Annotated in this window: 54 protein-coding genes (1 of these 54 only partly in view); 32 read left to right on the forward strand and 22 right to left on the reverse strand. The window is 45.4% G+C overall.

All coding sequences use genetic code 11. The features are described 5' to 3' along the window. On the forward strand, nucleotides 1-195 hold a 195-nt coding region (locus tag R7040_RS11745), incomplete at its 5' end, for a hypothetical protein (protein WP_206949545.1). Between the two features lie 13 nt (nucleotides 196-208). On the opposite strand, the gene R7040_RS11750 is transcribed toward R7040_RS11745, so the two are convergent. After that, nucleotides 209-1,387 (reverse strand): 2-octaprenyl-3-methyl-6-methoxy-1,4-benzoquinol hydroxylase, encoded by a 1,179-nt coding sequence (locus R7040_RS11750; RefSeq protein WP_213967784.1) that lies wholly within the window; start codon nucleotides 1,385-1,387, stop codon nucleotides 209-211. Between the two features lie 257 nt (nucleotides 1,388-1,644). Between R7040_RS11750 and miaB the strand changes: the two genes are divergently transcribed. From miaB to lnt, 5 genes are all read left to right on the forward strand, one after another. Beyond that, on the forward strand, nucleotides 1,645-3,069 hold the full coding sequence (gene miaB, locus R7040_RS11755) for a tRNA (N6-isopentenyl adenosine(37)-C2)-methylthiotransferase MiaB (RefSeq protein ID WP_005373038.1): 1,425 nt from the start codon (nucleotides 1,645-1,647) through the stop codon (nucleotides 3,067-3,069). 73 nt (nucleotides 3,070-3,142) lie between these two features. Next, nucleotides 3,143-4,240: a PhoH family protein gene (locus tag R7040_RS11760; protein WP_005373033.1), complete on the forward strand. Its 1,098-nt coding sequence runs from the start codon at nucleotides 3,143-3,145 to the stop codon at nucleotides 4,238-4,240. A gap of 2 nt (nucleotides 4,241-4,242) precedes the next feature. Beyond that, on the forward strand, nucleotides 4,243-4,707 hold the full coding sequence (ybeY, locus tag R7040_RS11765) for an rRNA maturation RNase YbeY (protein ID WP_005373030.1): 465 nt from the start codon (nucleotides 4,243-4,245) through the stop codon (nucleotides 4,705-4,707). A 105-nt stretch (nucleotides 4,708-4,812) separates the two neighbouring features. Next, on the forward strand, nucleotides 4,813-5,712 hold the full coding sequence (gene corC, locus R7040_RS11770) for a CNNM family magnesium/cobalt transport protein CorC (RefSeq protein ID WP_005384118.1): 900 nt from the start codon (nucleotides 4,813-4,815) through the stop codon (nucleotides 5,710-5,712). Nucleotides 5,713-5,745: 33 nt separating this feature from the next. Then, on the forward strand, nucleotides 5,746-7,263 hold the full coding sequence (gene lnt, locus R7040_RS11775) for an apolipoprotein N-acyltransferase (RefSeq protein WP_005384119.1): 1,518 nt from the start codon (nucleotides 5,746-5,748) through the stop codon (nucleotides 7,261-7,263). Nucleotides 7,264-7,347: 84 nt separating this feature from the next. Here the strand turns inward: lnt and R7040_RS11780 are convergent, their stop codons facing one another. Next, on the reverse strand, nucleotides 7,348-7,818 hold the full coding sequence (locus tag R7040_RS11780) for a zinc ribbon-containing protein (RefSeq protein ID WP_005373024.1): 471 nt from the start codon (nucleotides 7,816-7,818) through the stop codon (nucleotides 7,348-7,350). Nucleotides 7,819-7,971: 153 nt separating this feature from the next. On the opposite strand from R7040_RS11780, the gene leuS reads away from it, so the two are divergent. The 12 genes from leuS (at nucleotide 7,972) to lipA (ending at nucleotide 20,505) form a co-directional block, all read left to right on the forward strand. Further along, nucleotides 7,972-10,545: a leucine--tRNA ligase gene (gene leuS, locus R7040_RS11785; RefSeq protein WP_318081418.1), complete on the forward strand. Its 2,574-nt coding sequence runs from the start codon at nucleotides 7,972-7,974 to the stop codon at nucleotides 10,543-10,545. A gap of 152 nt (nucleotides 10,546-10,697) precedes the next feature. Beyond that, entirely contained in the window at nucleotides 10,698-11,237 is a 540-nt protein-coding gene (gene lptE, locus R7040_RS11790) for an LPS assembly lipoprotein LptE (RefSeq protein ID WP_005384122.1), read from the forward strand. A gap of 5 nt (nucleotides 11,238-11,242) precedes the next feature. Continuing rightward, nucleotides 11,243-12,262, forward strand: coding sequence for a DNA polymerase III subunit delta (gene holA / locus R7040_RS11795; RefSeq protein WP_005384123.1), 1,020 nt, complete (start codon nucleotides 11,243-11,245; stop codon nucleotides 12,260-12,262). Between the two features lie 88 nt (nucleotides 12,263-12,350). Continuing rightward, on the forward strand, nucleotides 12,351-12,668 hold the full coding sequence (rsfS, locus tag R7040_RS11800; protein ID WP_005373015.1) for a ribosome silencing factor: 318 nt from the start codon (nucleotides 12,351-12,353) through the stop codon (nucleotides 12,666-12,668). Nucleotides 12,669-12,672: 4 nt separating this feature from the next. Beyond that, nucleotides 12,673-13,143, forward strand: a complete 471-nt coding sequence (gene rlmH / locus R7040_RS11805; RefSeq protein WP_017821762.1) for a 23S rRNA (pseudouridine(1915)-N(3))-methyltransferase RlmH — start codon at nucleotides 12,673-12,675, stop codon at nucleotides 13,141-13,143. 29 nt (nucleotides 13,144-13,172) lie between these two features. Continuing rightward, complete coding sequence (gene mrdA / locus R7040_RS11810) at nucleotides 13,173-15,089, forward strand: penicillin-binding protein 2 (RefSeq protein WP_005384126.1); 1,917 nt, start codon at nucleotides 13,173-13,175, stop codon at nucleotides 15,087-15,089. Beyond that, nucleotides 15,089-16,210, forward strand: a complete 1,122-nt coding sequence (gene rodA, locus R7040_RS11815; RefSeq protein WP_005384128.1) for a rod shape-determining protein RodA — start codon at nucleotides 15,089-15,091, stop codon at nucleotides 16,208-16,210. The genes mrdA and rodA overlap by 1 nt, the downstream gene beginning before the upstream one ends. 2 nt (nucleotides 16,211-16,212) lie before the next feature. Next, a complete protein-coding gene (locus tag R7040_RS11820) occupies nucleotides 16,213-17,016 on the forward strand; it encodes a septal ring lytic transglycosylase RlpA family protein (protein ID WP_005384131.1) in 804 nt (267 codons plus the stop codon). A gap of 91 nt (nucleotides 17,017-17,107) precedes the next feature. After that, nucleotides 17,108-18,286, forward strand: a complete 1,179-nt coding sequence (locus tag R7040_RS11825) for a serine hydrolase (RefSeq protein ID WP_318081416.1) — start codon at nucleotides 17,108-17,110, stop codon at nucleotides 18,284-18,286. 139 nt (nucleotides 18,287-18,425) lie between these two features. Further along, nucleotides 18,426-18,704, forward strand: coding sequence for a DUF493 family protein YbeD (gene ybeD, locus R7040_RS11830; protein WP_005384135.1), 279 nt, complete (start codon nucleotides 18,426-18,428; stop codon nucleotides 18,702-18,704). A gap of 176 nt (nucleotides 18,705-18,880) precedes the next feature. Further along, complete coding sequence (gene lipB, locus R7040_RS11835; RefSeq protein WP_005384137.1) at nucleotides 18,881-19,543, forward strand: lipoyl(octanoyl) transferase LipB; 663 nt, start codon at nucleotides 18,881-18,883, stop codon at nucleotides 19,541-19,543. Further along, nucleotides 19,540-20,505, forward strand: coding sequence for a lipoyl synthase (gene lipA / locus R7040_RS11840; protein ID WP_005391329.1), 966 nt, complete (start codon nucleotides 19,540-19,542; stop codon nucleotides 20,503-20,505). Before lipB ends, lipA begins: the two co-directional genes overlap by 4 nt. Nucleotides 20,506-20,923: 418 nt before the next feature. Here lipA and glyA read toward each other — a convergent pair whose 3' ends face one another. Further along, nucleotides 20,924-22,174 (reverse strand): serine hydroxymethyltransferase, encoded by a 1,251-nt coding sequence (gene glyA / locus R7040_RS11845; RefSeq protein ID WP_005381985.1) that lies wholly within the window; start codon nucleotides 22,172-22,174, stop codon nucleotides 20,924-20,926. A 347-nt stretch (nucleotides 22,175-22,521) separates the two neighbouring features. Between glyA and R7040_RS11850 the strand changes: the two genes are divergently transcribed. The 3 genes from R7040_RS11850 (at nucleotide 22,522) to R7040_RS11860 (ending at nucleotide 25,766) form a co-directional block, all read left to right on the forward strand. Then, the gene (locus tag R7040_RS11850; RefSeq protein WP_017635671.1) at nucleotides 22,522-23,124 is read left to right on the forward strand and encodes a YitT family protein; all 603 of its coding nucleotides are present in this window, start codon (nucleotides 22,522-22,524) and stop codon (nucleotides 23,122-23,124) included. 90 nt (nucleotides 23,125-23,214) lie between these two features. Further along, the gene (locus tag R7040_RS11855) at nucleotides 23,215-24,735 is read left to right on the forward strand and encodes a transcriptional regulator (protein WP_213967781.1); all 1,521 of its coding nucleotides are present in this window, start codon (nucleotides 23,215-23,217) and stop codon (nucleotides 24,733-24,735) included. A 131-nt stretch (nucleotides 24,736-24,866) separates the two neighbouring features. Further along, on the forward strand, nucleotides 24,867-25,766 hold the full coding sequence (locus R7040_RS11860) for a hypothetical protein (protein ID WP_213967780.1): 900 nt from the start codon (nucleotides 24,867-24,869) through the stop codon (nucleotides 25,764-25,766). A gap of 103 nt (nucleotides 25,767-25,869) precedes the next feature. Here R7040_RS11860 and treC read toward each other — a convergent pair whose 3' ends face one another. The 4 genes from treC to gmhB form a co-directional block, all read right to left on the reverse strand. Next, nucleotides 25,870-27,555, reverse strand: coding sequence for an alpha,alpha-phosphotrehalase (gene treC, locus R7040_RS11865; RefSeq protein ID WP_053350273.1), 1,686 nt, complete (start codon nucleotides 27,553-27,555; stop codon nucleotides 25,870-25,872). Nucleotides 27,556-27,642: 87 nt separating this feature from the next. After that, nucleotides 27,643-29,067: a PTS trehalose transporter subunit IIBC gene (treB, locus tag R7040_RS11870; RefSeq protein WP_005381959.1), complete on the reverse strand. Its 1,425-nt coding sequence runs from the start codon at nucleotides 29,065-29,067 to the stop codon at nucleotides 27,643-27,645. A gap of 176 nt (nucleotides 29,068-29,243) precedes the next feature. After that, on the reverse strand, nucleotides 29,244-30,191 hold the full coding sequence (gene treR, locus R7040_RS11875; protein WP_213967779.1) for a trehalose operon repressor TreR: 948 nt from the start codon (nucleotides 30,189-30,191) through the stop codon (nucleotides 29,244-29,246). 74 nt (nucleotides 30,192-30,265) lie between these two features. Continuing rightward, nucleotides 30,266-30,817, reverse strand: a complete 552-nt coding sequence (gene gmhB, locus R7040_RS11880; protein ID WP_005381961.1) for a D-glycero-beta-D-manno-heptose 1,7-bisphosphate 7-phosphatase — start codon at nucleotides 30,815-30,817, stop codon at nucleotides 30,266-30,268. Nucleotides 30,818-31,158: 341 nt separating this feature from the next. On the opposite strand from gmhB, the gene metN reads away from it, so the two are divergent. From metN to R7040_RS11895, 3 genes are read left to right on the forward strand one after another with little or no spacing between them, the layout of a single operon-like run. Continuing rightward, nucleotides 31,159-32,193, forward strand: coding sequence for a methionine ABC transporter ATP-binding protein MetN (metN, locus tag R7040_RS11885; RefSeq protein WP_005381962.1), 1,035 nt, complete (start codon nucleotides 31,159-31,161; stop codon nucleotides 32,191-32,193). Continuing rightward, nucleotides 32,183-32,860: a methionine ABC transporter permease gene (locus tag R7040_RS11890; protein ID WP_005383604.1), complete on the forward strand. Its 678-nt coding sequence runs from the start codon at nucleotides 32,183-32,185 to the stop codon at nucleotides 32,858-32,860. The genes metN and R7040_RS11890 overlap by 11 nt, the downstream gene beginning before the upstream one ends. A 32-nt stretch (nucleotides 32,861-32,892) precedes the next feature. Continuing rightward, nucleotides 32,893-33,702, forward strand: coding sequence for a MetQ/NlpA family lipoprotein (locus R7040_RS11895; protein WP_005381966.1), 810 nt, complete (start codon nucleotides 32,893-32,895; stop codon nucleotides 33,700-33,702). Nucleotides 33,703-33,828: 126 nt separating this feature from the next. Here the strand turns inward: R7040_RS11895 and R7040_RS11900 are convergent, their stop codons facing one another. Both R7040_RS11900 and syd read right to left on the reverse strand, forming a co-directional pair. Beyond that, nucleotides 33,829-34,605, reverse strand: a complete 777-nt coding sequence (locus R7040_RS11900) for a Zn-ribbon-containing protein (RefSeq protein WP_158157279.1) — start codon at nucleotides 34,603-34,605, stop codon at nucleotides 33,829-33,831. Nucleotides 34,606-34,607: 2 nt separating this feature from the next. Then, complete coding sequence (gene syd / locus R7040_RS11905) at nucleotides 34,608-35,153, reverse strand: SecY-interacting protein (protein ID WP_193837501.1); 546 nt, start codon at nucleotides 35,151-35,153, stop codon at nucleotides 34,608-34,610. Nucleotides 35,154-35,261: 108 nt separating this feature from the next. Between syd and queF the strand changes: the two genes are divergently transcribed. The 5 genes from queF to xni all read left to right on the forward strand — a co-directional run bounded on the left by queF (nucleotide 35,262) and on the right by xni (nucleotide 42,727). Beyond that, a complete protein-coding gene (queF, locus tag R7040_RS11910) occupies nucleotides 35,262-36,107 on the forward strand; it encodes an NADPH-dependent 7-cyano-7-deazaguanine reductase QueF (RefSeq protein ID WP_213896190.1) in 846 nt (281 codons plus the stop codon). Between the two features lie 164 nt (nucleotides 36,108-36,271). Continuing rightward, on the forward strand, nucleotides 36,272-38,554 hold the full coding sequence (locus R7040_RS11915) for a tetratricopeptide repeat protein (protein ID WP_080773725.1): 2,283 nt from the start codon (nucleotides 36,272-36,274) through the stop codon (nucleotides 38,552-38,554). A 98-nt stretch (nucleotides 38,555-38,652) separates the two neighbouring features. Continuing rightward, on the forward strand, nucleotides 38,653-40,218 hold the full coding sequence (locus R7040_RS11920) for a sensor domain-containing diguanylate cyclase (RefSeq protein WP_005381978.1): 1,566 nt from the start codon (nucleotides 38,653-38,655) through the stop codon (nucleotides 40,216-40,218). Nucleotides 40,219-40,509: 291 nt separating this feature from the next. Continuing rightward, nucleotides 40,510-41,886, forward strand: a complete 1,377-nt coding sequence (gene ppnN / locus R7040_RS11925; RefSeq protein WP_005383611.1) for a nucleotide 5'-monophosphate nucleosidase PpnN — start codon at nucleotides 40,510-40,512, stop codon at nucleotides 41,884-41,886. A gap of 58 nt (nucleotides 41,887-41,944) precedes the next feature. After that, on the forward strand, nucleotides 41,945-42,727 hold the full coding sequence (gene xni / locus R7040_RS11930; protein WP_005381982.1) for a flap endonuclease Xni: 783 nt from the start codon (nucleotides 41,945-41,947) through the stop codon (nucleotides 42,725-42,727). Between the two features lie 109 nt (nucleotides 42,728-42,836). Here xni and rlmM read toward each other — a convergent pair whose 3' ends face one another. The 7 genes from rlmM to pomA form a co-directional block, all read right to left on the reverse strand. Then, nucleotides 42,837-43,928, reverse strand: coding sequence for a 23S rRNA (cytidine(2498)-2'-O)-methyltransferase RlmM (gene rlmM / locus R7040_RS11935; protein WP_017820611.1), 1,092 nt, complete (start codon nucleotides 43,926-43,928; stop codon nucleotides 42,837-42,839). Beyond that, a complete protein-coding gene (locus R7040_RS11940; RefSeq protein ID WP_047010151.1) occupies nucleotides 43,925-44,323 on the reverse strand; it encodes a DUF423 domain-containing protein in 399 nt (132 codons plus the stop codon). Before R7040_RS11940 ends, rlmM begins: the two co-directional genes overlap by 4 nt. Then, nucleotides 44,313-44,936, reverse strand: coding sequence for an alpha/beta fold hydrolase (locus R7040_RS11945; protein WP_053302995.1), 624 nt, complete (start codon nucleotides 44,934-44,936; stop codon nucleotides 44,313-44,315). The genes R7040_RS11940 and R7040_RS11945 overlap by 11 nt, the downstream gene beginning before the upstream one ends. Next, entirely contained in the window at nucleotides 44,917-45,837 is a 921-nt protein-coding gene (locus R7040_RS11950; protein WP_005383616.1) for a transcriptional regulator GcvA, read from the reverse strand. Before R7040_RS11950 ends, R7040_RS11945 begins: the two co-directional genes overlap by 20 nt. A gap of 510 nt (nucleotides 45,838-46,347) precedes the next feature. Next, the gene (gene thiI, locus R7040_RS11955) at nucleotides 46,348-47,796 is read right to left on the reverse strand and encodes a tRNA uracil 4-sulfurtransferase ThiI (protein WP_053302994.1); all 1,449 of its coding nucleotides are present in this window, start codon (nucleotides 47,794-47,796) and stop codon (nucleotides 46,348-46,350) included. 211 nt (nucleotides 47,797-48,007) lie between these two features. Continuing rightward, nucleotides 48,008-48,955 carry a flagellar motor protein MotB gene (locus R7040_RS11960; protein ID WP_042521210.1) on the reverse strand — a complete coding sequence of 316 codons (948 nt, stop codon included), beginning with the start codon at nucleotides 48,953-48,955 and terminating at the stop codon, nucleotides 48,008-48,010. Nucleotides 48,956-48,969: 14 nt separating this feature from the next. Next, nucleotides 48,970-49,731 carry a flagellar motor protein PomA gene (pomA, locus tag R7040_RS11965; RefSeq protein WP_005381564.1) on the reverse strand — a complete coding sequence of 254 codons (762 nt, stop codon included), beginning with the start codon at nucleotides 49,729-49,731 and terminating at the stop codon, nucleotides 48,970-48,972. A 263-nt stretch (nucleotides 49,732-49,994) separates the two neighbouring features. Between pomA and xseB the strand changes: the two genes are divergently transcribed. The 3 genes from xseB to dxs are packed head-to-tail and all read left to right on the forward strand — an operon-like array spanning nucleotide 49,995 to nucleotide 53,029. Further along, on the forward strand, nucleotides 49,995-50,237 hold the full coding sequence (gene xseB / locus R7040_RS11970) for an exodeoxyribonuclease VII small subunit (RefSeq protein WP_017635682.1): 243 nt from the start codon (nucleotides 49,995-49,997) through the stop codon (nucleotides 50,235-50,237). 21 nt (nucleotides 50,238-50,258) lie between these two features. After that, nucleotides 50,259-51,143, forward strand: coding sequence for a (2E,6E)-farnesyl diphosphate synthase (ispA, locus tag R7040_RS11975; RefSeq protein ID WP_033905843.1), 885 nt, complete (start codon nucleotides 50,259-50,261; stop codon nucleotides 51,141-51,143). Nucleotides 51,144-51,163: 20 nt separating this feature from the next. Continuing rightward, complete coding sequence (gene dxs, locus R7040_RS11980; RefSeq protein ID WP_104975928.1) at nucleotides 51,164-53,029, forward strand: 1-deoxy-D-xylulose-5-phosphate synthase; 1,866 nt, start codon at nucleotides 51,164-51,166, stop codon at nucleotides 53,027-53,029. Between the two features lie 47 nt (nucleotides 53,030-53,076). On the opposite strand, the gene pgpA is transcribed toward dxs, so the two are convergent. The 6 genes from pgpA to R7040_RS12010 form a co-directional block, all read right to left on the reverse strand. Next, complete coding sequence (gene pgpA, locus R7040_RS11985; RefSeq protein ID WP_031780838.1) at nucleotides 53,077-53,583, reverse strand: phosphatidylglycerophosphatase A; 507 nt, start codon at nucleotides 53,581-53,583, stop codon at nucleotides 53,077-53,079. A gap of 91 nt (nucleotides 53,584-53,674) precedes the next feature. Next, complete coding sequence (gene thiL / locus R7040_RS11990) at nucleotides 53,675-54,640, reverse strand: thiamine-phosphate kinase (RefSeq protein ID WP_318081415.1); 966 nt, start codon at nucleotides 54,638-54,640, stop codon at nucleotides 53,675-53,677. Nucleotides 54,641-54,718: 78 nt separating this feature from the next. Next, the gene (gene nusB, locus R7040_RS11995; RefSeq protein WP_005381571.1) at nucleotides 54,719-55,186 is read right to left on the reverse strand and encodes a transcription antitermination factor NusB; all 468 of its coding nucleotides are present in this window, start codon (nucleotides 55,184-55,186) and stop codon (nucleotides 54,719-54,721) included. After that, nucleotides 55,186-55,656, reverse strand: a complete 471-nt coding sequence (ribE, locus tag R7040_RS12000; protein WP_005381572.1) for a 6,7-dimethyl-8-ribityllumazine synthase — start codon at nucleotides 55,654-55,656, stop codon at nucleotides 55,186-55,188. Before ribE ends, nusB begins: the two co-directional genes overlap by 1 nt. A gap of 169 nt (nucleotides 55,657-55,825) precedes the next feature. Next, nucleotides 55,826-56,935 carry a bifunctional 3,4-dihydroxy-2-butanone-4-phosphate synthase/GTP cyclohydrolase II gene (ribBA, locus tag R7040_RS12005; RefSeq protein ID WP_005381573.1) on the reverse strand — a complete coding sequence of 370 codons (1,110 nt, stop codon included), beginning with the start codon at nucleotides 56,933-56,935 and terminating at the stop codon, nucleotides 55,826-55,828. Between the two features lie 173 nt (nucleotides 56,936-57,108). Beyond that, nucleotides 57,109-57,671, reverse strand: the 3' portion of a protein-coding gene (locus R7040_RS12010) for a riboflavin synthase (RefSeq protein ID WP_005383626.1). It continues 91 nt past the right edge of the window; 563 of the gene's 654 nt are visible here — the last part of the coding sequence; the start codon falls outside the window, past its right edge; its stop codon occupies nucleotides 57,109-57,111.

Genomic DNA, 57,671 nt, shown 5'->3' on the forward strand with positions numbered 1-57,671 from the left:
GAATTGGTAGACGCACCAGATTTAGGTTCTGGCGCCGCAAGGTGTGAGAGTTCAAGTCTCTCCTTCCGCACCATTATCGGAAAACCCAGCATGACTTTGCTGGGTTTTTTCTTTTTTTGGTTCTGGACTCGGGAAATCATTAGATTTGCCGAATTAAAAAAGCGAGCTCATGGCTCGCTTTTTTTCTATCTGTGATTTGAGTAGCTTACTACATACCTAACGCGTATTTCAGTACTTGAGCCTTAATTGGCCCTGAGTTTTCAGCAAGCTTCAATGCAGAATTACGTACGAACTTCAATGGCCCTAGATCGTTGCTAAAACCTTTATAGAAAAAGTCCATGCCCGTCTGCATGAGTAAGTTGTCAGGTCGACGTGCGCGTTCGTATTTCGCGAGTAAGGTATCTTCCAGCTTTTCTTGTTGTTCTGTTACCGAAAGGAGAACGTCTACATCTTTGAAGCCTAAGTTTACCCCTTGCCCTGCAAGCGGGTTGATCGTATGGGCAGAGTCACCCACTAATACGCAATTTTTGCTTGAGTAGCTTTGCGCATGACGACGAGTGAGTGGGAATGAGCCAAACTGTAAAACTTCAATATCGCCTAATTCTGCAGGGAAATGACGTAAGATTTCTTCCCTTAGTTGAGGTTTACCCATCGCACACAGTTGTTTAATACGTTTAGGCGAGTCATACCAAACCAAAGAACCTTGGCCTACTATTTGACCATCGTCGTTACTCAAAGAGCACAGAGGTAAAAATGAACGTGGGCCTGAAGGTGTAAATTGTTGCCAAGTAATATCTTGCTGAGGCAATTCTGTTTTCACGTTAATCAACATGCAGTGTTGTCGGTAATCCCACGCAGTTACACCAATTCCAGACAATTGACGAACTTTAGAGTTTGCACCATCAGCACCAATCACCCAGTTAGCTTCAAACTGCGCCCCACTTTCTAGTGTCACAAGATTTACATCTGCAAACTCAATGGCTTTTAATCGCTCAGGACACATCACGGTTAGATTTTCATACTTAGAGAAGACTTGCCAAAGACCTAATTGGATTAGGCGATTTTCAACGATGTAACCTAGCTGATCCAATGACAATTCATCAGAGTGAAAACGAGTACGGCACTCTGGGTGCTCCCAAGTTTCTAACCGCCGATAAGGACAAACTCGCATGCTCTTGATCTCTGACCATGCTCCGAGTGAATCAAGTAACTCCACCGACTGGTGCGAGATTGCAGATACACGAATATCCATCGCCTGAGCGGCATCAAAAACTTTAGGTTTTGTACCTTCAACCAAGACAACGCTTCTGCCCTGCTTGGCAAACCCAACAGCGACGGCTGCCCCGACCATACCGCCACCGATCACGGCGATGTCATACTTGTTCATTTTTCACTCTTCATCGTGCTGATTAATTGGCGTTTTTTATTGTACTTTCCATGGCTATTTTTACAAAATTGTTTAACAAAAAACCTTGTTCTGCATAGGGCGAAAAACTAGATTTCATCAGGCTTTGCAGAGAATTAGCTAGATCACTAGTCAGGTGCTTTTTAAAGCAGTACAATACGCCGCTTACCGCCGTGATGGCGGCTATAATTTGAGCAATAGCTCTCCGATTTAAGTACAACTGAACGAGCGAAAGTGAGATGAGTAAGAAACTGCTAATTAAAACCTGGGGCTGCCAGATGAACGAATACGATTCATCAAAAATGGCCGACCTGCTTAATGCTGCAAACGGCTACGAGCTGACGGAAGAGCCAGAGGAAGCAGACGTACTTCTACTTAACACCTGTTCGATCCGTGAAAAAGCGCAAGAGAAAGTTTTCCACCAGTTAGGCCGCTGGAAAACACTAAAAGATAAAAAACCTGGCGTAGTTATCGGTGTAGGTGGTTGTGTAGCAACGCAAGAAGGTGACCATATTCGTGAGCGTGCACCATACGTTGACGTTATTTTTGGCCCACAAACTTTGCACCGCCTACCTGAGATGATCAAACAATCTCAGTCCGATGATGCACCAGTTATGGACATTTCGTTCCCAGAGATCGAAAAGTTCGACCGCCTACCTGAACCTCGCGCTGAAGGTGCGACAGCATTCGTTTCTATTATGGAAGGCTGCTCTAAGTACTGTACTTACTGTGTCGTACCGTACACTCGTGGTGAAGAAGTAAGCCGTCCAATGGATGACGTACTGTTCGAAATCGCCCAACTTGCTGAACAAGGCGTACGTGAAGTAAACCTTCTGGGTCAAAACGTAAACGCGTACCGTGGTCCTATGCACGATGGTGAGATCTGTTCATTTGCAGAACTGCTTCGTTTGGTTGCGTCTATCGATGGTATCGACCGTATTCGTTTCACGACGAGCCACCCGTTAGAATTCACAGACGACATCATCGCAGTATACGAAGATACGCCAGAACTTGTGAGCTTCCTGCACTTACCTGTGCAAAGTGGTAGTGACCGTATCCTAACGATGATGAAACGCCCTCACACCGCTATCGAATACAAATCGATCATCCGTAAACTGCGTAAAGCTCGTCCTGATATTCAAATCAGTTCAGACTTTATTGTTGGTTTCCCTGGTGAGACAGACAAAGACTTCCAAGACACCATGAAGCTAATCAAAGATGTAGACTTTGACATGAGCTTCAGCTTTATTTTCTCTCCACGTCCAGGTACGCCAGCAGCGGATTACCCTTGTGATGTGTCAGAACAAGTGAAGAAAGAGCGCCTTTACGAACTACAGCAAACTATCAATGCTCAAGCGATGCGTTACTCTCGCTTAATGCTTGGCACAGAACAACGTGTTCTAGTTGAAGGTCCTTCGAAGAAAAACCTAATGGAACTACGCGCTCGTACAGAAAACAACCGTGTAGTAAACTTTGAAGGTAGTGCAGACCTAATTGGTCAGTTCGTTGATGTGAAGATCGTAGACGTATTTGCAAACTCACTGCGTGGTGAGCTAGTACGTACTGAAAAAGACATGGATCTTCGTAGTGTGATTTCCCCAACGCAGATGATGGCGAAAACACGTCGCGAAGATGAGCTGGGTGTAGCTACTTTTACGCCGTAAGCTCGTATAAATAGCCATAGAGAGCCTGGTCGTTATCAGGCTCTCACTAAGTGGCAAAAAATGAGAGGCAACATTGAGCAATAAAATCGTAACTCTAGAAATTAACCTAGAACCTTCAGACAACCGCCGACTAGCTAGCCTGTGCGGTCCATTCGATGACAACATCAAGCATTTAGAACGTCGTCTAGGCGTTGAAATTAACCACCGTAGTGACCACTTTACGATTGTCGGTAAACCTCATACCGCATCAGCTGCGCTGGATATCCTGAAAACTCTATATGTTGATACCGCACCTGTACGAGGTGAGATCCCAGATATTGAGCCTGAGCAAATCCATCTAGCGATCAAAGAGTCTGGTGTTCTTGAGCAGAATACTGAGTCTAATATCGAGCATGGTAAAGAAGTCTTCGTCAAAACCAAGAAAGGTGTGATCAAACCACGTACGCCAAACCAAGCGCAGTACTTGGTTAACATGGTCACGCATGATATTTCTTTTGGTATTGGCCCGGCTGGTACAGGTAAAACCTACCTTGCTGTAGCAGCAGCTGTTGACGCACTAGAGCGCCAAGAGATCCGCCGTATTCTACTTACTCGTCCAGCGGTTGAAGCTGGTGAGAAATTGGGCTTCCTACCTGGTGATTTAAGCCAGAAAGTCGACCCATACCTACGTCCGCTATACGACGCCCTATTTGAAATGCTGGGCTTTGAGCGCGTAGAGAAGCTGATTGAACGTAACGTGATTGAGGTTGCCCCTCTTGCTTACATGCGTGGTCGTACTCTAAACGACGCCTTTATCATTCTTGATGAGAGTCAGAACACCACAGTTGAACAGATGAAGATGTTCCTAACGCGTATTGGTTTTAACTCTCGCGCGGTTATCACTGGTGATGTCACGCAGATTGACTTACCTCGTGGTGCGAAATCGGGTCTTCGTCATGCTATTGAAGTACTAAGCGAAGTTGACGACATCAGCTTTAACTTCTTCTTAGCCGACGACGTTGTACGTCACCCTGTGGTTGCTCGTATCGTTAACGCGTACGAGAAGTGGGAAGCACAAGACCAGAAAGAGCGTAAAGAGTTCGAGAAACGCCGTCGTGAAGAACGCGATGCGAAGTTACTAGAAGCAGCAAAAGCCGAACTGAATGCACAAGTTGCTTCAACTAAGGAATAATCATGGCGATTGAACTTGATCTGCAACTGGCAGTCGAAAATGAAGAAGGTCTGCCTTCGCAGCAAGATTTCCAATTGTGGCTAGATAAGACAATTCCTCTCTTCCAGCCACAAGCCGAAGTCACCATTCGTATTGTTGATGAACAAGAAAGTCATACGCTCAATCATGAGTATCGCGGCAAAGATAAACCAACTAATGTGTTGTCGTTTCCATTTGAAGCACCTCCTGGTATGGAAATAGATTTACTTGGTGATTTGATTATTTGCCGCCAAGTTGTTGAAAAAGAGGCGGTTGAACAGAGCAAGCCTCTGCTAGCACATTGGGCGCATATGGTTGTACATGGCAGCTTGCATCTGCTAGGTTATGATCATATAGAGGATGACGAAGCCGAAGAGATGGAGTCCCTCGAAACCGAAATCATGCAAGGTATGGGTTATGAAGATCCTTACATTGCTGAAAAAGAGTAGCTATTGGCCACTCGACAGGGAAAGGCGAACCACCTAAATGACTCTCGTGTTCGCCTCTCTATGTGTGCTATCACACTTCTGATAGCGTTACTTAATTGAGAAACAATGAACGAAGATAATTCTCCCTCTTCTAACGAAGATAAGAAAGAAAAGGCAGAAGGTCCGAGTAGAAAGTCCTTCTTTGAACGTCTAGGTCAACTATTTCAGGGCGAACCAAAAGATCGCCAAGAGCTTGTGGATGTTATCCGCGACTCTGAAGTTAACGACCTGATTGACCATGACACTCGCGATATGCTCGAAGGTGTTATGGAAATCTCCGAAATGCGTGTGCGTGACATTATGATCCCGCGTTCGCAAATGGTTACAGTTGAGCGTACTCACGACCTTGATACCTTGGTTGCTTTGATTACCGATGCTCAACACTCTCGCTACCCTGTGATCAGCGAAGATAAAGACCATGTGGAAGGCATACTTCTAGCGAAGGACTTACTTAAATACTTAGGCTCAGGCAGTAATCCATTTGATATCGAAGAAGTCATTCGACCAGCGGTTGTGGTACCGGAAAGTAAACGCGTTGATCGACTGCTGAAAGAATTCCGTGAAGAACGTTATCATATGGCCATTGTTGTCGATGAATTCGGTGGTGTTTCTGGTCTTGTGACCATTGAAGATATCCTTGAGGAAATCGTCGGGGATATTGAAGATGAATTCGATGAAAGTGAAGAGACGGACATTCGTAAGCTGAGCAAGCATACGTTTGCTGTCAGAGCGCTGACAACCATCGAAGAGTTTAATGAGACATTCGGAACCAACTTCAGCGATGAGGAAGTTGATACCGTTGGTGGTATGGTCATGACTGCCTTTGGTCACTTACCTTCTCGTGGTGAACTGGTTGAAATTGAAGGCTACAACTTCAAAGTCACCGCTGCCGATAACCGTCGTGTCATTCAACTCCAAGTGACGATCCCAGACGAAGAAACCCTGGTTGAAGCCACTCAAGAGTAACGCGATACCCATTGGGAATCTCAGAAAATTACAATGATGAATGAACTCTTTCATCGCCTTAAGCGGCCCTTAGTGGCCGCTTTTGTTGGCGCCTCTACTACACTCGCTTTCGCTCCTTACCAGCTGTGGCCTATTGCCATTCTTAGCCCTGCAATTCTACTGATTCTTCTTGCTAACCAAACTCCGAAACGCGCACTATGGATTGGTTATGCTTGGGGGTTAGGTCAATTTGCAACTGGCGTTAGCTGGGTTTACGTCAGTATCTCCGGTTTTGGCGGTATGCCGCTCATTGCCAATTTATTTTTAATGGGCTTACTTGTTGCCTACTTGGCTGTTTATTCAGGCTTATTTGCTTGGCTCAACAACAAGCTGTTTCCTCAATTTACGCTCACAAAAGCACTTCTCGCTGCACCTGCTTTATGGCTGATCAGTGATTGGTTGCGTGGTTGGGTGATGACCGGCTTCCCTTGGTTATGGCTAGGCTATAGCCAGATAGATGCTCCACTCGCAAGCTTTGCACCAATTGGCGGCGTAGAACTGCTTACTCTATTTATCCTTATCAGCGCAGGGGCGTTAGCCTATGCATGGATTCATAAGCAGTGGCTGATGGTGATTATCCCTGCGGTACTACTCAGTACTGGCTTTGGGATTCGCAACTACGATTGGGTAACACCCCGACCAGAAGACACGACTAAGCTCGCACTAATTCAAGGTAACGTAGACCAAAACCTAAAGTGGCTACCAAGTCAACGCTGGCCAACCATCATGAAGTACGCTGACTTAACTCGTGAAAACTGGGATGCTGACATTATCGTTTGGCCAGAAGCAGCAATTCCCGCTTTTGAAATTGAAGTGCCTTCATTTTTGAGCAATATCGACAGCGCTGCAAAAATGAATAACAGCGCAATCATCACCGGTGTCGTCAACCAAGCTGAAGATCGACAGTTCTACAACAGTATTCTGTCCCTCGGCATCACACCATACGGTGACTACAGCTTCGATTTAAGCGAACGTTACCATAAGCATCACCTACTACCGTTTGGTGAGTTTGTACCATTTGAAGATATTTTGCGCCCATTAGCGCCATTCTTTAACCTACCGATGTCATCGTTTAGCCGTGGGGCTTTTGTGCAGCCAAACATCGTTGCGAATGGCATGCACATGGCACCAGCGCTTTGCTATGAGATCATCTTTAATGAGCAAGTGCGTCAAAATGTGACTGACGAAACAGACTTCATTCTAACGCTTTCAAACGATGCATGGTTTGGTCACTCTATCGGCCCTCTTCAGCATATGGAGATCGCCCGTATGCGTGCCTTAGAGTTAGGTAAACCGCTCATCCGCTCGACTAACAACGGATTAACAGCGGTAACCGATCACAAAGGTAAAATCGTTGAGCAAGTACCGCAGTTTGAAACTGCAGTACTGCGCGCAGAGCTCACCCCAACCGATGGGAAAACGCCATATCGAATCGTTGGTACTTGGCCATTGTATATTTGGGTAGGGTTAAGTTTAGCTCTGGCTTTCGGTTTAAGAAGAAAACAGAGCTGATAACAGCTTGAAAGTAGAAAAGACAAAAAAGAGGCGACTAAGCCTCTTTTTTATTCATAGCATTATACTGTCGTTACGCGCCATTTATGGCTTTAATGACTGACGAGTAAAGCCTTTGTGACCACATTTAATACACGGAATGATTACAGTTGGGTGGTTATACGTTGTCTTGTGACCACACTCATCACAGACTAAAGTGCCTAAGCCTATCACCTCTCCTGCTTCATATAGCCCTTGATGCTCTAAGTCATCGAACAACTCAACCCACTCAACTTTAGTTCGGTCAGTAATCTCTAACAGCCCTTGCCATATCGAGTCCGCAATCGTTAAGTAAAACGGGCCGCTTTTGCTATCCTCGTAACTCTCTGAAAACTCTTTTAAGTCTGCTTTAAGGTACGCTTTGATTAAAGCCAATTCATCTTTGGTCAAGTCATTAGCAGCATCCACCACTTTGCCCGACGTCTCAATCGCTTTGTTAACTTCTTCCGGACTGTGCTTCAAGGTTTCAATCACATCCTCGAGCATTTCCTCATAACCTGTTTTACGTTTAGGCATAACTGACCTCCATCTTTCTCCTACCTGCGTCACTTAAGGGCGCATGGGTACAGATTGGCTATTGTTGTGATCCCTAGCTTTAGGTATTCTATGACGATCTATTTAAGTCTGTTCTAACCGAACTCACAAATTCCAAGATAACGGATACCATCGATGCAAGAACAATACAACCCACAAGATATTGAACAAAAAGTTCAAAAGCACTGGGATGACAACAAAACCTTTGTTGTAAGTGAAGACCCAAATAAAGAAAAATTCTACTGTCTGTCCATGTTCCCATACCCAAGTGGTCGACTGCACATGGGTCACGTGCGCAACTACACTATCGGTGATGTAGTATCTCGTTTCCAACGCCTACAAGGCAAAAACGTGATGCAACCAATCGGTTGGGACGCATTCGGTCTACCTGCAGAAAACGCAGCAGTAAAAAACAAAACTGCGCCAGCACCTTGGACTTACGAAAACATCGAATACATGAAGAACCAACTTAAGCTTCTAGGCTTTGGTTACGATTGGAACCGTGAATTCGCAACATGTACACCGGAGTACTACCGCTGGGAACAAGAGTTCTTCACTAAACTTTACGAGAAAGGTTTAGTTTACAAAAAGACTTCTTCTGTTAACTGGTGTCCTAACGACCAAACTGTTCTTGCAAACGAGCAGGTTGAAGACGGTTGTTGCTGGCGTTGTGATACGCCTGTAGAGCAAAAAGAAATCCCTCAATGGTTCATCAAAATCACTGAGTACGCTCAAGAGCTACTAGACGACTTAGACAAGCTTGAAGGTTGGCCTGAAATGGTGAAAACCATGCAGCGCAACTGGATTGGTCGTTCTGAAGGTGTTGAACTGAAGTTTGAAGTTAAGGGTCAACAAAACCTAGAAGTTTACACAACACGTCCAGATACGCTAATGGGTGTGACTTACGTGGGTATCGCAGCCGGCCACCCTCTTGCAGCTCTTGCAGCAGAGAACAATCCAGAGCTTGCAGCGTTTATCGACGAATGTAAGAACAACAAGGTTGCAGAAGCTGAGCTAGCGACAATGGAGAAGAAAGGTATGGCAACTGGCCTTACTGCTATTCATCCATTGAACGGCCGCGAAGTACCAGTATACGTAGCAAACTTCGTACTGATGGACTACGGTACAGGCGCGGTAATGGCTGTACCTGCGCACGACCAACGTGACTACGAGTTCGCAACGAAGTACGGTCTAGACATCGTGCCTGTTATCAAGCCTGCTGATGGCAGCGAGCTAGACATCTCTGAAGCAGCATACACAGAGAAAGGCGTACTGTTCGATTCAGGTGAATTCGACGGCCTCGAATTCCAAGCGGCGTTCGATGCAATTGCAGCGAAGCTAGAAGCAGAAGGCAAAGGCACTAAGACTGTAAACTTCCGTCTACGCGACTGGGGTGTATCTCGTCAACGTTACTGGGGCGCACCAATCCCAATGGTAACGACTGAAGACGGTGAAGTTCACCCAGTACCTGCTGACCAACTACCAGTGATTCTTCCAGAAGACGTGGTAATGGACGGCGTAACCAGCCCAATCAAAGCAGACAAAGAGTGGGCGAAGACAACCTTTAACGGCGAACCTGCTCTACGTGAGACAGATACGTTCGATACGTTCATGGAATCTTCTTGGTACTACGCGCGTTACTGTTCACCACAAGCGGACGACATCCTAGACCCAGAAAAAGCAAACTACTGGCTACCAGTAGATCAATACATCGGTGGTATCGAGCACGCTTGTATGCACCTACTGTACTCACGCTTCTTCCACAAACTACTGCGCGATGCGGGTTACGTAACTTCTGACGAACCGTTCAAGCAACTACTGTGTCAAGGCATGGTACTGGCTGATGCGTTCTACTTCGAGAACGAGAAAGGCGGCAAAGAGTGGGTAGCTCCAACAGACGTAGCCGTTGAACGTGATGGTAAAGGCCGCATTACTTCTGCTAAAGACACTGAAGGTCGTGATGTAACGCACTCAGGCATGATCAAGATGTCTAAGTCTAAGAACAACGGTATCGACCCTCAAGAAATGGTAGACAAGTACGGCGCTGACACAGTACGTCTATTCATGATGTTCGCGTCTCCAGCGGACATGACACTTGAATGGCAAGAGTCTGGCGTAGAAGGTGCGAACCGCTTCCTAAAACGTGTTTGGAAACTAGTGAAAGAGCACACAGCGAAAGGTGCAGCAGAAGCAGTAGATACCTCAGCGCTTTCTGGTGATCAAAAAGCACTTCGCCGCGACGTTCACAAGACTATCGCGAAAGTGACGGACGATATCGCTCGTCGTCAAACATTCAACACCGCGATCGCAGCGATCATGGAGCTGATGAACAAACTAGCGAAAGCGCCTCAAGAATCTGCGCAAGATCGTGCAATCCTTGACGAAGCACTGAGAGCTATTGTTGTCATGCTTTACCCTATCACTCCGCATATCTCATACGAGCTATGGGCAGCACTAGGTGAAACAGACATTGATAACGCGGCATGGCCGACGTTTGACGAAAAAGCGCTAGTTGAAGACGAAAAAACTATCGTTGTTCAAGTTAACGGTAAGCTACGTGCGAAGCTAACAGTCCCAGCTGATATCTCTAAAGACGATATCGAACAGCTTGGTCTAAACGACGAAAACGTGGTTAAGTTCACTGATGGCCTGACTATTCGTAAAGTTATTTACGTTCCAGGTAAACTGCTGAACATCGTTGCAAACTAATCGCAGCTGTCAATTTGTCTCTGTTTAGCGAACTTATTTGTTAACCAAGAGTCATTAAACAGGGTAGTTTTCTACCCTGTTTATTTACCTCAAACCATTCACATGAGTGGTTTAAGGTAAATAACCCCTTCAATTTAGGATGAATACAATCAATGCGCTTTTTCTCTTTGATTAAACTACCAGTGGTATTGGTATTAGCGGGGCTTCTTTCTGCCTGTGGTTTTCACCTTCGCGGCGAGTATTCCGTACCGGAAGAGCTGCACACTATGTCTTTCTCCAGCTACGATGAATACAGTGAATTAACTCGCTATGTTCGCTCTCAACTCGAACTGAACAAAGTTGAACTTGTTCAACCATCATCGACGGTACCCAACCTTCATTTGACGGAAGCGACAATCGATGAGCGTACACTATCGCTTTATCAAAATAGCCGTGCAGCAGAAAAAGAGCTGACATACGTAGTAAAATACCGTGTGACAATTCCTGGCTATGGTTCTAAAAACTTTACGACAACAGTAAACCGCAACTACCTAGACAACCCGTTGACCGCACTTGCAAAATCTGTTGAGCGTGACGTAATTGAAGACGAGATGCGCTTGCAAGCTGCAAAACAGATGATGCGCCAGTTGGGCCGTATTCGTGCCGAATATGAAGCAGGACAAATCTCTGAGCCAGCGAACAAAAACTCTTAGTCACTATGCGAATTTATGCCGATAAGCTAACGGATCATTTAACTAAACAAGTTAAACAGGTTTACTTAATCTTTGGTAATGAGCCGTTACTGATTCAAGAAAGCCGCCAAGCAATCCAAAAGGCAGCGTTTCAGCAAGGTTTTGAGGAAAAACACCGTTTTGCGGTGGATGCTAGCATCGACTGGAACCAAGTTTACGACTGTTTCCAAGCGATGAGCCTGTTTTCAAACCGTCAATTGATTGAGCTTGAAATTCCTGAAAGTGGCGTAACAACCGCCGTCAGCAAAGAGCTGCAAACACTGTGTGATATGCTTCATGATGACATCATGCTCGTCATTGTTGGTAGCAAACTGACCAAAGCCCAAGAAAATGCGAAATGGTTCAAAGCATTAAGCTCAAAAGGCGATTGGGTAAGCTGCTTGTCGCCAGACCTTCAACGCCTACCTATGTTCATTCAGACACGTTGCCGCACGTTGGGACTAAAACCCGATCAGCAATCACTGCAAATGTTGGCTCAATGGCATGAAGGTAACCTATTTGCATTGACACAAAGCTTAGAGAAATTGGCCCTACTCTATCCGGATGGTGAGCTGACCATCATACGTTTAGAGGAAGCCCTAAGTCGCCATAATCACTTCACTACCTTTAACTGGATCGACGCCTTACTGGCAGGTAAAGCAAACCGTGCACAACGTATTCTTCGCCAACTTGAGGCGGAAGGGGTTGAGACCGTGATCTTGATTCGAAGTGTACAAAAAGAGTTGAGCCAACTTTTAAATATGCATCAAGACTTAACTCAAATGGGAATGAACCAGGTATTTGAGAAATATCGAGTTTGGCAAAACAAGCGTCCACTCTATAACGCAGCACTGACCCGCTTATCAGCGAGTCGTATTTGTGCATTGCTCTCCTTGTTGGCTCAAGCCGAGATAAAAGCCAAAACTCAGTATGACGAGTCTGTATGGCCAACTATTCATCAGTTGAGCTTAGAAACCTGCTCTCCTGATATTAAGCTGGCAATTTAAAAATCAAAGCGTGATATAGTGCGCGACCTGTTTTGCAAGCAAGAATGTAAAACACTTTAGAGATAAGAGACAAACCGAGGAAAACCGAGTGCTTCGCGAAGAACTGAAAGACTTTTTAGCTGATAAAGCCGACGACATGAAAGCGGAAGACATTATCGTCCTAAATGTGGAAGATAAATCAAGCGTGACAGATTACATGATCATCTGTACTGGTACATCCAAACGCCACGTTTCATCCATCGCTGACCATGTTGCAACAGAAGTGAAAAAAGCCGGTCTTGAGCCACTAGGAATGGAAGGTGAAAACGAAGGTGAATGGGTAGTCCTAGATATGGGCGACGCCATGCTTCACGTGATGCAAGAAGAGCACCGCGAACTCTACCAGCTAGAAAAACTCTGGGGTTAATCTTTTGAAAATTCAACTAATTGCTGTTGGCACAAAAATGCCAAAATGGGTTGAGGAAGGCTTTCAAGAATATCGTCGCCGTTTCCCGCATGATATGCCGTTGGAGTTGATTGAAATCTCTGCTGGTAAGCGTGGTAAGAATGCCGATATCGCTCGCATCCTGCAAAAAGAAGGAGAAGCGATGCTCGCGGCGGTACCAAAAGGCAACCGTATCGTCACGTTAGATATCCCAGGTAAAAAATGGGACACTCCTCAACTCGCTGAGCAGTTAGAAGCTTGGAAATTAGATGGCCGTGATGTATCAATATTAATCGGCGGTCCTGAAGGACTCGCTCCTGCATGCAAAGCTGCAGCAGACCAAAGCTGGTCATTGTCTGCCTTAACGCTACCCCACCCTCTAGTGCGTATCGTAATGGCAGAAAGCTTGTACCGAGCGTGGAGCATCACCGCTAACCACCCTTATCATCGCGAATAATCGTTGTTTAACTTTAGAGCCAAGCGTTAATGATTCGTAAACGACGCAGTCAAATCCGAGATTATCAAGCCGAAGCGCGTCTGTTTGCCAGCCGCGCTATTGTTGCTTTTATCGGCATTGTTGTCTTGATGGGAGCTCTGGTTGCCAACATGTACAACATTCAGGTGAACCAGTTTCAAGACTATCAAACCCGCTCGAACGATAACCGCATCAAAGTAGTGCCTATCGCGCCTAACCGAGGTCTAATTTATGACCGAAATGGCGTTTTACTGGCAGAGAACCGTCCCGTCTTTAACTTAGAACTGACCCCAGAAAAAATTAAAGACATTGATGCAACCATCCAAGAATTACAGACTATTCTGGAAATTACACCAGACCAGATTGAACGTTTCCACCACGAGCGTAAACGGACTCGTCGATTTAAATCGGTCCCACTGCTTACCCAACTGAACGAAAAACAAGTAGCGGTATTCTCCGTCAATCAGTACCGCTTTCCAGGTGTGGAAATAAGTGCGACCTTAAAGCGCTACTACCCTTTCAGCGAAGTCTTAACCCACGTGATTGGGTATGTTTCTCGAATCAATGATCGCGACATGCAGCGCCTGATCCGAGAAGAAAAAGACGCAAACTATCAAGCCACTCGCGACATTGGTAAGCTGGGTATTGAAAAATACTACGAAGACCTCTTACACGGTACAGCCGGATATCAAGAAGTCGAGGTAAACAGCCGCGGCCGAGTAATTCGTACCTTAAAGTACGTTCCACCTGTACCCGGAAAAGACATCGTTTTAAACCTTGATATCAACTTGCAGTTGTACGTACACCAATTATTGGACGGCCGCCGAGGCAGTGCTGTAGTAATCGATCCTAGAGACAACGGCGTACTGGCTATGGTTTCGAGCCCTAGCTACGATCCTAACTCGTTCGTGCACGGAATCTCAGGTAAAGACTATCGCGCCCTTTTGAACGATAAAAACCGTCCTTTGGTCAACCGCACTACACTTGGCATTTACCCTCCTGCGTCTACCATCAAACCATTTATGGCGGTAGCCGCGCTGCAAGAAGGTGTCGTCACACCTAACACCACACGAAATGACCCTGGTTATTGGCGCATACCAAACTCCAACACACGCCCGTTTCGTGACTGGTTGCGTTGGGGGCACGGGCGCGTCGATATCATTAAGTCGATCGAAGAGTCTGTTGATACCTTCTACTATCAAATCGCTTATGACATGGGTATTGACCGTATTTCGAATTGGATGATGATGTTCGGTTTTGGTGATTACACTGGCATTGATATCTACGAAGAAAGTAAGGCGAATATGCCGACTCGTGACTGGAAAATGTCTCGCCATAAAACCCCATGGTATAAAGGTGATACGATCCCTGTGGGTATCGGCCAAGGATATTGGACAGCAACACCAATGCAAATCGCCAAAGCAACCTCCGTATTAGTAAACGAGGGAGAAGTGATCGCACCTCACTTGCTCAAAGCGACGATAGAAAATGGTAACGACTTCGAAGAGCAGCAAACGACAGAATACGTGACTTACCCACCAATCAAGAATGTGCCTAAAAAGTACTGGGATATGGCGAAAGAAGGCATGCGTCGGGTAAACCATGGCACGCGCGGAACAGCTCGTCGCTCATTCTACAAAATGAATTATGAAACAGCGGGTAAATCAGGTACTGCACAGGTCTTCGGTCTGGGTGAAAACGAAGAGTACAACGCCGATGAGATCGCCGAGCACTTACGTGACCATGCGTTATTTACTGGCTTTGCACCATTTGATGATCCTAAAGTGGTCGTCACTGTAGTACTAGAAAATGCCGGTGGTGGTTCTAGTAACGGTGCCCCAGTAGTAAGGAAAATTTTTGACCGAGTCGTTCTTGGTCCAGAAGAAATTGAGCCTGAAAACAATGCGAAGAAAGAGGTAAAACAGTAATGAAGATGGATCCCTCTACAGGTAAAAATCGCGCCCTGTTTGAACGCTTCCATATCGACTTACCACTCCTACTTGGCATACTGGCCCTGATGGGGTTTGGCCTGGTGATCATGTACAGCGCCAGTGGCCAAAGTTTACTGATGATGGATCGCCAAGCCATGCGAATGGTGCTTTCACTCGTTGTGATGCTCGTCCTTGCACAGCTTTCTCCACGAACTTACGAAAGCTTGGCACCTTTGATGTTCGTTGGTGGCGTTATACTGCTTTTCGGCGTGCTGTTTTTCGGTGAAGCATCGAAAGGCGCGCAGCGTTGGCTTAACCTCGGTTTTGTGCGCTTTCAACCGTCAGAGCTATTGAAGCTCGCGGTGCCATTAATGGTAGCTCGCTATGTTGGTAGACAGCCCCTCCCACCAACGCTAAGAACACTCATTGTTGCACTGATTATGGTCTGCTTACCAACCATTCTCATTGCAAAACAGCCTGACTTAGGTACCTCAATCCTGATCGCGGCTTCCGGTATTTTTGTTATCTTCCTCGCAGGCATTAGCTGGAAAATAATTGCTGGTGCTGCGATTGCATTAGGTGGTTTCATTCCAATTCTGTGGTTTTTCTTGATGCGAGAGTATCAAAAAGTGCGAGTTCGTACTCTATTTAACCCGGAGTCTGATCCGCTAGGAGCGGGCTACCACATTATTCAGAGTAAAATTGCGATTGGCTCCGGCGGTATTTCCGGCAAAGGTTGGTTGCAAGGTACGCAGTCACAACTAGAATTTCTTCCTGAACGACACACTGACTTTATCTTTGCAGTAATTGCTGAAGAATGGGGTATGATTGGCTTCCTTTGCCTTTTAGCCATCTATCTATTTATTATTGGACGAGGTTTATATCTCGCCAGCCAAGCGCAAACCGCATTTGGACGAATGATGGCAGGCAGTATTGTACTCAGCTTCTTCGTGTATATTTTTGTAAATATTGGCATGGTAAGTGGCATCCTACCTGTTGTAGGTGTACCGTTGCCACTCATCAGTTATGGCGGCACATCAATGGTAACCTTGATGGCTGGTTTTGGTATTCTGATGTCGATTCATACGCACCGAAAAGCATTCTCTAAGGCGACCTAGACATGCAAAAACGCGCTTTATATTCCTTGGTTTTCTCTGCTCTTATTTTGGCAGGCTGTTCATCAACTAGCCAAAAAGAACAAGAAGGCCGTTACGAACTCGAATCCGATGTTGCACCGGATACACCGCTTTCAGTCGAACACATCGAGGATGCGCATCCTAAATATGAACCGTACAGCCTAGGTGGGAACAAAGATTACCACTTGCGTGGCAAAGACTACAAAATAGTTCGCAATGCGAAAGGCTTTAAAGAAAAAGGCCGCGCATCTTGGTATGGGAAAAAATTCCAAGGTCATTTGACTTCTAATGGCGAAATCTATGACATGTACTCAATGACGGCAGCGCATAAAACGCTACCGTTACCAAGTTACGTAAAAGTTACCAATACTGACAACGGCAAAACCACCGTAGTACGAGTTAATGACCGAGGTCCTTTTCACGATGGTCGTATCATTGATTTAAGCTATGCCGCCGCGCACAAGTTAGATGTCATAAAAACAGGCACCGCGAACGTGGAAATTGAAGTGATCAGTATCAATCAGCCCACGGACAAAAAGTCATTAGAAGCGCACCCTAGGTACGTTATTCAAGTGGCATCATCAAAAAATGAAGAACGCGCGCGAACTTTAGGTACCGAGCTTGGTCAAAAATTGGATACAGAAACTTTCCTAGAGAGTGCGAAAGAGTCTTATCGCTTGTTGTTAGGGCCATTTACTGACTATTCCCTGACGCAAGCCACATTAGATAAAGTAAAGTTGCTCGGCTATTCGTCTGCATTTATTAAAAAACACAACACTGCCAAATGACCTCGTGTCATGAATTTCTCTTTGATCCCCCTCTTACATAACTAGGGATTCTGATAAGATGTCTGCAGTTAACCCAAAAATTTGAATTACCATGAATAAAAATAAGTTTGTGAAATCTATTCTCGTTTCTTCGGTTGCCCTTTCTGCAACTTTCGCTCAATCTGCTCTTGCATCACCTATCGTTGTTCCAGATGCCCCTCAAATCGCGGCGAAGGGCTACGTGCTGATGGATTACCATTCAGGTAAAGTACTGGCAGAGAAAGAGATGAACACAAAATTGTCTCCAGCTAGTCTGACTAAGATGATGACCAGCTATGTAATCGGCCAAGAGCTAGCGCGTGGTAATATCTCAGAAGATGATGATGTCACCATCAGTAAAAATGCGTGGGCGAAAAACTTCCCTGATTCATCAAAGATGTTCATTGAAGTAGGCACAACAGTTAAAGTACGTGACCTGAACCGAGGTATCATCGTCCAGTCAGGTAACGATGCCTGTGTTGCGATGGCAGAACATATTGCAGGTTCAGAAGATGCGTTTGTTGACCTAATGAACGCTTGGGCCAACACATTGGGTATGACTAACTCGCACTTTGCCAACGTTCATGGCTTAGATAACGCAGAATTGTACTCAACACCATACGACATGGCACTGCTAGGTAAAGCACTTATCCGTGACGTACCAAATGAGTACCGAGTGTACTCAGAGAAGAAATTTACTTACAACGGCATCACCCAATACAACCGTAACGGTCTACTTTGGGATAAGAGCATGAACGTTGACGGCATCAAAACGGGTCACACAAGTAATGCGGGTTACAGCCTAGTAAGTTCAGCAACTGAAGGTCAAATGCGCTTGGTTGCGGTCGTTATGGGTACTAAAGATGCCAATGCTCGTAAGTCAGAAAGCAAAAAGCTGCTAAGCTACGGCTTCCGTTTCTTCGAAACAGTGGCACCGCACAAAGCAGGTGAAACGTTCGTAGAAGAAAAAGTGTGGATGGGTAACAAAGACACCGTAGCACTGGGTCTTGACCAAGATACTTACGTAACACTACCGCGTGGTGAAGCGAAAAACTTAAAAGCAAGCTTCGTCCTTGAAAAAGAGCTAGAAGCCCCAATTAATAAAGGTGATGTAGTTGGCAAGCTATACTATCAGATCGATGGTGAAGATATTGCCGAGTACCCACTAATGGTACTAGAAACCGTAGAGCAAGGTAGTCTATTTAGCCGCATGTGGGATTACATCGTATTGTTATTCAAGAGCTTCTTCTAAAAAGAACGTTAGAGTAGCAAACTTATTCGCAAAGCCGCCTGAATGGGCGGCTTTTTAAGTTTGAGCTCCTCGTCTTGAGTTCCCCCTAATTTGACTGTACTATTTCGCACCGCAACGAATATCTACTGGAGTTATCGATATGCTAACCATCAACTCTGATGCAAAATTAAAAGACCTGCTTGAGTTCCCTTGTTCATTTACTTACAAGGTAATGGGTCATGCAAAGCCTGAACTTCCAGAGCTTGTTCTTGAAGTTATTCAGCGCCATGCTCCAGGTGACTACAGCCCGACCGTTAAACCAAGTGCTAAGGGCAACTACCACTCTGTGTCAATCAACATTACTGCAACCTCTATCGAGCAGGTTGAGACACTGTACAAAGAGTTAGGTGAAATTGACATCGTACGCATGGTTCTATAATTTTTTGATAGATTAAATTTTTTTTGAAAGCAGCCTTGGCTGCTTTCTTTTTATTTATCAAAGAGATAACGAGGCTTTACATCGCTTTCAGTTAAAAATCTGTTACGCAGCGGTAGAGCATCAGGGTTATCCGGTTTATAATCCAAAAACTTTATATATTAGCAACAGGAATTCCCATGCAACACCAACTTGTTGTAAAACGACTTGGCCGCCAAGACTATGAGCCTGTATGGAAGGCGATGCATGAGTTCACCGACCAACGCACAGAAGAAACCCGTGATGAAGTCTGGTTGGTAGAACATAACCCAGTATTTACGCAAGGACAGGCAGGTAAAGCTGAGCACTTGATTAACACTGGCGATATTCCTGTTGTACAAAGTGATCGCGGAGGTCAGGTTACGTATCATGGCCCTGGTCAGTTGGTCGCCTACTTCTTGATCAACCTACGCCGCAAAAAATTAGGTGTACGAGATCTCGTTACCACAATCGAGAACCTCGTGATCAACACGCTAAAAGCATACAATATTGACTCAGCCGCGCGACCTGACGCACCAGGTGTCTACGTTGCCGGTAAGAAAATATGCTCTCTCGGTTTACGCATTCGTAAAGGATGCTCGTTTCATGGTTTAGCCTTGAACGTAAATATGGATTTAACACCGTTTCTGCGTATTAACCCTTGTGGTTATGAAGGTATGGAAATGGTTCAGGTCAGCCAATTTGGCGGCCCAGACAATGTAGAAGCCGTAGAAAAACAATTAATAGAAGAACTCGTTACTTTGCTCGATTATGAGCAAGTAGAATTCAGCACAGAAGCACCTTCTCAAGGTAATAAAGCATGAGCAAACCAATCCAGATGGAAAAAGGCGTTAAATATCGTGACGCCGATAAAATGGCATTGATTCCCGTAAAGAACATGCCTACAGAGCAGAAAGAAGTGCTACGTAAGCCTGATTGGATGAAGATCAAGCTACCAGCCGACAGCCAACGAATTCAAGACATCAAAGCGGCGATGCGTAAGAATAAACTTCACTCCGTATGTGAAGAAGCATCTTGCCCGAACCTAGCGGAATGTTTTAACCACGGTACAGCAACCTTCATGATCTTAGGTGCTATTTGTACTCGTCGTTGTCCTTTCTGTGACGTTGCTCATGGCCGCCCATTACCACCGGAAGCAGAAGAGCCTCAAAAACTGGCGAAAACCATTGCCGATATGAAGCTGAAATACGTAGTAATCACTTCTGTTGACCGTGACGATCTGCGTGACGGCGGTGCACAACACTTTGCCGATTGTAACCGCGAGATCCGTGCGTTAAACCCGCATATTAAGATTGAAACACTGGTTCCTGACTTCCGTGGTCGCATGGATGTAGCGCTTGATCTAATGAAAGACAATCCGCCAGATGTCTTCAACCACAACTTAGAAACCGCGCCACGTCTTTACCGTAAAGCTCGCCCAGGTGCGAACTACAAATGGTCACTTGAGCTTCTTAAGAAGTTCAAAGAGCAGCATCCCGATGTACCGACCAAGTCTGGTTTGATGATGGGTCTTGGTGAAACCAAAGAAGAAATCATCGAAGTACTGAAAGATCTACGCGCACACGGCGTAACGATGCTGACTCTAGGCCAGTATTTAGCGCCAAGCCGTCACCACTTGCCAGTAGAACGTTACGTTCCACCATCAGAGTTTGACGAGCTAAAAGAAGTTGCACTAGAACTTGGCTTCACGCATGCAGCGTGTGGTCCATTTGTTCGCTCTTCTTACCATGCCGATATGCAAGCTCAAGGTATCGAGATTAAATAAGCTCTCGCTTGTTTTGAAAAGCTTGTTTTGAAAAGAAAGGTTGGCTCAGTGCCAACCTTTTTTGTATCTGACAAATGATGATAAAAAGCCATTCTACCACTGTCATTCTGAACAGCGAGGAACGAGCGTGATTCAGAATCAGTTTTCAGAGTACTGATGATTTTTAGAGAAACTCTGAGTAAAAGAGTGCGCCTCAACAAGATTCCTGATCTCGCCTAGGCTCATCGGAATGACGTGGTTTGGATATATTGAAAAGGGACAGTGTTGGTAGCCATCCCCTTATCACACTCTCTCGCTATATCTCATTCCAAACGCCAGACAAACAAAAAGGCCCTCAAATGAGGACCTTTCATCAATCAAATAATCAAACCGAATCGCAGAAATAGAACGAGTTCGCCTGAGTTATTTTCAAAAAATGTTAGGCGTAAACTGGTAGACGCTTACAAATTTCTAGCACTTTCTGTTTAGTCGCTTCGATAACTTCTTCGTTGCCGATGTTATCTAGAACGTCACACATCCAGTTTGCTAGCTCTTTTGCATCTTCTTCAGTGAAGCCACGGCGAGTGATCGCTGGCGTACCTACACGGATACCAGACGTTACGAATGGGCTGCGTGGGTCATTTGGTACTGAGTTCTTGTTTACAGTGATGTTTGCAGCACCTAGTGCCGCGTCTGCGTCTTTACCAGTGATATCTTTGTCGATTAGGTCAACAAGGAACAAGTGGTTTTCTGTACCGTTAGATACGATTTTGTAGCCACGCTCTTGGAACTGACCAACCATTGCTTTTGCGTTTTTCACTACGCGAGCTTGATAAGCTTTGAACTCTGGCTCCATCGCTTCTTTGAACGCTACTGCTTTACCAGCGATAACGTGCATTAGAGGGCCACCTTGACCACCAGGGAACACTGCTGAGTTCAATTTCTTGTACATATCTTCGCCAGCATTTGACAAGATAAGACCACCGCGAGGACCTGCTAGTGTTTTGTGCGTCGTTGTTGTTACCACGTGAGCATGCGGTACTGGTGTTGGGTATTCACCGGCGGCGATAAGACCAGCTACGTGCGCCATATCAACAAATAAGTAAGCACCTGCTTTGTCAGCGATTTCACGCATGCGTTTCCAATCAACGATTTGCGAGTAAGCAGAGAAACCACCGATGATCATCTTAGGTTTGTGTTCAAGTGCTAGCTGTTCCATCTCGTCGTAGTTGATTTGACCAGCTTCATCGATACCGTAAGGGATAACGTTGTAGTGCTTACCCGAGAAGTTTACTGGTGAACCGTGAGTTAGGTGACCACCGTGTGCTAGGCTCATGCCTAAAACTGTATCGCCAGGGTTAAGAAGCGCCATGTAAACTGCGCTGTTTGCTTGAGAACCTGAGTGAGGCTGTACGTTAGCGTACTCACAACCAAATAGTTGGCATGCACGCTCAATTGCTAGTGCTTCAGCTTTATCTACGTACTCACAACCGCCGTAGTAACGCTTACCTGGGTAGCCTTCAGCGTATTTGTTCGTTAGCTGAGAACCTTGCGCTTCCATTACACGTGGGCTTGTGTAGTTTTCAGAAGCGATAAGTTCAATGTGTTCTTCCTGGCGAAGAGTTTCTTCCTGGATAGCTGCGAACAGTTCCGCATCGTAATCTGCGATGTTCATATCACGCTTAAGCATCTGTATCTCCTGACTCAGATTAGTACTGAAAGTTGCAAAAAAACTGTTGAATGACCCGACGCAAACGTTTTCGTCACCCTAATGGCGCGCATTCTACATAATTTGATTTAGGTCATAAAGAGAAATTTACAATTTTTCTCATGCAGTTTTTTCATGATGACAAGCAATGTTTATCATGCCAGCATTGCAATCGCATAACGACAATCTATTGCCTGTCAAATTTGTGCTTTACACCCTGTAAAACAGCAATTACATAGGTTTACCGTAAATTTTACCCTCTAGCTACCGAAAAGATCATCTTTTTACTACTATGCACGCCTTATTTATCACTAATGACTGCAACATTGATGGAAAAACACTCATTAAAAGAAGACTGGATAGCGATTCTCACGGGTACCTTTTTAGTAGCTCAAGGCGTTTTCTTTCTCCAATCCGCGAACCTTCTAACGGGAGGCACGACTGGATTGGCTCTGCTTATTAGCCAATTTACACCTTTTACCTTTGGTGTGCTGTACTTTTTAGCAAACAGTCCTTTTTACTTACTAGCATGGAAACGCTTCGGCCGTCATTTCGCCATTAATAGTGCCATTTCTGGCGCGTTGGTTTCTATCTTTGCCGATCATCTTTATTTGCTAATCTCGCTCGAATCGGTAAATGAAGTTTATTGCGCCGTCGCAGGCGGGCTTTTAATGGGGCTCGGTATGCTGATCCTATTCCGACATCGCTCCAGCTTGGGTGGCTTTAACGTGCTGTGTTTGTTTATCCAAGACAAATTTGGCATTTCAGTTGGCAAAAGCCAAATGGCAATCGATGCATGTATCCTGTTTGCTTCATTCTTCTTTGTCACACCAGAAGTGATTGGCCTTTCAATTTTGGGGGCGTTTGCACTCAATCTCGTGTTAGCGATGAACCACAAACCGCACCGCTATTCCGTGACCTACGGTTCATAAATTTTTGATAATGATTGAAGCGCGATTTATAAGATTTCGCGCTCCAATCGCTATATAATACTTCGCGATTTCCAAATAGATCGGTACGGTATGCGCGACTTTCTGCAACAAGCTAAACAGACTCACAGTTGTATTGCGATTGGAGAGCTGATCTATAACCCGAAGACACAGACCCTTCATCAAGATGCTATCGCGATTGATCTTGAACCTCGCACCATTGAATTATTAGAACTGCTGTTAACAAGCGTTGGCCACCCACTCTCTGCTGACACCATTATTGAAACCATTTGGCAGAGCAAGTTCATCTCTAAGAATGTGCTCACGAACCGCATTAGCACCTTACGTGCCCTGCTACAGCAGTACTTACCCGAATACGATGCCGCTAAGCTCTTGGTCACTTACCCCCGCAAAGGCTACTTTCTTAACCCTGCCAATATTCGTTTAGTGCCACCAGCGAAAAACCATCGGCGCGTTATCTCAACCCAGGTGGCGAGTAATAAGAACTTCAAGCTGATTTTTGCTTACAGCTTATGTGCCATACTTGCGGTATGTAGCATGACACTCGCAAGCTTGTTATGGCAACGCCAAGAAATCTCAACACAACAAACACGTCATCAACTACTGATTCCCAAAGTCGAGCTACTACTCAACCGTGTCGATTCAATCGGCTCCCAGGCGCGAAAATACCGCATACTGGTCAAAGCCATCTTGCTGCAACAACAGGTCGAATATCCATACACCGACATCGCCAACCAAGATGCTCCTAGTTACTTTCTTGATCCTATCGGTCATACGCCATATTTCCCTGGCGCACGAAACATGCAGACCAGCGACTACGAGCTCAATATCGAGTTAAAAGACGGCACAAAACAGGGCATCTTGAAAGCGCAGATGAACCTTATTTATCCTGCGACGGGCAAGCTGGCGTTTCGCAATGAGTACACACTGCGTTTATCTGCCTTACAATCGGATATTTTCCAAATGCACTCGGATGTCGCGCAATACTTCAATCTGCCTGCACCTTCGGCAAGTTCGTGGCAGCTTTCGGATATTCACAAAAAAATGTTATTCGAGAATGCCTTTTCTAGCCAACCTCTCCGACAATCTGATGAATTTGCGGCTATAACAACGGCAAGACATCTCGCCTTATACGAGCACGAACATCAAAAGCTGGAAGCGTATTTAACTCAAGTACAATCGTCGTTTGATGTTTTGCCAGATGAGCTGAGCCTCTGGTTAGGTCTATTGCATTTCAAATTAGGTAACTTAGACAGGGCAAAAGCTCTGTTAACGACACCAGATGGCGACTCACGTATCCAAAACGCACTGATTTATACCTTTGTGTCTCACATTGCTTATAAGCAGAACAAACTTGAACAGTTCCGTCTCAACTACATGGAATCACTGGTGGCGCTGCTGCGCGTTTTACCTTCCGAAACCTTGTTTGAGCGTCTTTCTCAATCTGAATCAAAAGAGACTTGCCTCCAACCGTGGAAAACGTTGCATGTTAGTGTGACCGATCAAGAAATCATAAGCCGATGGAAAGCGCTCATTAACGAGTATTGCACTAACGTAGCCAACGAAATAACCCCAAACAAAACAAAGACCTAAATATAAAATTAAGCTTTCATTAACCCCTGTTAGCTTTTGTTTTTTGCCCTTTTTCTCTCACTGAACTTAGCATGCTCGCATTCAAGCAACGGCCCAACATGAAACGGCCTTATCAATCAGGAATGTAAACCATGCTAAACAAAATGACGCTTATCGCAGCAGCAACTCTGGCTCTTTACGGCTGTGGCGGAGGTTCGTCTTCTGGCAGTGCGAATCCAAACAAAATGCCTCAAGAAAGTTTCGACGTCTCGATTCACAACTCAATCTTCGCTCCTGTACCAAACACACAATTGAGCTATTCGTTTAGCTTGGATGGCCAACCAGAGGGCGACATGAAACTGAGCTTCCAAGCGATGGGTCGCGAGCAAATATTGGCAGCATTGGCACAAATCCCAAACAGCGAGGCAATGGTCCAGTTGGTTAATGACTTGGTGAACTACGGCGCCGAACAGTTCTACTATTCAGACGAGCAGTACAACGACGACGAAGAGAGCAATACGCTTTACTTTGCAGGATCAGATGGTGCACTCCATGAAATCACTGACGCTTATTTCATTGGTCATCAGTTTATTGCCATGCTTATGCACAGCGGTCCGATTTTCCGCCTAAACGGTGACGACGTAAAAGAGAAAAGCCCGAATATTGACATCGGTGAAGAAACTATGTCTCTGCAAACCACTCTTACAGGCTACGCAGTTCACAACCTTCTAGACCGTTTTGAAGAGCATGAGTGGGTACAAAACCTTCCTATGACAGCATCTTGCCAAGTGGTTTGGCAACAGCAAATCCGAGAGACTGGCGTGCGTAAAGCGTTCTCGATCTCAGGCAAGAAAATTGAAGCGGCATACCTGATGGAAGAGAACATCTACAACCTAAACTGTGATGACATGGACTCAATGGAGTTCGCCACTTCGGCAGAACGTTGGTTTAATCCGAGCTTAGGTCTGATAGAACAAATTGAACTGCTGAAAGTACAACAATTACAAATCAACGAAGAGAAAGTGCAGCTAACAGCGATTGAAACAAAATAAGCCTGTACTCCACAAGTATCTCGCATCTCAATAAAAAAGGCTTTGGGGAGCACACCAAAGCCTTCATCTCGAACATCAATCTTAGGGGTGATGACACCCGAGTTTATTCTTCTATCAATAAAATACGAGTTTCGTAAGGTCGTAACACTTGATGGTTTGACGCGACTGCGCTCGCTGAGTTTTGATAGTTAGATAGCAAGTTTTTCGCCTTACTCATATCAAAACGTTCTGGCAGAACGCATTCCACCTCTTCAGCGTAGTAGTTATTGATACACAGCAGCGTTTGCTTATCGTTCTGACGAGCGTAAGCGAAAATACGTTTGTGCTCTGGCAGCAGGTCCTCGTAACGGCCATCGGTGATGACTGGAACCTGTTTACGCAGTTCAATCAGACGCTTGTAAAAGTAGAACACCGAGTTCAAATCGGCAACCGCAGCTTCAGCATTGATTTCAGAGTAATTCTGCGCCACTTCAAGCCACGGCGTTCCCTCAGTAAAGCCCGCGTGTTTTGCACTGTTCCATTGCATTGGTGTACGTGAATTATCACGCGACTTCTGTGCCAAGATCGCCATCATATCGTCATGAGATACACCATCACGGTTGACCATAATGTCGTACATGTTAGTACTTTCAACATCACGATATTGGCTGATTTCGGTATAACCCGGGTTGGTCATGCCGATCTCTTCCCCCTGGTAAACATAAGGTGTGCCTTGCATCATGTGCACTGATGCCGCAAGCATCTTGGCAGATTCAACACGGTATTGCTCGTCGTTACCTAATCGGCTCACAACGCGTGGCTGGTCGTGGTTACACCAGAACAGCGCCCCCCACCCTTTGCCATTTAAGCCCGTTTGCCAATGATTGAAGATCTGTTTTAACTGAATGAAATCAAACGGCGCTTTGGTCCATTTTTCACCATTTGGATAATCGACTTTCAGATGATGGAAGTTGAACACCATGGATAGCTCTTTGCCGTCTAGCGAAGAATATTGCTGGCAGTGCTCTAGCGTAGTGGAAGACATTTCACCCACCGTCACGCTGCCGTATTTTTGAAACACAGATTCGCTAATCTCTTGAAGGTATTCGTGCACACGTGGACCATCCGTGTAGAAACGACGACCATCACCAATATCGTCACTTGGAAAATCTTGCTGCTTGGAAATCAGGTTGATAACGTCGAGACGGAAACCATCGACACCTTTGTCTGCCCAGAAGCTGATGACTTCTTTCACTTCTTCACGCACTACTGGGTTTTCCCAGTTTAAGTCCGCTTGCTCTTTAGCAAAAAGGTGCAAATAGTACTGGCCTGTTTTTTCATCCAGCGCCCAAGCGTTGCCACCAAACTTTGATTGCCAGTTGTTTGGTTCAGCACCATCTACCGGATCTTTCCAGATGTAGTAATCACGGTATGGGCTGTTTTTATCACCCAGTGCGGATTGGAACCACTTGTGTTCTGTCGACGTGTGGTTTACTACAATGTCCATGATGATACGAATACCCAACTGATGCGCTTCTGCTAGCAAAGTATCGAAATCTTCCATAGTGCCGAACTCAGGGTTAATCGAGTAATAATCGGAGATGTCATAACCGTTGTCGATCATTGGCGATTGGTAAACCGGCGTCAGCCAAATCGCATCCACACCAAGGTGCTTAAGATAATCCAGCTTAGAAATGATCCCTTTGATGTCGCCCGTGCCTTTACTGCCACTGTCACAAAAGCTTTTTGGGTAAATTTGATAGATGGTTGCGGTTTTCCACCAGCTCTCATCATGCTTGGTCATAGCCATTTCTAACACTCACTTACCAGTAATCGGAAACTTAAAATTTGAAAAGAAAAATAGGAGGAGGCAGCCAAGTCACTGCCTCAAATAGAATTACGCGTTTGCAGGCTCAAGCTCACCTTTGGCTTGTGCACGCTTATAAAGAATTAACGTTAATGCAGCAGGTACCAGCATTGCGACTAACATAGCCAAAGCAAAAATGCCCCAGAACTGCGGTTGGATAGACAAGATGCCCGGCAAACCGCCCACACCGATACCGTTCGCCATTACGCCCGCACTACCACAAATAGCAGCAGCACACGCACTACCGATCATCGCGCTCAGCATTGGGAACTTGTATTTCAAGTTGATGCCGTACATCGCCGGCTCAGTCACGCCAAGGTAAGCAGAGATAGCCGCAGGCACTGAGATATCACGCTCGCCATGTTTTTTACTGATGATAATGATGCCGACGACCGCAGACGCTTGAGCAATGTTTGAAAGTGCAATCAGAGGCCAAATTGGCGTACCGCCTAGCTCTTGCATCAGTTGAAGGTCTACCGCGTTGGTGGTGTGGTGAATACCAGTAATGACCAATGGCGCGTATAGGAAGCCGAAGATGGTTGAGCCAATCATTGCGAAGTCACCCGTCATGGCTGCTTTTGCTGCGAAAGCAACGCCGTCACCCAACATACGACCGAATGGACCAATGATAGAGTGCGCAAGAATCACAGACACAATGATTGAGACAAACGGCACGACTACTAGGTAAAGGTAAGACGGAATGATGCGTTTTAAGTTGGTTTCAATAAACGCCAGAGCCATACCAGCAAGCATTGCTGGAATCACTTGCGCCTGATAGCCCACTTTCTCGATGGCGAATAAGCCAAAGTCCCACACTTCAGGTACTTGCTTACCAATTAGGTAAGCGTTCATTAACTGCGGCGAAACCAGCGTGACACCCAATGTGATACCCAAAATCGGAGTACCGCCGAGTTTTTTCACTGTCGACCAACACACGCCAACTGGTAGGAAGAAGAAGATTGCTTCACCAATTAGCCATAGGAAAGAGTGTACCGTTGCCCAAAACTGGCTGATTTCCGTTAGCGTTTGACCATCAAACATCTTGATGTCGCCAATCACGTTACGGAAGCCAAGAATCAGACCACCGGTAATGATCGCAGGTAGCAGTGGTACAAAGATTTCTGCAAGGTGGGAAATACCACGCTCAACGATATTCATGTTTTGACGAGCAGCGTTCTTCGCTTCGTCTTTGCTGGCTTCACTTTTACCCGTCAGTCCGATCAGTACCTTGTAAACTTCATCCACTTCAGTACCGATAACCACTTGGAACTGGCCTGCGTTGGTAAAACAGCCCTTCACCATCGGTAATGCTTCTAACTGTTTCGTATCTGCTTTGTCCGTATCATTTAGAACAAAACGCAAGCGAGTTAAACAGTGACTTACACTGGCAATATTGTCCGGCCCCCCGACCAGCTCAATAAGACGCTCCACGTCTTTACGCGCAATCTTACTCATAACTTTGTCCACCCTGTATTGGATACATTCGATTCATCATTTTGTTTTTATAAATGGGAACATTCCCATTTCTTAATTTTAATATTGCCATTCGAAGACAAAAAACAAAATGGGAACAGTCCCATTAATTGAGAATGATCACAGTATAATTTTAGAGCAGATCGTTTTAGTGTGGATTAACAAACGATAGGCTGTTGAGTAAAGTGAACCACTTCCTCATCGCCATTTAATTGATTGATCAGCATGTTAGCGGACTTCTCACCTGCAAGGGTATAACCTGGATCGACACTAAATACTTTAGGGAAAAGGAAAGAGAGCAATTCATTACCACCAACACCTGTCACAACCACGTCTTCACGGCCTAACTCTTGAAGACGCTTAATCACGCCCAACGCGATAGTGTCACTGGCGCACACGATGGCCTGAGTATCAGATTGAAGGACTTTGTCTACCAACTGATAAGCACTTTCATGGCTCAACTTACCCGTTTGGAAACAAGGTGCAATTTGCTTGCGTTGACACCAAGCTTTATAAGCATTTAGACGAGCTAAGCCAGTGGTTTTGTCTTCAGGATCAACACCAATATAAGCAATGCGAGATAAAGATTGCTGCTCAAGGTGAGACAAAGCCATGTCTATCACACCTTGGTTATCGTAGTTGATCGAGGAAACCATTTGCGTGTCCATCGCGATCACGACGATACGATTCCCCCACGCCGCCAATGCTCGCTCATCACATCCAGTAAAACCAAACACGATCACCCCATCGACGTTGCGACGTCTAAGCACATCCAAATGCTCATTGGTTTTATCGCGATCGAATTGGCTCTCCATGATCACCGCATCATAACCAGCGGAATACAAAGCATTGAGCATGGTACCAACGGCGCGATTTTCTGATGGTGAATCTAAACGGGAGATGATAACCCCAATAACCTTTTGACTGCCACCACGCATCGACTGCGCCGACTTTGATGGGACGTAGCCTGATTCACGAATGATTTGCTCTACCTTCTCACGCGTTTGCGGTTTCACTTTTGGATCGTTAGTAAGCACACGGCTTACTGTCGATTTGCCCACGCCTGCCAATTTTGCGATATCAAGAATGGTGAGTTTTTTGCTCATAAGTGTTCAGACTAAAAGAAGGAATCAAACAAAAGGGAAGCAGTGGCTTCCCTTAACTCAGTCAGTAATGAAGATTACTTGTTTAAGTACGCAGGCACATCTGCAATGCTATCTAATACTACCGTTGCAATGGCTTCGCCCTGTTCTGTTACTGGCTTACCAGTGCGAACCAAAATCTTAGTGCCAACGCCTGCCGCTTCTGCTGCCATCATGTCTTCAGCTTTATCGCCGATCATCACAGATTTCTCCATGTCGATCTTCAAGAAGTCACGCGCAGAAATGAACATGCCTGGTTTTGGCTTACGGCACTCACAATCTTGCTTGTACTCGCCAATGCCATGTTCTGGATGATGTGGACAGTAATAGATACCATCGAACTCAACACCATTATCAGCAAAGTTCCAATCCATCCATTGAGTCAGAGACAAGAAACGGTCTTCACTGAATTTACCGCGTGCGATGCCCGATTGATTCGTCACTAACACTAGAAGGTAGCCTTTATCTTTTAGCGCTTTCGTCGCTTCAAATACACCATCAATGTACTCAAAATCATGTTCGTCATGAACGTAGCCGTGGTCAACGTTTATCACGCCATCACGATCGATAAAAACAGCAGGTTTTGCCAAAACGTATTTCTCTATTAACTCGGTTTAATCAGATTATTACATACCTTATAAACTTCAACACTATCTAATTCATTCTAGGCCTCGACAAAACGGTTGATTTGTTGGGCAAGAATCGGTAAATCTGAGGGTGCCCTGCCGTCTACCTCCTGCTTTCTATCTATACATCTCCGTTTCGAAACAGAACATCCATACATTTAGACGTCTAGACGTAAAAATATCTATTGACTTCATTCTGCTTAACCCATAGCATCAACTGAAAATTGAGATAAAGCTCAACATTAAGTTCTGTCAAAGGCCGTTTTTGACAGCGAAGTTCCCCGTATCTTTGGGCAGGTTGAAACATGATAGAAATAAAAAACGTCAATAAAGTGTTCTACCAAGGCAGTAAGGAAATCCTTGCCCTGAAAGACATTAACCTACACATCGACAAAGGCACCATCTTTGGTGTTATCGGTTCATCTGGTGCTGGTAAAAGTACGCTGATCCGCTGCGTAAACATGTTAGAAGCGCCGACCTCTGGTTCCATCATCGTTGATGGTGTAGATCTAACCAAACTCAGCAAAAAGCAACTAGTCGAAACACGCCGTAACATTGGCATGATCTTCCAGCACTTTAACCTGCTTTCGTCTCGTACTGTGTTTGATAATGTGGCATTGCCCCTAGAACTGGCAGGTAAAGACAAATCGCAAATCACAACAAAAGTAACTGAGTTGCTAAAGCTTGTAGGCTTAGCCGACAAACACGAGAGCTACCCATCTAACTTAAGTGGCGGCCAAAAACAGCGTGTGGCAATTGCTCGTGCATTGGCATCCGATCCTAGCGTGCTGCTTTGTGATGAGGCCACTAGCGCACTAGACCCAGCAACAACTCAATCTATCCTTGAGTTATTGAAAGAGATCAACCGCAAACTCAACATCACGATTTTACTTATCACTCACGAAATGGAAGTCGTAAAAAGCATCTGTCACGAAGTAGCAATCATCGGTGGTGGTGAGCTGGTGGAAAAAGGCACCGTTGGCGATATTTTTGCGCACCCTAAGACAGAGCTAGCGCACCAATTCATTCGCTCAACGCTGGATCTTTCCATTCCTGAAGATTACCAAGCACGTCTGCAAGCAGAACGTGTTGATGGCAGCTATCCGTTGGTTCGCTTAGAGTTTACTGGCGCAACCGTCGATGCACCGTTAATGTCGCAAATTTCTCGTAAATACAATATTGATGTGAGTATTTTGAGTTCCGACCTTGATTACGCTGGTGGCGTGAAATTCGGCATGATGGTCGCAGAGCTATTTGGTAACGAAGAAGATGACAACGCAGCTCTTGAATACCTGCGTAAGCACAACGTAAAAGTAGAGGTACTTGGTTATGTCCTTTAATACGATTTCTGAATGGCTGAGTTTAAACAGCAAACTACTTTTAGGTGCAACGTGGGAAACGCTTTACATGGTTGCGGTTGCCGGATTAGTCGGCTTTGCTGTGGGTATTCCATTAGGCGTAATCCTCCATATTACTAAGAAAGGCGGCCTACTTGAAAACACCAAACTAAATAGCGGCTTAGGCGCTATCGTTAACATTGGTCGTTCAGTGCCATTCCTCGTACTGATGGTTGCGATTATTCCAGTGACAAAAATGCTGGTTGGAACCTTTATCGGTACAACCGCAGCAATCGTCCCACTGACTATTGGCGCCATTCCTTTTGTCGCTCGTCTTATTGAAGGTGCTTTATTAGAAGTACCGACAGGCTTGGTGGAAGCAGCGCAGTCAATGGGGGCGACACCAACACAGATCATCACAAAAGTTCTACTACCTGAAGCAATGCCGACTATTGTTAACTCAGTAACGATTACCTTGGTCACTCTCGTTAGCTACTCAGCTATGGCGGGTACGGTAGGCGGCGGCGGCCTAGGTGACGTAGCCATTCGTTACGGTTTCCACCGCTACGATGTAACTATCATGGCCGTGACTGTCGTGATGTTGATTGTTCTAGTACAGATTATTCAGTCTATCGGCGACGCAGTGGTGCGCCGTGTAGACCACAGATAAGCATCAAAAATACAAATTATAAGGAGATAAAGATGAAATTTAGCCTTAAAGGTCTTTTGACTGTAGCAACGGCCGCCTCTGCTCTTGCTCTAGCGGGTTGCGGCGACAAAGAAGTAGACGTAAACAAAGTAAAAGTTGGCGTTATTGCTGGTGCTGAAGCACAAGTAGCCGAAGTTGCCGCTAAAGTAGCAAAAGAGAAATACAACCTAGACGTTGAGCTAGTAACATTTACCGATTACGTAACACCAAACGCCGCTCTGGATGATGGTTCAGTAGACGCGAATGCGTTCCAGCACAAACCATACCTAGACCAACAAGTGAAAGACCGCGGCTACAAACTGGCTATCGCGGGTAACTCATTCGTTTACCCTATTGCTGGTTACTCAAAGCAAGTAAAATCAATTGATGAAATTCAAGATGGCGCACGCATCGCAGTACCAAACGACCCAACTAACCTAGGTCGCTCACTACTGCTTCTTGAGCAACAAGGTTTAATTACGCTACGTGATGGCGTTGGTCTACTCGCTACAGTACGTGACATCGTAGGCAACCCTAAAAATATCGAAATCATTGAACTAGAAGCCCCACAGCTTCCACGTTCATTGGATGACGTAACGCTATCTATCATCAACACCACTTACGCAAGCTCTATCGACCTATCGCCAGAGCGTGACGGCGTGTTCGTTGAAGATAAAGACTCACCATACGTAAACCTAATTGTCGCTCGCGAAGAAAATGTTAATGCGCAAAACGTACAAAACTTCGTAAAAGCTTACCAAACGGAAGAAGTTTACGAAGCGGCAAAAGAGCTGTTCAAAGGCGGTGTTGTGAAAGGTTGGTAATCCCACTTTTCAAAACATGACTGAAAACAACGTTCTAAACATAAACGTTCTAAACACAAAAGGGCTGATGTGAAAACATCAGCCCTTTCTATTTGTCTATCTACCCATTTAAGTAGCTTCAATTCGCTACTTAAGATGGTCCCAAGAGATATTCGACACGATTCGGCAGTCATCACACTTAAAATGAAATATGTCATGTAGTGGCTCATCGAGTAGCCACTCGCCATCGCATTTTGGACACTTGCGCGCTTTCTCGCTCTCCAGCGACTGACCACCGACACGATACTGGTAATAGTACGTAGGGATCTTCGTGATGTATTCGATACGGCCACGTAAGTCCCAACCTCGGCGAAACAGCACACTATCCACATCGCAAATTTCGTGCAGCGCCGCATGTTCCGCTCGGCAACCCCCTGCCATTTGGATTTCATCACACGCTTGCCACTCAGTCTGCCACTTAATGACGGCTTTATGGTCTCCATTAAGTGTTGGCTCATTACGATACAAAGGAATTGGCAACAGGGTTTCACCACTTCGCAAAGGCGAACACGTATGAACATAAGTCGTGTACAACACTTGCCAGCTAGGTGTCTCTTTTTCGGCTGCTTGTTCTGAATTCAAATCACGCCCCAGCATACGCATTTTCGGAGCAAGCAAAGACGCATCCGACAAACGGTTCATGCACACTTTGACGAAATCTGAGTGATAACGTGGATGCAAGCTGTCTTGTTCTGGGCAAACAACACGAACGAAAAATTCACCTTCTCCCATCACTATCGGAAATTCACGACCTAATACTTGGCCGTTGTAACGCAGAGCATCCATCAAGCCATTAATGGCTTTGTCTACCGCGCTGACGGTGGTGTTATCAAAACACTCAAACTGCAACTCAACAACATACATACTTAGACGGCAGCCTCTAACTTATTCAAGAACTCAACCAATGAATCTGCCAATACATCACGTTTAGAGGTACCCAAACGCTCTAGAATCACATTGCCAGTGAGGTTACAAATAGAAATCACATCCATTTCCTCATCTGTCGCTGCGATAAATACTGTTGGTTTAAGTTTCAAGCGGCGCTGCGTCACCAAATGACCAAGAATATTTTCTTGTAGACGCACGAAATCGTCATCGCTCCAGACTTGCAGCAGCGTCAACGAATTACCTTGCCAAGTTGCCTCCATATCGGCGCAGTATTGAGAACCATAAAAGGCTTTAACATCATCTTGCAGTGACAACTCAATCGCATTTTCCACATTGGTGAAATCGGCCATTTCATCACGTGCGACCGCTTTCCAAAGCACCTTTCCATCACGCTTCTCTTCGACACAAGGAGAAACAAGCTCTGCAAGCTCTTCACTGCTTGGCAACTCATTATATTTAGCTTGCCAAGCTTGTTGGTAGCGCAGGCTGAACTCTTGTAGCGCCTGAGTAACGTTTTGGGTCATGAAGGTCTCCTCATTCCTTATTTATCAGATAGCCGTGTTTGCCGGATGGCAATTGACCAGCGGATTCAGTAAAATTCTCGCCATTCTAATCGAAAACGACCACAAAGTATGAGCAAATATTCTGACGCTAAAGAGCTTGCTGGCCTAACACTAGGTAAAAAGACCGAGTATGCGAACCAGTATGACCCAAGCTTGCTGCAACCAGTCCCTCGCAGCCTGAACCGAGATGACCTTCAGTTAGGCGATACTCTGCCTTTCATGGGGCACGACATTTGGACGCTGTATGAACTGTCTTGGTTAAATAGTAAAGGTTTACCACAAGTGGCCGTTGGCGAAGTATACATTCCAGCCACCAGCGCAAACTTGATTGAATCGAAGTCTTTCAAACTGTACTTAAACAGCTATAACCAAACCCGCTTTGCAAGCTGGGAAGAAGTGACTGAGCGTTTAACACAAGACCTGTCTGAATGCGCAGGTGAAAAGGTGCTGGTTGAGGTGAATCCAGTGACCCACTATACCAATCAACCTATCGTAACAATGGACGGTGAATGTATTGATGACCAAGACATTAACATCACCAGTTACGATTTCGATGCCGATTTGCTTGAAGGTGCGGCAGGTGAAATACAAGTTGAAGAGGTGCTACATAGCCACCTATTGAAATCAAACTGTTTGATCACTAACCAACCCGACTGGGGCAGTGTAGAAATTCGCTACCAAGGCGCAAAAATAGATCGTGAGAAGCTGTTACGTTACTTAGTGTCTTTCCGCGAGCACAATGAGTTCCACGAACAGTGTGTAGAGCGTATTTTTACGGATCTAATGAAATACTGCCAACCAAGCAAACTGACCGTATTTGCCCGCTATACGCGCCGTGGAGGCTTGGATATCAACCCTTACCGCTCAACGGAACAAGATAAGCCAGCTCACAATCACCGTATGGCTCGTCAGTAAGCGCATAGGCAACAGAAATAAGTTCGGCAATCTAAAGGGTTGCCGGACGTTTTTATTGTCCGAGCATGTTACTATATCAAATGGCTTCAACCCGCATTTAAACGGCTAATTGAGGCTTTTCGCCGTTATCGCCATATCTAAAAACAGTTCGAGGGAACGAAAGGATGTTTTGGGACAGTTCGCGTCTATTCAAATTGATTGGCTTTCTTTGCTTGCTGTTTGTACAGCCACTTCATGCAACCATTTTATCGTCCGCGTTACTCAACGAAGCACAACAATTGGCGGAAATAGAGCCATCACAAGCAAAACAAGCGGCAACCAACTATTTGTCACAGCGTGAGCTAACAGAACGCAAAGAAAGTGACAGCCCTTCAGCCATGTCTCGCGACGAAACAGATCGTAGCGTTCGCACACCAAGCAGCACCATCGAAGCGCACAAGATTATCGCTCAGGCAGATTACGCCATGGGTAATGTTCGTTCGGCTATCGAGCACCTAAATAAAGCGGAACGCTTAGCGCAAGAATATCAATTGCCGTACATGGACTTAGATCTACAGCTGATGCGCAACCAAATGATTTGGATGTACGACGAAAACTACTCAAAAGCGGAAGACACGCTTAACCAAATTGAACAACAGCTCGATGAAGCCGATGCCGTATTACAACGCACCGACAGCGTTCGCTACCGACTAGTGATGCAAAGAGCACTCCTCGCTTCACATAGTGGCGATGTCATTAAAGCGGAAAACTTGTACTCTGAAGCAAAGACCATGCTTGACGATAGCCGCTCTGAGTTAGCCTTGATCGACTACTACACTGCCGTCGGCGAGTTTTACCTCAATAGCAAGAAATACAATTTGGCTTTGTCAGAACTCCTATACGGTTATTGGCAATCTATTGAAAGTAACAGTGGTGCAAGATTAGCAAAAGTGAATCGCCTTTTGGCTAGGCTCTTCCAGGAGCGACGAGTGTACGACAAAGCGATCGAATACTTATCTCAAGCCGCAGATTTTTATGACTCTTACCCTAGCTCTCCGATCCTAGCGGACGTCCTAGAGCAAATGGGCGACATCTACTTTTATCAGGGTAAGTTTAACCTTGCGTTAGTGCATTACTTCAACGTGCTTGACCATGAAAGTACCAGTAAGAACATCAATAGAATCATTAAAATTCGCTTAAGCTTGGCGGCTACCTACCTACAACTCTATAACTACGCGCTAGCAGAGCAGTACTTAGACCGCTCTAAAGAGCTTTTAGAATACACCAATATTCCTAAGCTTGAAGCAAAGGCTGCCCTGCTTCAGTCAGGTCTGGCTTATCATCAAAATGACAGTAAAGACGTCATTACTAATGCTAAGCTGGCGTTAGCGCTTGCTGAAAAGTCACCTGAAAATAACAACTTCATTAAGCAGCAGTCATACCGTTTACTTGGGTTGGGTTACGAGCAGGCAGGCGAATACAAACTTTCTCTGCAAGCTTATAAAAAATACACCAACCTCGTTCGTCTAGAACAAAAGCAGCTTAACCAAATCAGTGAGGATGCGTTCCGTCAGCAAAAAGAATTTGCCGAACAAACCATCCATTACATCGGTCAATCAGAACGCTTAGAGCAAGTGGAAAGAGAGCATCGTAAATTCCAGAAAATCTCATTTGCATTGTTTATTACTGTCTTGGTCATGTTTTTGTTCATTATGCGCCGTGGTGTCATTATGCAGCGCCAAGCAAGTGAAATCGAAAAACTGCGTAACGACCTCTTCACCCACTCTCGCTCTCGTTTACGTAACTTGCGTATGCTGAATGTTAAGCTTTCTCGCTCATTGAAAAAGTCGAGCGAAACTTTCGAGCAATGGCAAATGGGTGAATTGATCCACGAACCACTTAATGATCGCCTACGCTTTGTTATGATCGATTTGCCATTCTTACGAAGCATGTACGTCCATAACGGCTATAAGGCAGGTCTAGAACTAGAACGGGCATTTGGCGACTTCCTTGCGGAAAAAATAGAAAAACCGTCGCGTCTTTACCATTTCTCAGATGCGAACTTACTCTACATAGAACCGAACGCTGACCGTGATGCTTCTGCCGAAGTCATGTTCGAAAAATTCCAGACTTGGGTGGATGAGTTCGCTCAGCAGCACAACGTCAATCGTATTATTCGTATGGGCATCAGTGATTATCCGTTCTTACCCCGAGCCTACACTGCAATTAACGATGAGGAATTACTCGATCTGTTGTTGCTTGCGACTCACATCGCACGAGAAGTCAGCTTGAAGGATAAGCAAAGCCACTGGGTGTTCTTAAAAGCCATCGATAATGCGCCTGCTGCTAGCTTTGCAACAGGTAACATAAGAACTGCCTGTCAACATGCCATTAGCCAAGGCCTGATCAAGATCCATTCGTCCTACAAGAATGAGGACGACATCAAGAAAATATTAAAAAATGGATAATTAAACGCCTGTTGAACGTAATAACTAATGACGCTATAAAGTTTTTTGTTATTATCAGATAATTGTCAGTAGTACATGGACTTAACCGTAGTCACTTCATGGGAATCTTGGAATCCGATATTCAGTCGCAGCTGCATCAGCTGAGTTGTCAACTTGACCAACTCAGACTGACTCATCGTGATACTTCACTCAAATTCAAACGTGAACAACAAGTTCTTAAACGCGTTGTGGCATCATTGTCTTCAGCTTGCCAGGGTTCGAACACTCAGGTATCCAACTACCTATTTGAAATCCAACAAGAGCTGCAACATCAAAAAGATATCAGCACTCTTATCCCGCGTTTAGCGGTATTAGAGAGGATGCTCAAACAGCAGTCGAAGACGATGGATAAACAGAACGGTTACCTTGACGAACAAATCAAGCACAGTGGTGAAACACTGCAACGTGTCACTGGCTTACCTGCGCAGTTAAAACGTGAACTACGGAACCTGATGAGTTTCTCTGAAGTTCACGCCAGCAATAAAGCTGATCAAGCCACTAAGCTACTGAGTATTTACGAACGCGCTCTGAAAATCATTACGTCTAATTCACGTCTACATCTTAGTGAATTTGAAAACAATCCTGACAGATCTCAACTTGAATGCTTGGCCAGCGACCTTCAACATACTATTACAGAGCTGGATTTCGAGGGAGAATCAGGCGATAGATTGCTGGATATTCGCGCTAAGTTGCTCCTTGGCGTGAGTGCCGAGTCTCTCATTGAGCTTACGCTCTCAACGCTGAAATTGGTTGTCGAAGCAACAAAGTTCGAGCGCGAGGCGTCTAGCCAATTCCTTGATCAGCTGAACACTTCTCTCGCAAGTAACCTAAAAACCGTTCATCAGAACGTCGACCAGCATCATACCTACTTTGAACACCGCCAAGAGCTCAACACAGAAATGAACAGCTTGGTTGAATTAAGCCAAAAGTCACTTAATCAAGCTCAAGATATCGCGGTTGTGAAAAAAGAAATCACGCCTCTTCTCGAAAAAATGGCGTCGCTGACAGAGCGACTGAAAATGACGGAAGAGCGAGAGCAAGCGCTGCAAGAGCGGTTAAGTTACAGTAAGAACCAACTCGAAGCGGTATTTGAAACTACGCAAGATTATCGTCGACGCTTAGATGACCAAGCTCAGCGTATGTTGCTCGACCCGCTGACTAAAGTTTATAACCGCACTGCATTTAACGATCGACTAGAGCTAGAGTATCGCCGTTGGATTCGCTCTCAGCAAAACCTTCGTGTTGTGCTATTTGATGTAGACAACTTCAAAGCGGTGAATGATAGCTATGGTTATACGGCTGGCGATAAAGCGCTGAAGATCATCGCTCGTACTATTAACAAGCGCGTATCAGAAACGGAAACAGTGGCTCGCTTTGGTGGCGAGGAGTTTATTCTACTCGTCCCGGAACAATCTGAAGAATACACACTGGATCTGATTAAGCATATCCAGCGTGATATTAGCCAATTACCCTTTAAGTTCCGTGAGCAAAATATCATGATTACCTTAGCTGCTGTATCGACGTCTTTCAAAGAGTCCGATACGCCAGAGTATGTGCTCGATCGTCTTGGCAAGATGCTTGCGGACGCTAAAAAACGTGGAACAAACCAGCTTAACTGGAGCTAAGATTCGTACAAAAAGCGAGCAAACAAACCAAATTTGGTGCAATCTACGCTTTATAACCACCCATTTTCAACGAGTTATCACATTTCTTCCCTTTTAGTCTGCTAAGCTGTAAAAAACCAAGTCACTTCAAGATGATGTATTTATAAAAGGCAAATGTATCATCTTGAGGTTGCTTGGGAGTTGATAACCATAAAACCAAATCGGCCAACTACCTTTCATCAAACCATACGTATAACACCAAAAAGGTAAGTTGGTACTTTCCCTCAAATTAATGCAACACAAGGAGGCGTTATGATTACCCATATAAGCCCCGCTGGTAGCATGGACTTGCTATCTCAACTAGAAGTAGAGCGCTTAAAGAACACAGCCTCGAGTGAACTTTATCAGCTGTACCGTAATTGCACATTAGCGGTGTTGAACTCCGGTAGCCATACCGATAACTCGAAAGAACTGCTCGATAAATACCAATCGTTTGATGTCAACGTCGTGCGTCGTGAGCGTGGTATTAAGCTTGAGCTGACTAATCCGCCAGAGCACGCTTTTGTTGACGGCGAAATAATTAAAGGTATCCAAGAGCATCTGTTCTCCGTATTGCGTGATATCGTTTACGTAAACATGCATTTGGCAGACGCCCAGCGGCTCAACCTTACTAACCCAATTCACATTACGAACCTCGTGTTCGGCATTCTTCGTAATGCCAGAGCATTAACTCCAGGTATCGCACCGAATCTTGTCGTATGTTGGGGTGGTCACTCTATCAATGGAGTGGAGTATCAGTACACACGTGAAGTGGGTAACGAACTGGGCCTGCGTGAACTTAACATCTGCACAGGTTGCGGCCCTGGTGCAATGGAAGGGCCGATGAAAGGTGCAGCAATTGGGCACGCAAAGCAACGTTATACTCAGCAACGTTATCTTGGTTTAACCGAACCCTCGATTATTGCGGCCGAGCCACCAAACCCAATAGTAAATGAGCTGGTCATCATGCCCGACATCGAAAAGCGCTTGGAAGCTTTCGTCCGTATGGCTCATGGTATCGTTATTTTCCCAGGTGGCCCGGGCACAGCGGAAGAGCTACTGTACATTCTTGGCATCATGATGCACCCGGATAACGCCGATCAGCCAATGCCTATCGTATTAACAGGACCAAAAGAGAGTGAAGAGTACTTCCGCTCTATTGATGAGTTCATTCGCGACACACTTGGTGAGGAAGGGCAAAAGCACTACGAGATCATCATTGACGACCCGGCAGAAGTCGCTCGTATTATGAAACGCTCCATGGACTCGGTACGCCTTCACCGAAAAGAGAAAGGCGATGCGTACAGCTTTAACTGGTCATTGAAAATTGAGCCAAACTTCCAACTGCCATTTGAACCTACTCATGAGTCGATGGAACAATTGGATTTAAGCCTAGATCAAGAACCGCAAGTTTTAGCGGCCAACTTGCGTCAAGCCTTCTCTGGCATAGTGGCAGGTAACGTAAAGGCTGAAGGTATTCGAGAAATAGAACGTAGAGGGCCTTTCACCATTCATGGCGACGCAGTCCTCATGAAAAAACTCGATAAGTTGCTAAAAGACTTTGTCGAACAGCACCGAATGAAATTACCTGGCGGTTCAGACTACGAACCGTGTTATCGAATCGCTCACCCGGAAATTGGTGGTCGATAGTCAGGCTAGCATTCGTTACACTAGGGGCATTACGCCCCTTTTTTATTGCTAAGTCATTATGTCTATTCATCTTGTTATCATTGATGCCCTAAACCTGATCCGCCGAGTGCACTCAGCACAACCAGATCCAACCGACATAGCAAGAACCATAACCACAACGCAAAGAACCCTCACTCGCATTCTGTCAGAGGCCAACCCGACACACATCATCGCAGTTTTTGATCACCACGAACAAGACAGAGGTTGGCGCGCTGAAATTCTCCCTGACTATAAGCAAAACCGAAAACCAATGCCTCTGCCACTACTGCAAGGGTTAGATGCGATTCAACAAGCGTGGTGGGAGCAAGGTATTGATTCATTGCTGTCTGAAGGCGATGAAGCAGATGATTTGGTTGCTACACTCGCAACGAAAGTGGCCAGCCATGGTGAAAAAGTCACCATCGTTTCGACTGACAAAGGTTACTGCCAGCTACTTTCCCCTACCCTACAAATCCGTGATTATTTCCAACATCGTTGGTTAGATGAACCATTTATCGAAAAAGAGTTCGGCGTAAAACCAAGTCAACTAGCGGATTACTGGGGATTGACAGGGATAAGCTCTAGCCAGGTTCCGGGCGTACCTGGAATTGGCCCGAAAGCAGCGAAAGAGATTCTCACTCAGTTTGAGAGTATTGAAGCTGCCTACGCTAGTGAAGATCTCGTACCGAAATACCGTAAAAAATTGGATGAGCACATTGAGTCTGCTCGTTTATGTAAACGCGTCGCCGCTTTAAAGTGCGATATAGAACTAGGCTTTAACTTGCAAGATATTCGCTTTTTAGGGCCAAACAAAGCGGAGTAGTGTCCGATGGTAGTTTCACACCATGAAATCCGGCAGATATTAAAAAAGCGCCATTTGAAGGCGCTTTTTCTATTCTAATCACTATTCCCAAAAGACTCGGGGAATAAAGTTAGTAAGGTGAAATATTCGACAGACATTGGATATGAATCGTGATCTCTTCACGATCATGATACAAATGTTTAGCTTGTAGCTTGAACTTTACCTTATTATCAATGAGGAACTGCTTCAGATTTTCAAGATCTTGCAGCACTTCGTCATAACGCCCTTTCATTGGCAGCTTAAGGTTAAAGATAGCCTCTTTTGCCCAACCTTTTAACAGCCACTGTCCCATCAGGTGAGCAACACGAGCAGGCTTTTCCACCATGTCACAAACAATCCATGTTACGTTCTTGCGGTCTGGTTCGAACTTAAAACCATCCACCATATGGTGTTTGATCTGGCCAGTTTCCATCAAACTGTCTGCCATCATGCCGTTATCAACGCAGTGAACGAACATTGAGCGCTTCACTAATTGGTACGTCCAACCGCCTGGACATGCACCTAAATCCACACCCCACATACCTGGTGCCAAACGCTCATCCCACTCTTCACGTGGAATAAAGACATGAAATGCTTCTTCCAGTTTAAGTGTTGAACGACTTGGGGCGTCTGCTGGGAATTTAAGGCGAGGGATACCCATGAAGAACTGTGAGTTGTTGTCAGTGTAAGAGTAACCAACGTAACAGTGGCCAGGCTCAACAAAGCAAATGTGCAGTACTGGTTTTTTCGCGTTATCTTTGTTCAGCATTAAGCCTTTGCCGCGCAACGCTTGACGCATTGGGACGGTAAACTTACGGCAGAATTTCAGTAGCTCTTTCGCTTCATTTGTATCTGGCGTTTCAATTCTCAAATCACCACAACGAGGGAATGCTTCGATGTCTGCTAGTTCATTCAAAATTGGACTAATTCGGTCATCACTTGGCAACGATTGAAACTCAGCTGCTACCGCAAACATTTGTCGAGCAAAAATTAAAGACTTAAAGTCTAAACCTCTCGCAAGTTTGTCGGCATCTCCATCTTGGTAACACTCGAAGACAACATAACCTGAGTTTCTCTTCACACGAGGGAAGCCATACACTTCCAACTGTGTCGCTTTGTCCTGAATTTCACCAGCACACTCTTTCTCAAAGCCAGAACGGCAATAGAGCATTAGTTGTTTCACTTGGAGACCTCTTTGATATTGAACGCAGCAAAAAAGAACAGACACCAACCAATCATGAACAGTAATCCTCCCACAGGAGTAATTGGCCCAAACCACTTAATGCCCGTCAGCGCCAGCGCGTAAAGACTGCCGCTAAAACAAAAGATGCCGATAATAAAGCAAATCGCCGCAATGAAAAAATATTTTTGTGCTTTTTGTCCCAAATTGAGCAGAAGCAGAATGGCACAAAACACAATCGCCAACGTGTGAATAAATTGATACAGAACTCCGGTCTCAAATACACCGAGCAAATAAGGGGCCAGTGTCGCTTTTAGCCCATGAGCAGCAAATGCTCCAAGAGCGACCGAAAGCAGCCCAGACAGACCAGAGAATGAGAGTAACCACTTACTTTTCACTGTACACCTCTTTTATAAACGCCGCTAACTGCTCTATCGCGAGTGCAATGTTACCCACTTCAGTATGACCTGAGCTCTTGCGCGGTTTGAAGCTGTGGTCACCATCAGGTAAAAAGCTCACCGTTACTTGTGACGAAAGGACGAAATCATCGAATTCCTCACGCTTACCAAAGGTGTCTCGTTCCCCTTGCAGAATCAGCGTAGGTTTCTCAATGGTTGCTAAGTGCTCGCCTTTGTATTTCTCTGGCTTTCCTGGCGGGTGAAATGGAAACCCTAAACAGGCAATGCCCGACACCAGCTCATTTTCAGCCAACAAGCTCGACATACGACCGCCCATTGACTTACCACCAATAACCACGGGAGAAGAAGTAAAGTGAGCGATCACTTCGCTGTATGCTTCGAGCAACTTTGGCGCGCGATCGGGCGGACGCTTTTTGCCATCTTCCGAACGTTTCACCATGTAAGGGAAATTAAAACGCACTACACGAATACCTTGCTCCACTAATCCTTTGGCGACCGCTGTCATGAAATCATGCTCCATCCCCGCACCTGCGCCGTGAGCAAAAATAAACAGCGGTCCGTTTTCAGGTCCCTCAGCTATCCAGTGATTCATCCAATACTTCCTCTTGTTCTTTTCTCGCGGTTGCTAACATCCAGTCTCTAAACGTTGCGATTCGGCCCATATCTGCCTGCTGTTCATGACACACCACATAGAATGCATTCTTAGATATCAACACCTCGTCGAATGGTGCAATGAGTCGTCCGGCTTCCATTTCAGGTTTGGCGAGTACGTTGTTACCGAGCGCGACCCCCTGACCGTGCGCAGCAGCCTGTAGCACCATCGTTGAGTGACTAAAAATAGGACCGTGGTTTACGTTGATGCCTTCAATGTTGTAATGACGAGCAAACTGCTTCCAGTCTTTACGCGAAGTATCGTGTAACAAAGTATGTAATTTGAGGTCACTTAAAGATTCTAATGGTTTGTTACCCAAAAGTAATGAAGGTGAACAAAGTGGGATCAAAAACTCTTGGTACAATTTATCTGCTCGCAAACCTGGCCAGTTCCCACGGCCATAGTAGATCGCCACATCAACATCATCAGTCAGTGAGCCTTCATCCATATCTACGGCTTTAATACGTACATCGATATCGGGCTCTTGAGCATTAAAATCGGCCAAACGAGGTACAAGCCATTGGATAGCAAAACTCGGCGGTAGGCTAATCGTCAATGCCCCTTTTTCGCTACGTTCCAACACCTTATCTGTCGCTTCCGCAATCGAGGTGAAAATATCTTTGATATCGAGAAAGTAACTTTGGCCTTCTTCTGTTAACAACAAAGAACGATTACGTCGACGGAAGAGCTTCAATGATAAGAACTCTTCAAGCGCTTTAATCTGGTGACTGACCGCGGCTTGAGTAACAAATAACTCTTCTGCTGCTCGTGTAAAACTGAGATGACGAGCAGCCGCTTCGAAGACTCGAAGCGAATTTAATGGAGGCAATCTGCGAGACATATGGGACCTCTAATAGGATTAGTTTTTTTAATCTGAAACATTATAAAATGTCCGTTGTCGAACAGCCAGATAAATTCTATATTTCACCCCGAAACACGGGCCTGAACGGCTTGATTTCTTTGGAAATCAATTGGCTTCGTTGTTGCGATGTTGTGTTTGCAAACTCGTATTTCGAGTTAGGTAGATTTCTACCATAATGTTTTGTCCACACTCCCTGTGACAAAACATATACTTCCTGTATTTATTTTTGACCTGTCTGTCAAATTTGTTACACCGCCTAAATTAGGCGGTGTTTTTTTATCTATCAAAAATCTCATCCGCATATCTGGCAGCAATATCACTTTATTACTCTTCTTTCGGATTAATTATCGTTATATCAACACAAAGTGTATGGCTTTGCGATGAGCCTCAACATTATGCTAAGTAATGGTTGTCTGTAACGCGATCAAAAACAAAAAAGGCGCAAATTGATGTCTCAATTTGCGCCTTTTAACGTATTTTATCAGTCAGCTATGGACGGTAAACTTTTACGTTGCTGAAGCCTTGCTCTTGCAAGTAAAGCGCTTGCAGACGGCTCATCACACCGCGGTCACAGTAAAGTAGGTATGTCATAGACTGGTCTAAGTCACCAAACTGTGTACCCAGCTTGTAGAAAGGGATATGTTTCACATCCACACCTTCGATTTCAAGTGGGTTATCGTCTTCCTCTTCAGGACTACGAATATCTAGCACAACCGCGTGCTCTTCTACCGCTTGAACTTGCTCTACTTCTGGTGCGGCTTGCTCAGACTCTTTCGCGATATCACGAATGTCCATCATGCGAGCTTCTTGAACCACTTGCTCAAGGATACTAAAGTCGAATTTCTCTTCTTCAGCTTCTAGCTTGCCTTTCACCGCTTTCACGGTTGGCTTCTTAGAGATAACACCACAGTATTCTGGCATTGTCTTTGCGAAATCTTCTGTGCCGATTTCACGTGCTAGATTGATGATGTCTTCTTTATCCCAGTTGATAAGTGGACGCAGAATCAGCGTGTCAGTTACGTTATCGATGTGGCGTAGATTGGTTAGCGTTTGGCTCGATACTTGACCTAGTGCTTCACCTGTTACCAATGCTTCGATCTTCATCTTCTGAGCGATCATGCCTGCTGCACGCATAAACATACGCTTCAAGATCACGCCCATTTGGCCGTCATCGACTTTCTCTAGGATTTCCGCAACCACAGGCTCGAAATCAACTGAGATAAAACGTACTTTTGCTGAAGAACCGTATTTGTTCCATAGGTAGTGAGAAACCTGCTTAACGCCGATTTCGTGTGCTGGACCACCTAAGTTAAAGAAGCAGTAATGTACTTTTGAACCACGCTTGATATGAAGATAGCTTGAAACACCAGAATCGAAACCACCCGAGATCAGGCTTAACACGTCTTCTTGCGTACCCAGAGGGAAACCACCTAGGCCTTTATGACGAGACAATACTTGGTTTAGCTTGTCGTTCGAGACTTCTACCTTGATCGTCACGTCTGGGTTTCGTAGCTTAACACTAGCGCTTTCAATCGCTTGATTTAAACCACCGCCTACATAACGCTCTAGTTCAATGGAGGTAAAGTCATGCTTGCCACGACGCTTCGCACGTACAACAAAGGTTTTATTTTCGAGTGCAGCACGGTTGAGTTCTAGCACTTGCTCGAAGATATCGTGCAAGTCTTTAAATTCAGTTTGCTTCACTTCCAGTACGTGGTGAATGCCTGGTGTATGAGTCAAAACCTCAAGAACTTCAGCGTGGAATTCGTTACTCTCAGAGGTCACTTCAATGTGATCACGACGGTTAAATACCGCGACAGACTCCGTGCGGCTCTTAATGATGTTACGAATGTTGCACTCTAAAATCTTTGTGAAGCGCTTACGCACAGATTCACTTTTTACAAAAATTTCTGGATGGGGCTTTACAATAAATTTCATAGTCTAATTCGCAGGTTAGTTTCGCAATCAACAAAGAGTGACACTCAACTTCAATACTTCATACGCAGTAAAACCGCGTTTCAGTCACAAAAAGTAGTCTGAGCTCACTTTTAAGGCGCAAGATTATACACCCAAGCGGATTGGAAAAACAAAAAAAGCGAGCAATCTGCTCGCTTTCTTATCTCTTTACTGACTTAAAACTAAAGCCTAGTTATTGAATTACTGGCACTTCTTCACTGTAGAGAGGCTCGCCTTGCATAATGCTGATTTCAACCCGTCGGTTAAGCGCACGATTTTCATCAGAATCATTCGGTAACAAGGGCTCCGTATCCGCCATACCCCGCACTCTCAAACGTTGATGAGAGAAGCCTCTCACTTTCTCCATCTCTTGCGCGACTGATACTGCACGCTGAGAAGAGAGATCCCAGTTAGAACGATAAAGTTCCGAGTCTAGCGGTCGATTGTCTGTATGGCCAGATACTCGAACAATGCCTGGCACGTCTTTTACTAGCTCTGCAATCTGACGAACTAAAGGACGAAACTTAGGCTGCAAGAAGGCCGAACCTTCTGGGAATGCACCTTTTTCACGCATACGTATAACAATCTGCTGACCGAGGTTTTCAACTTCAATGGCGCCTTGTTCAATCTCTCGCTCTAAGGCTTTCTTGATGCTTTCCATCAAGGTTTCCATCTCTTGCGACATCTCTTTAGATTGCTGTTGCTGCATGTCCGCTTCGGCAGATTCATTGTTTTGAGTTGACGTTTCTGGCGATTGCCCACCCGTTAACTTGCCTTCATCACGTTTTGTGCCACCAGCTCGATCAGACTCCCCTTCATGAAATTCGAGCGTCTGCTGAGTGATGTCCATGGTTTGCTGCATGATGACATCAATCGGAGTTGGTTCCGGCCGACCCGGTCGAAACTCTTGGGCAATAATGCTAGTACCTTTAGGAATGTCTTTCACTTCAAGCTGATTTTGCACACCGAAGGCAAATTTCATTGATCCTGCAATTTGTTTGAACTTCAGTACATCCATCTCAGAAAACGAGAGCAGAAGAACAAAGAAACACATCAGTAGCGACATCAAATCTGCGAATGTCCCCATCCATAACGGGAGGCCAGGTGGCGGACAATCGCATTTGTTATCTTCATCATCCATCACGACTCTCCAAGTTACTCGTCAATCTCAAGGGCACGTTTACCTTCATTGAGGTAGTTCTTCAAGTAACTATCGATCACTCGCGGGTTTTGGCCATCTTGAATCGCTAATACGCCATCCATGATCAAACGGCGATTTAGCGTTTCTTGGTCACGGCGAAGAGAAAGCTTATCCGCAATAGGGAAAAACACCATATTGGACAGGATCGCGCCATACAATGTGGTCAAGAGTGCAACGGCCATTGCTGGTCCAATCGCTTTAGGGTCATCCATGTTTGAAAGCATCGCAACAAGACCAACCAAGGTGCCAATCATTCCCATTGCAGGAGCAACGTCGCCAAAGGCGCGAAATACACCAGTACCTTGCGTATGTCGTTCATCCGTAAGCGCGATGTCTTTTTTGAGTGCCGCTCTCACAACGTCGGCATCATGGCCATCAACCAGTAGATCAATGCCTTTCTGCATGAATGTGTTGTTTATTTCCATCTCTTCAAGAGCAAGAAAACCACCTTTACGCGCCGCATCGGCCATTTCCACAATTTTTGCGATCAGGTCTTCGGGTTCATCCGCTTTAAACATGAAAGCTTTGCCTGCAATCTTTGTCGCACCAAAAAACTGTCCCATTGTGAACTTCATCAACACGACGAATATTGAGCCACCAACGACAATAAGGATCGACGTGACATCGACAAACATGCCGATGCTGCCACCAAGCACCATCGCCATAATGACGAATGCAAAACCACCAATCAAACCTAATAGGGTTGCTAAATCCACAAAGCACTCCTCACGCTATACTCAAATACTGCCATTGGGCGGATTATTACCTGTATCGACAACTCGCGCAGAATTTTTAGAAAAATCTTAGCTAATGGATCACAAATTACACCTAACAACCTCAACCAAAATATGGGGTTTCACCGCTTAGACTCGTTGAACGCTAATTTTGTGACAATTATATAAGGTTAAATTTGACCAAGTTACTAGGCTAAGGTAACTTTCGTGCATCTTACCCGAGGCTTGATTAAGGCAGAAAAAAGATGGCGGTCAAGAAACCAGAAAACATGACCTTTGAAGCAACCATTGAAGAGCTTGATAGCTTGGTTGATCAATTAGAAAATGGCGATCTTGCTCTAGATGATGCCCTGCGTAAGTTTGAACGAGGCATTGCCTTAGCTCGTGCAGGCCAAACTAAATTAAGCGACGCCGAACAGCGCGTGAGCATTCTTCTTAATGAAGATGATGAAGCACCACTGAGTGACTTCAAACCAGATTCAGAATAACAATCAGTAGTGAGCAATGTGATGCAACAGACATTGACGTCTTTTCAACAAAGAAACAATCAGCAATTGAATTTGTGGCTCGATCAGCTTCCATATCAAGAGCAGCCATTGATTCAAGCAATGAAATACGGCCTTTTGCTAGGTGGAAAACGCGTTCGCCCTTTTCTTGTTTACATCACAGGTCAAATGCTCGGCTGTAAACCTGAAGACTTAGACACCCCCGCCGCTGCTATCGAATGTATACATGCCTACTCACTCATTCATGATGATCTGCCAGCCATGGACGATGATGAACTGCGTCGAGGTCAACCAACTTGTCATATTAAGTTTGATGAAGCAACCGCAATACTGACAGGTGACGCACTACAAACTCTTGCCTTCACTATTATTGCTGATGGTCAATTAAGCCCGGCGGCTGAAGCTCAACGCATCAGCATGATCAAAGCCTTAGCGCATTCCTCTGGTGCCAGCGGCATGTGTGTAGGGCAAGCCTTAGATTTAGGCGCGGAAAATCGCCAAGTTTCTCTTGAAGAAATGGAAGAGATACACCGTAAAAAAACCGGAGCTCTGATTGATTGTGCGGTAAAATTAGGTGCATTAGCTGCTGGTGAGAAAGGTATCGAGGTTCTACCTCACTTGGAGCGCTACTCAAAAGCAATTGGTTTGGCGTTTCAGGTTCAAGACGATATTCTTGATATCATCAGTGACACAGAAACACTGGGTAAGCCTCAAGGTTCCGACCAAGGTCTGAATAAGAGCACTTATCCTTCCCTGCTGGGTTTAGAGGGAGCCATAGAGAAAGCTCACACTCTGTTACAGGAAGCACTTCAAGCATTGGAAGCTATCCCATACAATACTCAGTTACTCGAAGAGTTCGCCCGATATGTCATCGAGCGCAAAAATTAACACTATAAGCGCGCATTTATATGACTCTTGATATTTCAAAGTACCCAACACTGGCGTTAGCAAATACACCGGAAGAATTACGTCTTCTTCCGAAAGAAACATTACCAAATCTGTGTGATGAACTGCGAACGTATCTGCTAAATTCAGTGAGCCAATCTAGCGGACACTTAGCGTCTGGCTTAGGCACCGTAGAGCTAACTGTCGCTCTGCATTATGTTTACAACACCCCTATCGACAAATTGATTTGGGATGTTGGTCATCAGGCTTACCCGCACAAAATCCTCACCGGACGTCGCGATAAAATGCCAACAATTCGCCAAAAGGATGGTCTACACCCTTTCCCTTGGCGTGAAGAAAGTGAATATGACACGTTGTCTGTCGGTCACTCTTCGACATCTATCAGTGCAGGTCTTGGCTTGGCCATCAGCGCACAAAAAGAAGGCAAAGGCCGTAAAATTGTCAGTGTGATTGGCGATGGCGCAATTACAGCAGGCATGGCATTCGAAGCCATGAACCACGCTGGCGACGTTCATCCTGATATGTTGGTGATTTTGAACGACAACGAAATGTCTATTTCAGAAAACGTCGGCGCCCTGAATAACCACCTTGCAAAAGTACTTTCTGGTAGCTTGTACACTTCTATCCGTGAAGGCGGTAAAAAAGTGTTGTCTGGTGTTCCACCTATTAAAGAGTTGGTTCGCCGTACGGAAGAACACCTAAAAGGCATGGTGGTGCCTGGTACTCTGTTCGAAGAGTTCGGCTTTAATTACATTGGCCCGGTTGATGGGCACGACGTCAATGAACTCGTCAAAACGCTGAAAAATATGCGTGAGCTCAAAGGTCCTCAATTCCTACACATCATGACCAAGAAAGGCAAAGGTTATGAGCCTGCCGAGAAAGATCCTATCGGCTACCATGCAGTGCCGAAGTTCGCACCGGCAAACAATAGCTTACCGAAGAGCAGTGGCGGTAAGCCAACTTACTCAAAGATCTTCGGTGACTTTTTATGTGACATGGCGGCCCAAGATCCTAAGCTAATGGCAATTACGCCAGCAATGCGCGAAGGATCAGGTATGGTGCGTTTCTCAAAAGAGTACCCAGACCAATACTTTGATGTGGCGATTGCTGAGCAGCACGCAGTGACACTGGCAACAGGCATGGCAATTGCGGGCGATCATCCAATCGTTGCTATCTATTCGACTTTCTTGCAACGTGGTTATGACCAATTGATCCACGACATCGCGATCATGGACTTACCAGTGATGTTTGCGATCGACCGCGCAGGTCTCGTTGGCGCAGATGGTCAAACTCACCAAGGTGCGTTCGATTTGAGCTTTATGCGCTGTATTCCGAACATGGTGATCATGGCGCCAAGCGACGAAAACGAGTGCCGACAAATGCTTTACACTGGCCATAAGCATTCTGGCCCGAGTGCGGTTCGATACCCTCGTGGTAGCGGCATGGGCGTAGAAATCGAAACTGAGTTTACGGCGTTAGAAATCGGTAAAGGGCGCATGGTTCGCCAAGGTGAAAAAGTTGCTATTCTGAACTTTGGTACTTTCTTGGGCAACGCGCTAGAAGCGGCAGAATACCTTAACGCCACTGTTGCTGATATGCGCTTTGTGAAGCCGCTCGATGAGGCATTGATTCGTCAACTAGCCGCAGATCATGACGTGCTCGTGACGTTAGAAGAAAATGTTATTGCGGGTGGTGCTGGCGCTGGTGTCGTTGAGTTCATGATGAAAGATAAAATCATTAAACCTGTGTTGAACCTAGGTTTACCAGATGAGTTTATTCATCAGGGAACACAAGATGAACTGCATGAAGAGCTTGGTCTCGATGCAAAAGGAATTGAAAAATCCATCTTGGATTATTTAGCAAAATAGAATGTAAAAAGGGATGTTCATAGCATCCCTTTTTTTACGTTCAGTGTTTAGTTCATCCAGCCCGCATATTTTGCGACTAGAAACAGGGCAACACCGGCCATAACTCCCGCCACGATATCATCAACCATAATACCCAGCCCACCGTGAACTCGCTTATCTAGCCACCCAATTGGCCAAGGTTTTACCATATCGAAAAAACGAAATAAGATGAAGCCAGTGATCAACCACTTCCATTCAGTGAGTGGAATATTCAGTGCAGGTACAATGCTCATCGTAATCCAAAAGCCTGCAAACTCATCCCATACGATTGAACCATGATCATGAACTTTCATGTCTGCAGAGGTCACTTGGCATATTTGAATGCCGATCACACACGAAATCAGAACAACAATGACATACGCCGTAAATGGTAATTGTGCCAACAACAAAAAGAAAGGCACGGCCGCCAGTGTGCCCATTGTTCCAGGGATAAACGGGGATAATCCACTGCCAAAACCCGTCGCCAATAGATGCCACGGGTTCTTTAATGAAATCAGAGAAAGAGGGTTGGTCATATCCTTAAACCTATACTGCTAGTTTGGTTTCAATCGTCATGCCTGTGAGTTGCTCAATAGTAACAGGCTCTTGGCTAGAGCTTAGCTTAGATCATTTAAAGTGGTCGAAGCCACTTAAGTCCCAATCAAGTAGTTGATTGTTATCATGCAGCTCGAAGGTTCCATTTGGTCGGATTTGACCAATACATGTGACCTTACAGCCAGTATGAGATAAAGCGCTTTGTAACGAGCCTCGATTTTGCTCCGGCACGGTAAAACACAACTCGTATTCTTCGCCACTTGCTAAAGCATACTGCTGCGCGCTGATCTTATCATCTAAAAACTGAACTAATTCTGAAGAGATCGGTAGCTGAGAGACATCAATACTAACCCCAACCTGAGATCGCTGTAAAATGTGCTTAATATCAGAGATTAAACCATCTGAAATATCTATCGCCGACGAGGCTAAGCCAACAAGAGCTTGTCCAGCAAGCACACGCGGAGAACTAAGGTAATGAGCTCGCTCTAGTGCTTCCGCGCCGGCTCTGCTGCGCAGAGAGTCATCTAGAATCACATCCAAGCCAGCTTTTGCATCGCCAAGGTTTCCCGTTACATATACCCAATCCCCAGGCTTGGCTCCGGATCGCGTGAGCGCTTTGTCTTCAGGTACAAAACCTTGCACCGTGAGTGTCAGACACAGTGGCCCTTTGGTGGTATCACCGCCTATTAACTGAATACCATAGTAATCAGCCAGTTCGAAAAATGCATCACAGAAAGGAGCAAGCCATTTTTCATCTGGCTCAGGCATCGTTAATGCAAAGCTCACCCACGCAGGCGTTGCGCCCATCGCTGCCAAATCACTGATGTTAGAAGCCAATGCTTTGTGTGCGACCCATGCTGGGTTCGCGTCGGCTAAGAAATGCGTTCCAGCTACCAATGTATCCGTGCTAATCGCAATCTGAACATTAGCTGGCGCTTTGACCAAAGCACAATCATCACCAGCGGCTAGATGGACATCTTTACGTTGGCTCTGACGACCGACGAAGTACTTGTCTATCAGATTAAATTCACCAGACATAATTCACTTACTTTTTGATGTAAAAGCTTTTGATACAAAAAAGGTCAGCATGTGCTGACCTTTTCATTGAAGAAATCGTTATTTCTTACGAATGTGAGGTGCTGCTTTATCAAGTACACCATTCACAAACTTGTGGCTATCTTCTGCTGCGAAAACTTTTGCAAGTTCAATCGCTTCATTGATAACAACTTTGTAAGGAACATCTTCGCGACGAGTCATCTCGTACATAGCAAGGCGAAGAAGAGCAAGTTCCATCATATCTAAATCCTGCATAGGACGAGAGATGTATGGACGAATTTTGCTATCTAGCTCAGCGTGGCTAAGTACAACACCGCTTAATAGTTCACGGAAGTAAGCTACGTCTGTCTCTGGAGCAGCAAGCGCTGGCTCAGATGCATGAAGTTCTTCTTCATCGTATTTGTCGCCAGACAAAAACTGTTCTTCAATCTTGGCAACATTCTCTTTAGTAATTTGCCATGAGTAGATCGCCTGTAGAGCGAATTGACGTGCGTTACGACGTGCGGCTGGTTTCACACTGGCCCCCATTAGGAATCAATTTCAGATAGTACATTAATCATTTCAAGTGCGCTTAGTGCAGCCTCTGCACCTTTATTACCAGCCTTGGTTCCTGCGCGTTCAATCGCTTGATCGATCGTATCAACAGTCAAAACACCAAATGCTACTGGAATGCTGAATTCCATAGACACTTGTGCTAGACCTTTGTTCATTTCACTACAAACATAGTCAAAGTGAGGCGTTCCACCGCGAATAACAGACCCTAGAGAAACAATAGCGTCGAATTTGCCAGTTTTAGCAACACGCTGAGCTACTAGAGGTAGTTCTACGGCACCTGGACAACGCACAACCGTGATGTTGTCTTCGCTTACTTGTCCGTGACGCTTTAGTGTATCGATCGCACCAGAAAGTAGGCTTTCGTTAATAAAACTGTTGAAACGAGAAATAACGATAGCAATTTTTGCATTTGGCGCTGGGAAGCCACCCTCGATCACTTTCATAAGCTTTCCTTTAACTCTATTTATAAGTGAAATATGTTCATCAAGTGAGAATCGCCGGATTCTAGCACAAATTTGTGAGCAATATCTAATGGAAATTGGAGGCAAATCACCGGTTCCTAGCCATTGACGAGTTAAGCACGTCAAAGACTAGGAACTTATTGTTCGGTTGTTACTCGCAGACGTACTCAACAACGTTCAGACCAAAACCACCTAACGCGTGGTACTTTTTGTTGGTCGATGACAGAAGACGCATATCATGTACACCGAGATCCGCAAGAATCTGTGAACCAACGCCAACACGGCGAGACGTGCCTTGTTTTTTAGCAAGCGTTGGTGCTTCACCTTTGTCTTGCGCTTCGAACATCTTCACGCGATGAATAAGTAGATCAGTCGATTCTTCATGGCCAAGAACAACCAACACACCGCCCTCTTCACCAATGCGTTTCATTGCCTTATCTAGTGTCCAGCTGCGCTCTGCATTACGATCGCTACGTAGTAAGTCGGTAAAAACGTCTTGAAGATGTACGCGAACCAGTGGCGCTTTTTCTTTCAAATCGCCCTTGCACATTGCGTAGTGCACTTGGTTATCAATGGTGTCTTTGTAAGTGACTAACGTGAACTCACCAAACTCTGTCGGTAACTTGCACTCTGCCACACGTTCAATCGTTGTCTCAGTGTTATTGCGGTACTCAATTAGGTCGGCAATAGTGCCCAATTTAATACCGTGCTTCTCTGCAAAGATCTCTAGATCTGGGCGACGAGCCATCGTGCCGTCGTCATTTAAGATCTCAACAATCACCGATGCTGGCTCTAAACCAGCAAGACGAGCCAAATCACAGCCAGCTTCAGTGTGACCTGCGCGAGTCAGTACACCGCCGTCTTGAGCTGCGAGAGGGAAGATGTGACCAGGCTGCACCAAATCCGCAGCTTTAGCGTTTGGCGCGACTGCTGCTTGAACGGTACGTGCGCGATCTGCGGCTGAAATACCAGTCGTTACCCCTTCTGCTGCCTCAATCGAAACAGTAAAGTTGGTGGTGTATTGCGCATTATTGTCTTGCACCATTGGTGGCAGACCTAGACTTTCGCAACGATCTTTGGTCATGGTTAAACAAATCAGGCCACGGCCATAGGTTGCCATAAAGTTGATGGCTTCCGGCGTAATATGCTCGGCAGCCATGATCAAGTCACCTTCATTCTCGCGGTCTTCATCATCCATTAGGATGACCATTTTGCCTGCGCGAATATCATCAATAATTTCTTGTGGCGTACTGATTGGCATAGTCTGTTATCCCGTTATTCTAAATTTGTTATTGCGACAGCAATGAAAAATTACGTTGCAGTGAATGCTAGTTAGGTCAATAGTTTGAGCTTTGCATTAAGCAAGTCAATGAATCTCGCGGTGTTCTGTGAGTCTGCTCTTTATCGCATGCCTCACGCAGCCACTCCCAAGACTTATGCAAAACCGTTTTGCTGTAAAAAGTCCATCGTGATACGAGACTCGGCCTTATCTTCTTGTTGTCCTTGCAGTAAACGCTCCATATAACGCGCAAGTACATCAACTTCTAAGTTGACTTTGCGCCCCACTTGAAACTGGTCAATCGTAGTTTCTTCACTCGTATGAGGAACGATCGTCAGCTTAAAAGCATTTTTACGTAAGTCGTTGACGGTTAGGCTAATACCATCAACAGTAATCGAGCCTTTCTCTGCAACGTACTTGCTAATTTCCGCAGGCATTGCAACCCAAAACTCTATCGCACGGCCAACTGAATTGCGTTCGACAATTTCACCAACCCCATCGACATGGCCAGAAACGATATGTCCACCCAATCGCGTTGTTGGCAACATGGCTTTTTCTAGATTCACCTTATCGCCTACTTGGTAATCAGCAAACCCAGTTTTCTTCAAGGTTTCTAATGACAGATCAGCACTGTAATAGTGGCTTCCGAAGTCAACTACCGTTAAGCAAACTCCATTGGTCGCAATGCTATCGCCTAACTTAACGTCTGACATATCAA

It is taken from the genome of Vibrio sp. 1069 (assembly GCF_033340555.1).

What these genes read in the sequence shown, in the direction of transcription:
- queF (WP_213896190.1), top strand. Translation starts at nt 35,262, where the DNA reads ATGAGCAAATATTCTGACGCTAAAGAGCTTGCTGGCCTAACACTAGGT.
- thiL (WP_318081415.1), bottom strand. Translation starts at nt 54,640, where the DNA reads ATGTCTGGTGAATTTAATCTGATAGACAAGTACTTCGTCGGTCGTCAG.
- ribE (WP_005381572.1), bottom strand. Translation starts at nt 55,656, where the DNA reads ATGAAAGTGATCGAGGGTGGCTTCCCAGCGCCAAATGCAAAAATTGCT.
- ribBA (WP_005381573.1), bottom strand. Translation starts at nt 56,935, where the DNA reads ATGCCAATCAGTACGCCACAAGAAATTATTGATGATATTCGCGCAGGC.
- R7040_RS11850 (WP_017635671.1), top strand. Translation starts at nt 22,522, where the DNA reads ATGGAAAAACACTCATTAAAAGAAGACTGGATAGCGATTCTCACGGGT.
- R7040_RS11860 (WP_213967780.1), top strand. Translation starts at nt 24,867, where the DNA reads ATGCTAAACAAAATGACGCTTATCGCAGCAGCAACTCTGGCTCTTTAC.
- rodA (WP_005384128.1), top strand. Translation starts at nt 15,089, where the DNA reads ATGAAGATGGATCCCTCTACAGGTAAAAATCGCGCCCTGTTTGAACGC.
- lnt (WP_005384119.1), top strand. Translation starts at nt 5,746, where the DNA reads ATGATGAATGAACTCTTTCATCGCCTTAAGCGGCCCTTAGTGGCCGCT.
- mrdA (WP_005384126.1), top strand. Translation starts at nt 13,173, where the DNA reads ATGATTCGTAAACGACGCAGTCAAATCCGAGATTATCAAGCCGAAGCG.
- R7040_RS11915 (WP_080773725.1), top strand. Translation starts at nt 36,272, where the DNA reads ATGTTTTGGGACAGTTCGCGTCTATTCAAATTGATTGGCTTTCTTTGC.
- corC (WP_005384118.1), top strand. Translation starts at nt 4,813, where the DNA reads ATGAACGAAGATAATTCTCCCTCTTCTAACGAAGATAAGAAAGAAAAG.
- glyA (WP_005381985.1), bottom strand. Translation starts at nt 22,174, where the DNA reads ATGCTTAAGCGTGATATGAACATCGCAGATTACGATGCGGAACTGTTC.
- lipB (WP_005384137.1), top strand. Translation starts at nt 18,881, where the DNA reads ATGCAACACCAACTTGTTGTAAAACGACTTGGCCGCCAAGACTATGAG.
- R7040_RS11960 (WP_042521210.1), bottom strand. Translation starts at nt 48,955, where the DNA reads ATGGATGATGAAGATAACAAATGCGATTGTCCGCCACCTGGCCTCCCG.
- pgpA (WP_031780838.1), bottom strand. Translation starts at nt 53,583, where the DNA reads ATGACCAACCCTCTTTCTCTGATTTCATTAAAGAACCCGTGGCATCTA.
- lptE (WP_005384122.1), top strand. Translation starts at nt 10,698, where the DNA reads ATGCGCTTTTTCTCTTTGATTAAACTACCAGTGGTATTGGTATTAGCG.
- treB (WP_005381959.1), bottom strand. Translation starts at nt 29,067, where the DNA reads ATGAGTAAGATTGCGCGTAAAGACGTGGAGCGTCTTATTGAGCTGGTC.
- ppnN (WP_005383611.1), top strand. Translation starts at nt 40,510, where the DNA reads ATGATTACCCATATAAGCCCCGCTGGTAGCATGGACTTGCTATCTCAA.
- R7040_RS11950 (WP_005383616.1), bottom strand. Translation starts at nt 45,837, where the DNA reads ATGTCTCGCAGATTGCCTCCATTAAATTCGCTTCGAGTCTTCGAAGCG.
- xni (WP_005381982.1), top strand. Translation starts at nt 41,945, where the DNA reads ATGTCTATTCATCTTGTTATCATTGATGCCCTAAACCTGATCCGCCGA.
- R7040_RS11895 (WP_005381966.1), top strand. Translation starts at nt 32,893, where the DNA reads ATGAAATTTAGCCTTAAAGGTCTTTTGACTGTAGCAACGGCCGCCTCT.
- treR (WP_213967779.1), bottom strand. Translation starts at nt 30,191, where the DNA reads ATGAGCAAAAAACTCACCATTCTTGATATCGCAAAATTGGCAGGCGTG.
- syd (WP_193837501.1), bottom strand. Translation starts at nt 35,153, where the DNA reads ATGACCCAAAACGTTACTCAGGCGCTACAAGAGTTCAGCCTGCGCTAC.
- holA (WP_005384123.1), top strand. Translation starts at nt 11,243, where the DNA reads ATGCGAATTTATGCCGATAAGCTAACGGATCATTTAACTAAACAAGTT.
- leuS (WP_318081418.1), top strand. Translation starts at nt 7,972, where the DNA reads ATGCAAGAACAATACAACCCACAAGATATTGAACAAAAAGTTCAAAAG.
- R7040_RS11920 (WP_005381978.1), top strand. Translation starts at nt 38,653, where the DNA reads ATGGGAATCTTGGAATCCGATATTCAGTCGCAGCTGCATCAGCTGAGT.
- R7040_RS11780 (WP_005373024.1), bottom strand. Translation starts at nt 7,818, where the DNA reads ATGCCTAAACGTAAAACAGGTTATGAGGAAATGCTCGAGGATGTGATT.
- R7040_RS11750 (WP_213967784.1), bottom strand. Translation starts at nt 1,387, where the DNA reads ATGAACAAGTATGACATCGCCGTGATCGGTGGCGGTATGGTCGGGGCA.
- metN (WP_005381962.1), top strand. Translation starts at nt 31,159, where the DNA reads ATGATAGAAATAAAAAACGTCAATAAAGTGTTCTACCAAGGCAGTAAG.
- R7040_RS11900 (WP_158157279.1), bottom strand. Translation starts at nt 34,605, where the DNA reads ATGTATGTTGTTGAGTTGCAGTTTGAGTGTTTTGATAACACCACCGTC.
- dxs (WP_104975928.1), top strand. Translation starts at nt 51,164, where the DNA reads ATGACTCTTGATATTTCAAAGTACCCAACACTGGCGTTAGCAAATACA.
- thiI (WP_053302994.1), bottom strand. Translation starts at nt 47,796, where the DNA reads ATGAAATTTATTGTAAAGCCCCATCCAGAAATTTTTGTAAAAAGTGAA.
- R7040_RS11825 (WP_318081416.1), top strand. Translation starts at nt 17,108, where the DNA reads ATGAATAAAAATAAGTTTGTGAAATCTATTCTCGTTTCTTCGGTTGCC.
- ybeY (WP_005373030.1), top strand. Translation starts at nt 4,243, where the DNA reads ATGGCGATTGAACTTGATCTGCAACTGGCAGTCGAAAATGAAGAAGGT.
- R7040_RS11890 (WP_005383604.1), top strand. Translation starts at nt 32,183, where the DNA reads ATGTCCTTTAATACGATTTCTGAATGGCTGAGTTTAAACAGCAAACTA.
- nusB (WP_005381571.1), bottom strand. Translation starts at nt 55,186, where the DNA reads ATGGGGGCCAGTGTGAAACCAGCCGCACGTCGTAACGCACGTCAATTC.
- R7040_RS11945 (WP_053302995.1), bottom strand. Translation starts at nt 44,936, where the DNA reads ATGAATCACTGGATAGCTGAGGGACCTGAAAACGGACCGCTGTTTATT.
- ispA (WP_033905843.1), top strand. Translation starts at nt 50,259, where the DNA reads ATGCAACAGACATTGACGTCTTTTCAACAAAGAAACAATCAGCAATTG.
- miaB (WP_005373038.1), top strand. Translation starts at nt 1,645, where the DNA reads ATGAGTAAGAAACTGCTAATTAAAACCTGGGGCTGCCAGATGAACGAA.
- lipA (WP_005391329.1), top strand. Translation starts at nt 19,540, where the DNA reads ATGAGCAAACCAATCCAGATGGAAAAAGGCGTTAAATATCGTGACGCC.
- R7040_RS11820 (WP_005384131.1), top strand. Translation starts at nt 16,213, where the DNA reads ATGCAAAAACGCGCTTTATATTCCTTGGTTTTCTCTGCTCTTATTTTG.
- R7040_RS11855 (WP_213967781.1), top strand. Translation starts at nt 23,215, where the DNA reads ATGCGCGACTTTCTGCAACAAGCTAAACAGACTCACAGTTGTATTGCG.
- xseB (WP_017635682.1), top strand. Translation starts at nt 49,995, where the DNA reads ATGGCGGTCAAGAAACCAGAAAACATGACCTTTGAAGCAACCATTGAA.
- ybeD (WP_005384135.1), top strand. Translation starts at nt 18,426, where the DNA reads ATGCTAACCATCAACTCTGATGCAAAATTAAAAGACCTGCTTGAGTTC.
- treC (WP_053350273.1), bottom strand. Translation starts at nt 27,555, where the DNA reads ATGGCTATGACCAAGCATGATGAGAGCTGGTGGAAAACCGCAACCATC.